Annotated in this window: 42 protein-coding genes; 10 read left to right on the top strand and 32 right to left on the bottom strand. The window is 72.5% G+C overall.

The window, feature by feature from the left end; genetic code table 11:
• Positions 1 to 119: 119 nt before the first annotated feature.
• The 4 genes from infB to rimP form a co-directional block, all read right to left on the bottom strand.
• Positions 120 to 3,215, bottom strand: coding sequence for a translation initiation factor IF-2 (gene infB, locus ACIGAN_RS35060; RefSeq protein ID WP_399863550.1), 3,096 nt, complete (start codon positions 3,213 to 3,215; stop codon positions 120 to 122).
• A 147-nt stretch (positions 3,216 to 3,362) separates the two neighbouring features.
• Positions 3,363 to 3,659, bottom strand: coding sequence for a YlxR family protein (locus ACIGAN_RS35065; protein ID WP_365099115.1), 297 nt, complete (start codon positions 3,657 to 3,659; stop codon positions 3,363 to 3,365).
• Positions 3,660 to 3,839: 180 nt separating this feature from the next.
• Positions 3,840 to 4,826, bottom strand: coding sequence for a transcription termination factor NusA (gene nusA, locus ACIGAN_RS35070; protein ID WP_399863553.1), 987 nt, complete (start codon positions 4,824 to 4,826; stop codon positions 3,840 to 3,842).
• Between the two features lie 2 nt (positions 4,827 to 4,828).
• Positions 4,829 to 5,329, bottom strand: a complete 501-nt coding sequence (gene rimP / locus ACIGAN_RS35075) for a ribosome maturation factor RimP (protein WP_365099117.1) — start codon at positions 5,327 to 5,329, stop codon at positions 4,829 to 4,831.
• A gap of 217 nt (positions 5,330 to 5,546) precedes the next feature.
• Between rimP and ACIGAN_RS35080 the strand changes: the two genes are divergently transcribed.
• From ACIGAN_RS35080 to ACIGAN_RS35090, 3 genes are read left to right on the top strand one after another with little or no spacing between them, the layout of a single operon-like run.
• On the top strand, positions 5,547 to 6,092 hold the full coding sequence (locus ACIGAN_RS35080; protein ID WP_399863555.1) for a hypothetical protein: 546 nt from the start codon (positions 5,547 to 5,549) through the stop codon (positions 6,090 to 6,092).
• Positions 6,089 to 6,553 (top strand): ferritin-like domain-containing protein, encoded by a 465-nt coding sequence (locus tag ACIGAN_RS35085; protein ID WP_365099119.1) that lies wholly within the window; start codon positions 6,089 to 6,091, stop codon positions 6,551 to 6,553. The genes ACIGAN_RS35080 and ACIGAN_RS35085 overlap by 4 nt, the downstream gene beginning before the upstream one ends.
• Before the next feature lie 48 nt (positions 6,554 to 6,601).
• Entirely contained in the window at positions 6,602 to 7,501 is a 900-nt protein-coding gene (locus tag ACIGAN_RS35090; protein ID WP_399863558.1) for an aminoglycoside phosphotransferase family protein, read from the top strand.
• Between the two features lie 45 nt (positions 7,502 to 7,546).
• On the opposite strand, the gene ACIGAN_RS35095 is transcribed toward ACIGAN_RS35090, so the two are convergent.
• From ACIGAN_RS35095 to ACIGAN_RS35125, 7 genes are all read right to left on the bottom strand, one after another.
• Positions 7,547 to 9,247: a proline--tRNA ligase gene (locus ACIGAN_RS35095; RefSeq protein ID WP_365739205.1), complete on the bottom strand. Its 1,701-nt coding sequence runs from the start codon at positions 9,245 to 9,247 to the stop codon at positions 7,547 to 7,549.
• Positions 9,248 to 9,319: 72 nt separating this feature from the next.
• Entirely contained in the window at positions 9,320 to 9,850 is a 531-nt protein-coding gene (locus ACIGAN_RS35100; protein ID WP_399863561.1) for a GNAT family N-acetyltransferase, read from the bottom strand.
• 43 nt (positions 9,851 to 9,893) lie between these two features.
• Positions 9,894 to 10,742 (bottom strand): GNAT family N-acetyltransferase, encoded by an 849-nt coding sequence (locus tag ACIGAN_RS35105; RefSeq protein WP_399863563.1) that lies wholly within the window; start codon positions 10,740 to 10,742, stop codon positions 9,894 to 9,896.
• A 198-nt stretch (positions 10,743 to 10,940) separates the two neighbouring features.
• On the bottom strand, positions 10,941 to 12,098 hold the full coding sequence (gene ispG / locus ACIGAN_RS35110; protein WP_365099124.1) for a flavodoxin-dependent (E)-4-hydroxy-3-methylbut-2-enyl-diphosphate synthase: 1,158 nt from the start codon (positions 12,096 to 12,098) through the stop codon (positions 10,941 to 10,943).
• Between the two features lie 168 nt (positions 12,099 to 12,266).
• Positions 12,267 to 13,559, bottom strand: a complete 1,293-nt coding sequence (locus ACIGAN_RS35115; protein WP_365099138.1) for a M50 family metallopeptidase — start codon at positions 13,557 to 13,559, stop codon at positions 12,267 to 12,269.
• A gap of 8 nt (positions 13,560 to 13,567) precedes the next feature.
• A complete protein-coding gene (dxr, locus tag ACIGAN_RS35120) occupies positions 13,568 to 14,824 on the bottom strand; it encodes a 1-deoxy-D-xylulose-5-phosphate reductoisomerase (protein WP_399863566.1) in 1,257 nt (418 codons plus the stop codon).
• A 96-nt stretch (positions 14,825 to 14,920) separates the two neighbouring features.
• Positions 14,921 to 16,861 carry an acyl-CoA dehydrogenase family protein gene (locus ACIGAN_RS35125; RefSeq protein WP_399863569.1) on the bottom strand — a complete coding sequence of 647 codons (1,941 nt, stop codon included), beginning with the start codon at positions 16,859 to 16,861 and terminating at the stop codon, positions 14,921 to 14,923.
• A 259-nt stretch (positions 16,862 to 17,120) separates the two neighbouring features.
• Here ACIGAN_RS35125 and ACIGAN_RS35130 point away from each other — a divergent pair, with 259 nt between their 5' ends.
• Complete coding sequence (locus ACIGAN_RS35130) at positions 17,121 to 18,134, top strand: LacI family DNA-binding transcriptional regulator (protein WP_365739212.1); 1,014 nt, start codon at positions 17,121 to 17,123, stop codon at positions 18,132 to 18,134.
• Positions 18,135 to 18,270: 136 nt separating this feature from the next.
• Here ACIGAN_RS35130 and ACIGAN_RS35135 read toward each other — a convergent pair whose 3' ends face one another.
• The 7 genes from ACIGAN_RS35135 to ACIGAN_RS35165 form a co-directional block, all read right to left on the bottom strand.
• Complete coding sequence (locus ACIGAN_RS35135) at positions 18,271 to 18,984, bottom strand: glycoside hydrolase family 12 protein (protein ID WP_365739214.1); 714 nt, start codon at positions 18,982 to 18,984, stop codon at positions 18,271 to 18,273.
• Positions 18,985 to 19,021: 37 nt separating this feature from the next.
• Complete coding sequence (locus tag ACIGAN_RS35140) at positions 19,022 to 21,217, bottom strand: glycosyl hydrolase family 95 catalytic domain-containing protein (protein WP_399863572.1); 2,196 nt, start codon at positions 21,215 to 21,217, stop codon at positions 19,022 to 19,024.
• Positions 21,214 to 23,181, bottom strand: a complete 1,968-nt coding sequence (locus tag ACIGAN_RS35145) for a beta-galactosidase (RefSeq protein WP_399863574.1) — start codon at positions 23,179 to 23,181, stop codon at positions 21,214 to 21,216. The genes ACIGAN_RS35140 and ACIGAN_RS35145 overlap by 4 nt, the downstream gene beginning before the upstream one ends.
• On the bottom strand, positions 23,181 to 25,367 hold the full coding sequence (locus ACIGAN_RS35150; protein WP_399863576.1) for a 1,4-beta-glucanase: 2,187 nt from the start codon (positions 25,365 to 25,367) through the stop codon (positions 23,181 to 23,183). Before ACIGAN_RS35150 ends, ACIGAN_RS35145 begins: the two co-directional genes overlap by 1 nt.
• Positions 25,368 to 25,481: 114 nt before the next feature.
• Positions 25,482 to 26,417, bottom strand: coding sequence for a carbohydrate ABC transporter permease (locus ACIGAN_RS35155; RefSeq protein WP_399863578.1), 936 nt, complete (start codon positions 26,415 to 26,417; stop codon positions 25,482 to 25,484).
• Positions 26,414 to 27,448 carry an ABC transporter permease gene (locus tag ACIGAN_RS35160; protein WP_399863580.1) on the bottom strand — a complete coding sequence of 345 codons (1,035 nt, stop codon included), beginning with the start codon at positions 27,446 to 27,448 and terminating at the stop codon, positions 26,414 to 26,416. Before ACIGAN_RS35160 ends, ACIGAN_RS35155 begins: the two co-directional genes overlap by 4 nt.
• A gap of 27 nt (positions 27,449 to 27,475) precedes the next feature.
• The gene (locus ACIGAN_RS35165) at positions 27,476 to 29,167 is read right to left on the bottom strand and encodes an extracellular solute-binding protein (RefSeq protein ID WP_399863583.1); all 1,692 of its coding nucleotides are present in this window, start codon (positions 29,165 to 29,167) and stop codon (positions 27,476 to 27,478) included.
• A gap of 323 nt (positions 29,168 to 29,490) precedes the next feature.
• On the opposite strand from ACIGAN_RS35165, the gene ACIGAN_RS35170 reads away from it, so the two are divergent.
• A complete protein-coding gene (locus ACIGAN_RS35170) occupies positions 29,491 to 32,328 on the top strand; it encodes a glycoside hydrolase family 3 C-terminal domain-containing protein (protein ID WP_399863586.1) in 2,838 nt (945 codons plus the stop codon).
• Positions 32,329 to 32,425: 97 nt separating this feature from the next.
• Here the strand turns inward: ACIGAN_RS35170 and ACIGAN_RS35175 are convergent, their stop codons facing one another.
• The 3 genes from ACIGAN_RS35175 to ACIGAN_RS35185 form a co-directional block, all read right to left on the bottom strand.
• Complete coding sequence (locus tag ACIGAN_RS35175) at positions 32,426 to 33,871, bottom strand: aldehyde dehydrogenase family protein (protein ID WP_365739230.1); 1,446 nt, start codon at positions 33,869 to 33,871, stop codon at positions 32,426 to 32,428.
• A 122-nt stretch (positions 33,872 to 33,993) separates the two neighbouring features.
• Positions 33,994 to 35,667, bottom strand: a complete 1,674-nt coding sequence (locus ACIGAN_RS35180; protein WP_399863588.1) for a PucR family transcriptional regulator — start codon at positions 35,665 to 35,667, stop codon at positions 33,994 to 33,996.
• Positions 35,668 to 35,779: 112 nt separating this feature from the next.
• Complete coding sequence (locus tag ACIGAN_RS35185) at positions 35,780 to 37,912, bottom strand: ATP-binding protein (protein ID WP_399863590.1); 2,133 nt, start codon at positions 37,910 to 37,912, stop codon at positions 35,780 to 35,782.
• 253 nt (positions 37,913 to 38,165) lie between these two features.
• On the opposite strand from ACIGAN_RS35185, the gene gabT reads away from it, so the two are divergent.
• The gene (gabT, locus tag ACIGAN_RS35190) at positions 38,166 to 39,500 is read left to right on the top strand and encodes a 4-aminobutyrate--2-oxoglutarate transaminase (RefSeq protein WP_399863592.1); all 1,335 of its coding nucleotides are present in this window, start codon (positions 38,166 to 38,168) and stop codon (positions 39,498 to 39,500) included.
• Positions 39,501 to 39,906: 406 nt separating this feature from the next.
• On the opposite strand, the gene ACIGAN_RS35195 is transcribed toward gabT, so the two are convergent.
• Positions 39,907 to 40,509: a DinB family protein gene (locus ACIGAN_RS35195; RefSeq protein ID WP_365739238.1), complete on the bottom strand. Its 603-nt coding sequence runs from the start codon at positions 40,507 to 40,509 to the stop codon at positions 39,907 to 39,909.
• 71 nt (positions 40,510 to 40,580) lie between these two features.
• Here ACIGAN_RS35195 and ACIGAN_RS35200 point away from each other — a divergent pair, with 71 nt between their 5' ends.
• The gene (locus ACIGAN_RS35200; RefSeq protein WP_399863594.1) at positions 40,581 to 41,255 is read left to right on the top strand and encodes a phosphatase PAP2 family protein; all 675 of its coding nucleotides are present in this window, start codon (positions 40,581 to 40,583) and stop codon (positions 41,253 to 41,255) included.
• Here the strand turns inward: ACIGAN_RS35200 and ACIGAN_RS35205 are convergent.
• The 8 genes from ACIGAN_RS35205 to ACIGAN_RS35240 all read right to left on the bottom strand — a co-directional run bounded on the left by ACIGAN_RS35205 (position 41,252) and on the right by ACIGAN_RS35240 (position 50,153).
• Positions 41,252 to 42,208: an IS481 family transposase gene (locus tag ACIGAN_RS35205; protein ID WP_399863596.1), complete on the bottom strand. Its 957-nt coding sequence runs from the start codon at positions 42,206 to 42,208 to the stop codon at positions 41,252 to 41,254. The genes ACIGAN_RS35200 and ACIGAN_RS35205 overlap by 4 nt on opposite strands.
• 165 nt (positions 42,209 to 42,373) lie before the next feature.
• The gene (locus ACIGAN_RS35210) at positions 42,374 to 42,829 is read right to left on the bottom strand and encodes a hypothetical protein (RefSeq protein ID WP_365094296.1); all 456 of its coding nucleotides are present in this window, start codon (positions 42,827 to 42,829) and stop codon (positions 42,374 to 42,376) included.
• Positions 42,830 to 42,996: 167 nt separating this feature from the next.
• Positions 42,997 to 44,415, bottom strand: coding sequence for an NAD(P)/FAD-dependent oxidoreductase (locus ACIGAN_RS35215; RefSeq protein ID WP_399863598.1), 1,419 nt, complete (start codon positions 44,413 to 44,415; stop codon positions 42,997 to 42,999).
• 18 nt (positions 44,416 to 44,433) lie between these two features.
• Positions 44,434 to 45,234, bottom strand: a complete 801-nt coding sequence (locus ACIGAN_RS35220; RefSeq protein WP_399863600.1) for an ABC transporter permease — start codon at positions 45,232 to 45,234, stop codon at positions 44,434 to 44,436.
• A complete protein-coding gene (locus ACIGAN_RS35225) occupies positions 45,235 to 46,164 on the bottom strand; it encodes an ABC transporter permease (protein WP_365094305.1) in 930 nt (309 codons plus the stop codon). It lies immediately after the preceding gene.
• Positions 46,164 to 47,309, bottom strand: coding sequence for an ABC transporter ATP-binding protein (locus ACIGAN_RS35230; protein ID WP_399863611.1), 1,146 nt, complete (start codon positions 47,307 to 47,309; stop codon positions 46,164 to 46,166). The genes ACIGAN_RS35225 and ACIGAN_RS35230 overlap by 1 nt, the downstream gene beginning before the upstream one ends.
• Positions 47,310 to 47,314: 5 nt before the next feature.
• Complete coding sequence (locus ACIGAN_RS35235; protein ID WP_399863602.1) at positions 47,315 to 48,562, bottom strand: spermidine/putrescine ABC transporter substrate-binding protein; 1,248 nt, start codon at positions 48,560 to 48,562, stop codon at positions 47,315 to 47,317.
• A gap of 55 nt (positions 48,563 to 48,617) precedes the next feature.
• Positions 48,618 to 50,153: a gamma-aminobutyraldehyde dehydrogenase gene (locus ACIGAN_RS35240; protein WP_399863605.1), complete on the bottom strand. Its 1,536-nt coding sequence runs from the start codon at positions 50,151 to 50,153 to the stop codon at positions 48,618 to 48,620.
• Positions 50,154 to 50,353: 200 nt separating this feature from the next.
• Between ACIGAN_RS35240 and ACIGAN_RS35245 the strand changes: the two genes are divergently transcribed.
• Positions 50,354 to 50,929 carry an NADAR family protein gene (locus ACIGAN_RS35245; RefSeq protein ID WP_365739250.1) on the top strand — a complete coding sequence of 192 codons (576 nt, stop codon included), beginning with the start codon at positions 50,354 to 50,356 and terminating at the stop codon, positions 50,927 to 50,929.
• An 86-nt stretch (positions 50,930 to 51,015) separates the two neighbouring features.
• Here ACIGAN_RS35245 and ACIGAN_RS35250 read toward each other — a convergent pair whose 3' ends face one another.
• Positions 51,016 to 51,480 (bottom strand): DUF4190 domain-containing protein, encoded by a 465-nt coding sequence (locus ACIGAN_RS35250; RefSeq protein WP_365094317.1) that lies wholly within the window; start codon positions 51,478 to 51,480, stop codon positions 51,016 to 51,018.
• A 69-nt stretch (positions 51,481 to 51,549) separates the two neighbouring features.
• A complete protein-coding gene (locus ACIGAN_RS35255) occupies positions 51,550 to 52,170 on the bottom strand; it encodes a DUF4190 domain-containing protein (RefSeq protein WP_365094320.1) in 621 nt (206 codons plus the stop codon).
• A gap of 832 nt (positions 52,171 to 53,002) precedes the next feature.
• Here ACIGAN_RS35255 and ACIGAN_RS35260 point away from each other — a divergent pair.
• Both ACIGAN_RS35260 and ACIGAN_RS35265 read left to right on the top strand, forming a co-directional pair.
• On the top strand, positions 53,003 to 54,064 hold the full coding sequence (locus tag ACIGAN_RS35260; protein WP_399863608.1) for an adenosine deaminase: 1,062 nt from the start codon (positions 53,003 to 53,005) through the stop codon (positions 54,062 to 54,064).
• A 44-nt stretch (positions 54,065 to 54,108) separates the two neighbouring features.
• Positions 54,109 to 54,813: a glycerophosphodiester phosphodiesterase gene (locus ACIGAN_RS35265; protein ID WP_365094498.1), complete on the top strand. Its 705-nt coding sequence runs from the start codon at positions 54,109 to 54,111 to the stop codon at positions 54,811 to 54,813.
• The last annotated feature ends 125 nt before the right edge of the window (positions 54,814 to 54,938 follow it).

The raw sequence follows: 54,938 nt of genomic DNA on the forward strand, positions 1-54,938 counted from the left end.
CGGGGGCCCGGGCGGGGCCCGCGCGCGCGCGCCCCCCCCCGCGCCCCCCCCCCCCCCCCCCCCCCCCCCCCCCCCCCCCCCCCCCCCCCCCCCCCCCCCCGGCCGGGGAGCCGTGGGTGTCACACCCGCGGCTTCTCGCGCATCTCGTACGTCGCGATGACGTCGTCGACCTTGATGTCGTTGAAGTTGCCGAGGTTGATACCGCCCTCGAACCCTTCGCGGATCTCGGTGACGTCGTCCTTGAAGCGACGCAGGCCCTCGATGTTGAGGTTCTCCGCGACCACCTTGCCGTCGCGGATGAGGCGGGCCTTGGTGTTGCGCCTGACCTCGCCGGAGCGGATGAGAACACCCGCGATGTTGCCCAGCTTGGACGACTTGAAGACCTCGCGGATCTCCGCCGTGCCGAGCTCGACCTCTTCGTACTCCGGCTTGAGCATGCCCTTGAGGGCCGCCTCGATCTCCTCGATCGCCTGGTAGATGACCGAGTAGTACCGGACGTCCACGCCTTCGCGCTCGGCCATCTGCTGCGCACGCCCGGCGGCGCGCACGTTGAAGCCGATGACGATGGCGTCGGAGCCCATGGCCAGGTCGATGTCGGACTCCGTGACCGCACCGACGCCGCGGTGCAGGACGCGGATGTCGACCTCTTCGCCGACGTCCAGCTGCAGCAGGGAGGACTCCAGAGCCTCGACCGATCCGGACGCGTCGCCCTTGATGATCAGGTTCAGCTGCTGGACCTCGCCGGCCTTCAGCACCTTGTCCAGGTCCTCCAGCGACACGCGGCGCGTGCGCTTGGCGAACGCGGCGTTCCGCTCGCGGGCGGCGCGCTTCTCCGCGATCTGGCGGGCGGTACGGTCCTCGTCGACGACGAGGAAGTTGTCGCCCGCGCCCGGGACGTTGGTCAGGCCCAGGACCTGGACCGGCGTCGACGGGCCCGCCTCGGTGACGAGGTTGCCGTTGTCGTCGTGCATCGCCCGGACCCGGCCGTACGCGTCGCCGACCACCATGGTGTCGCCGACCCGCAGCGTGCCGCGCTGGACGAGGACCGTCGACACGGCACCGCGGCCGCGGTCGAGACGGGACTCGATCGCGATGCCCTGCGCGTCCTGGTGCGGGTTGGCCCGCAGGTCGAGCGAGGCGTCGGCCGTGAGGATCACGGCCTCCAGCAGGGAGTCGATGTGCAGACCCTGCTTGGCGGAGATGTCGACGAACATGGTGTCGCCGCCGTACTCCTCGGCCACCAGCCCGTACTCGGTGAGCTGGCCGCGCACCTTGGTCGGGTCGGCGCCCTCGACGTCGATCTTGTTGACCGCGACGACGATCGGCACCTCGGCCGCCTTGGCGTGGTTGAGCGCCTCGACCGTCTGCGGCATGACGCCGTCGTTGGCCGCGACGACCAGGATCGCGATGTCGGTCGACCGGGCACCACGGGCACGCATGGCGGTGAACGCCTCGTGACCCGGGGTGTCGATGAAGGTGATCTTGCGCTCTTCGTCGTTGACCTCGGTCGCGACCTGGTAGGCACCGATGTGCTGGGTGATGCCGCCGGCCTCGCCCGCGATGACGTTCGTCTTGCGGATGGCGTCGAGGAGCCGGGTCTTACCGTGGTCGACGTGACCCATGACGGTGACGACCGGCGGGCGGACCACCAGGTCCTCCTCGTCGCCCTCGTCCTCGCCGAACTCGATGTCGAAGGACTCGAGCAGCTCGCGGTCCTCCTCCTCCGGGCTGACGATCTGAACCGTGTAGTTCATCTCGTCGGCGAGGAGCTGGAGCGTCTCGTCGGAGACGGACTGCGTGGCCGTGACCATCTCGCCGAGGTTCATCATGACCGCGACGAGCGACGCCGGGTTGGCGTTGATCTTCTCCGCGAAGTCGGTGAGGGACGCACCGCGCGACAGGCGAACGGTCTCGCCGTTGCCGCGAGGCAGCATCACGCCGCCGACCGACGGGGCCTGCATGGCCTCGTACTCCTGGCGCCTCTGCCGCTTCGACTTGCGGCCACGGCGCGCGGGACCACCGGGACGGCCGAAGGCGCCCTGCGTGCCACCGCGGCCACCCGGACCACCGGGACGACCACCGAAGCCGGGACGGCCACCGCCGCCACCGGGACCACCGGGACGACCGGCGAAACCGCCACCGCCGCCACCGGGACCGCCCGGACGGCCGGCGAAGCCGCCGCCACCACCGGGACGGCCGGCGAAGCCGCCGCCACCGGGACGACCGCCGCCGCCACCCGGACGACCGCCGCCACCGGGACCGCGGCCGCCGGGGCCACCGCCACCGGGACGCGGGCCGGCAGCCGGACGCTGCGGCATCATGCCGGGGTTCGGACGCGGGCCACCGGGGCCGCCGCCGGGACGCGGACCGCCGCCCTGCGGACGGGGCATGCCGCCCGGCGTGGGACGCGCGCCGCCCGGAGCCTGCGGACGGGGACCGCCCGCCGCGCCCTGGGGACGGGGACCGCCCTGGCCCTGGCCCTGCGGGCGCGGGGCACCGCCGGGGGCACCGGGGCCGCCCGGACGCGGGGCGCCGCCCGGACGGGGCGCCTGCGGGCGCGCCATGCCGGTGGAGCCACCAGAGGTGAACGGGTTGTTGCCCGGACGGGGACCCGCCGGACGGGCGCCGGGACGCGGGGCGCCGCCACCCGGACGCGGAGCGCCGGGACGGTCGCCGCGGTCACCACGGCCCTGGCCGCCCTGGCCGGGACCGCCCGGACGGGGAGCACCCGGACGCGGCGCCTGGCCGGCCGGACGCGGGGCGCCCGGACGCGGACCGGAGCCCTGGGAGGGCTCGGCGGGAGCCGCCGGCGGCGCCGTGAACTCGGGCGTGGTCGGAGCCGGGGACGCCGGGGCGGGCCGCGGCGCGGGCTTCGGGCCCGGGGTGGGACGGGGGCCGGGAGTGGCCGGCGCGGCGGGAGCCGCGGGCTTCTCGGCGGCGGCCGGCTTGGGGGCCGGCGGGCGCGGGGCGGCCGGACGGGCGGCCTGCGCCGGGGAGGGGGCTGCCGGCTTCGCCGGGGCAGCCTTGCGTGCGGGGGCGGACTTGCCGCCTCCGTTGCCCTGCTGGAGGGCGTCCGTCAGCTTGCGTACAACGGGCGCTTCGATGGTCGAAGACGCCGAACGGACGAATTCACCGAGTTCCTGGAGCTTGGCCATGACGACCTTGCTCTCGACACCGAACTCCTTGGCGAGTTCGTAGACCCGGACCTTAGCCACTTCGCTCCTTTGAGGTCCGGGTTGCGTCCGGACCGTCGCTAGTTCATGGGCGTACTCATCGCGTACTCATCGAGTGCTCATCGCAATCTCGACCTGCTTTCGACTCGCGAGGTACCTAGACCACACGGGGTTCCGTGCGGCACGTTCTTACGGTGTTGCCTGCTCGGCAACTGTTGTCTGCTCGACGTATCGGCGCAACGCCTTTGTGTCGAGCGCTCCGGGGACGCGCAGTGCCCTCGGAAACGCCCGGCGGCGTACCGCCTGGTCCAGACAGACCTGGGCGGGGTGTACGTACGCACCCCGGCCGGGCAGCGTACCGCGTGGATCAGGGACGCACGCGTCCTCGATCGCCACGATCCGCAGCAGTTCAGCCTTGGCCGCTCGCTCCCGGCACCCCACGCAGGTGCGCTCGGGGCATGCTCGGTCGCGTGTCCGGCCAGACACAGTTAAGTCTACCTCCCCGTACGCGCCTCACCCCTGCGGGGCAGCATTCGAACGAATGCAGCGCGTGAACCTGTCGTGATGTGAACGGCTCACGGCTTGGATCCATTCCCCGGACGGGGCGTGGATCCAGCGTCGATCTTCGGCCGAACCGGCCGGCCTGCTCCGCTGCCCGCTCGCGGCCTACTCCGCGGCCGGCTCCGTGTCCGGGCGGATGTCGATCCGCCAGCCGGTCAGCCGGGCCGCCAGGCGGGCGTTCTGCCCCTCCTTGCCGATGGCCAGGGACAGCTGGTAGTCCGGCACGGTCACCCGGGCGGACCGGGTCGCCATGTCGACGATCTCGACCTTGGAGACACGGGCCGGGGAGAGCGCGTTGCCGACCATCTCGGCCGGGTCGTCCGACCAGTCGACGATGTCGATCTTCTCACCGTTCAGCTCGCCCATCACGTTGCGCACCCGGCCGCCCATGGGGCCGATGCAGGCGCCCTTGGCGTTGAGACCGGACCGGGTGGACCGTACGGCGATCTTGGTGCGGTGACCGGCCTCACGGGCGATCGCGGCGATCTCCACGGATCCGTCGGCGATCTCCGGCACCTCCAGGGCGAACAGCTTCTTCACCAGATTGGGGTGCGTGCGCGACAGCGTCACGGACGGCCCGCGGACGCCCTTGGCCACCCGGACGACGTACGACCGCAGCCGCATGCCGTGCGGGTAGGTCTCGCCGGGCACCTGCTCCTGCACGGGCAGGATGGCCTCCAGCTTGCCGATGTCCACCAGCACGTTCTTCGGGTCGCGGCCCTGCTGGACCACACCGGTGACGATGTCGCCCTCACGGCCGGCGTACTCGCCGAGCGTCGCGTCGTCCTCGGCGTCGCGCAGGCGCTGCAGGATGACCTGCTTGGCCGTGGTGGCGGCGATCCGGCCGAATCCGGACGGGGTGTCGTCGAACTCGCGGGGCTCCTGGCCGTCCTCGAGGTCGTCGGGGTCCTCCTTCGCCCACACGGTCACATGGCCGGTCTCCCGGTTCAGCTCCACGCGCGCGTGGCGGCGGCTTCCCTCGGTGCGGTGGTAGGCGATGAGGAGGGCCGACTCGATCGCCTCGACCAGCAGGTCGAAGGAGATCTCCTTCTCCCGCACCAAGCCCCGCAGGGCACTCATGTCGATGTCCACGGCTACGCCTCCTCTTCCTTCTTGTTGTCCTTGCGGCTGAACTCGACCTGGACGCGTGCCCGGACGATGTCGTCGAAGGCGAGTCTGCGCGCGGTGGCCTTGCGGCCCTTGACCCCGGGCACCTCGGTGTCGACGCCGTCGTCGTCGACCTTCAGGATCCTGGCGACCAGCTCGCCGCCCTCGGCCAGCTGGAACTTCACCAGCCGGTCCGTGGCCCGGACGTAGTGCCGGTGTTCCGTGAGGAGGCGCTCCGCGCCCGGGGTGCCGACCTCGAGGGTGTACTCCCCCTCGCCCATCGCGTCCGTCTCGTCGAGCTTCGCCGAGAGCGCGCGGCTCACATCGGCGATCTGGTCCAGGTCCGCACCGGTGTCCGAGTCGACGACGACGCGCAGCACACGCTTGCGGCCGACGGAGTCCACTTCGATCTCTTCGAGATCCAGGCCCTGGGAGGCGACGAGCGGTTCCAGCAGTTCCCGCAGCCTCTCGCTCTGGGTGGTGCTCATCCGGGTGACTCCTCGGCCGCGTGTGCTGTTGTGGGATGGGTCGCGTGTCTGGTCAAAGGGTATCCGGTCGCAGGGAGTGTTGCCGTCCACCCGGTCACGAACGGTGCCGCTGAGCGGTCCCGGGCGAGGGCCCGGGTACCGTGATCACGGGCGGGCAGCCCTTGCGGTCCCCTCCCTCTCGCATGTTTCCCACCACGAGCCCCCGAGGACGTCTGACGTGCCGTTCCCCTCATCGCCGCGCGCCCGGTCGGGGCCGCGCAGAAGGAGTCTGCTCGCGGTCGGGCCCGCGGCCCTCGCCCTGGCGGGCTGCACCGCCGGCCCGGAGGGGTCCGCGGACGCGGGCGACGGTCCCTCGGCGGTCGAGCGCCGGGCACGCGCGCGTGCGGCCCGGGACAGCGAGGAGCTCCTGGGGCGGTACGACGCGGTGATCGCGGCCCGGCCGGCGCTGGCGGGCCGTCTGGGACCGCTGCGGGAGGACGTCGTACGGCACGTGCGGGCGTTCGGAGGTGGCCGAAAAGCATCGCCCTCGGCGTCCGGTCCGGGGTCCGGCCCGTCCTCCCCCTCCGCTTCCCCCTCGGCGCCGGCCGCCGTGCCGGGCGACGACAAGGAGGCCCTGGCCGGGCTCGCCGCCGCGGAGCGCGAGCTGGCCGACCGGCGGTCCGAGGAGCTGCTCGGGGCGCCCGGCGAGCTGGCGCGGCTGCTGGCGTCGGTGGCGGCGGCCGGGGCGGCGCACGTGTACCTGCTGACGGAGGGCGACGCGTGAGCGAGGCGAAGGACCGGGAACTGCGGGCCCTGCAGGCGGCCCTGGCGGCCGAGCACGCGGCGGTCTACGGCTACGGAGTCGTCGGCGGCAGGATCGGCGACGGCAAGCGCGCCGAGGCGCGCACGGCGTACGACGCGCACCGGGCGCGCCGGGACGCGCTGGTGCGCGAGGTGAAGGACCTGGGCGGCCGGCCGGTGGCGGCGGCCGCCGGGTACGCGCTGCCCTTCGCGGTGCCGGACGCGGCGGCCGCCGCGCGGCTCGCCGCCGAGCTGGAGGACCGGGTGGCCGGGGTCTACTCCGACCTGGTGCGGGCCGCGGGCGGCGAGCGGCGGGCCCTGGCCGCCGAGGCGCTGCGGGAGGCGGCGGTGCGGGCGGTGCGCTGGCGCGGGGAGAGCGTAGCCTTCCCTGGGCTCGCCGAGCGGGCGGGCACGGCCCCGCCCTCGGCGGCGCCGACGGCGTGACCCGCGCGGGGCACGCACCGCCACGAGCACGAAGGGAACGACTCGCGCATGGTTTTCGAACCGCCGCAGCGCCTGGTCAGGGCGCTCGGTGAGACGGCCCCGGACGGTGACGACTGGCTGGAGAAGCTGCCCGAGGCGGCACAGCGGGCCGTCGCGCTGCGCGAGTTGACCGTGGAGCGGGTGCAGGTGCCCGGCGGGCGCAGCAGTCTGGTCGTGCTGGTGCGCAGGGCCGACGGGTCCCCGGCCGTGCTCAAGCTGGTGCCGCAGCGGTCGCGGCCGGAGGCGGAGCGGGCCGCGCTGGCGCACTGGGCCGGGCGGGGTGCCGTGCAGCTGCTGGAGCCCTCGTCCGCGGACGGGGTGCTGCTGCTGGAGCGGCTGCACCCGGACGTGTCGGTGCGGTCCCTGCCGGAGGCGAAGGCGCTGCTGGAGGCGGCGGGGACGCTGCGGCGGCTGTGGGTGGAGCCGCCCGCCGGTTTCCCCTTCGAGACGGTGGCCGAGCGGACCGGGCGTCAGGCCGAGGCGATGCGGGCGCGGGCCGGGGCCGATCCCGAGGTGGCCCCGCTGGTGGACCTGGCGCTCGCGGCGCGCGCGGAACTGCTGGCCGATCCGCCCGAACACCGGCTGCTGCACGGCACGTTCCGGCAGAGCAAGGTGCTTGCCGGGGAGCGGATGCCGTGGCTGGCCGTGGGGCCGGACCCGGTGGTCGGCGAGTGCGCGTTCGACCTGGCCCGGCTGATCCGTGACCGGGTGGAGGACCTGATCGCCCAGCCGTCCGGCGCGGCGACGACCCGGCGCCGGATCAAGCGGCTGGCCGAGTCGCTGGACGTGGACCAGGAGCGGCTGCGCGGCTGGACCCTGTTCCGGGCCGTGGAGTCGGGTGTGCGGGCGGGGCGGGTGGGGCGGCCCCGGGACGCCGAGCTGCTGCTGGAGTTCGCGGGCTGGCTGTGAGCGCCCCGGCCGTGCGGAGCGCTCACCCGTGCCCGCGCCGGGCCCTTATGCCGTGAGGCGGGCGACGGCCTCCTCGACCGTCAGTTCCTCGCGTTCGCCGGTGCGGCGGTCCTTCAGCTCCACCACGCCCTCGGCGGCGCGGCGGCCCGCCACCAGGATCTGCGGGACGCCGATCAGCTCGGAGTCCGTGAACTTCACGCCCGGGGAGACGCCGGCGCGGTCGTCGACCAGGACGCGGACACCGGCCGCGGCCAGCTTCTGGGAGATGTCGAGGGCCAGTTCGGTCTGCAGGGCCTTGCCGGCGGCGACCACGTGGACGTCGGCCGGGGCGACCTCCTTGGGCCAGCACAGGCCCTTGTCGTCGGCGCTCTGCTCGGCGAGGGCGGCGACCGCGCGGGAGACGCCGATGCCGTAGGAGCCCATGGTGACGCGGACCGGCTTGCCGTTCTGGCCGAGGACGTCGAGCTTGAGGGCGTCGGCGTACTTGCGGCCCAGCTGGAAGATGTGACCGATCTCGATGGCGCGGTCCAGGACCAGGCCCGTGCCGCACTTCGGGCAGGGGTCGCCCTCCTGCACGACGACGACGTCGACGTACTGGTCGACCTCGAAGTCGCGGCCCGCGACGACGTTCCTGGTGTGCGTGCCCGGCTTGTTCGCGCCGGTGATCCAGGAGGTGCCCGGGGCGACGCGCGGGTCGGCGATGTAGGTGACCTTGTCCAGTCCCTGCGGTCCGACGTAGCCGCGGACCAGGTCGGGGCGGGCCGCGAAGTCCGACTCGGTGACCAGCTCGACGGTGGCCGGGGCGAAGTGCGCCTCGACCTTGTCCAGGTCGACCTCGCGGTCGCCGGGGACGCCGACGGCGACGATCTCGCCGTCGACCTTCACGAGGAGGTTCTTCAGCGTGGCCGAGGCCGGGACGCCGAGGGAGGCGGCGAGGGTCTCGATGGTCGGGGTGTCCGGGGTGGGGATGTCCTCGGCGGCCGGGACGTCCGTGGCGTCGACGGGCTTCAGCTCGTACGTGATCGCCTCGGTGTTGGCGGCGAAGTCGCAGTTGGGGCAGTCGGCGAAGGTGTCCTCGCCGGCCTCGGCCGGGGCGAGGAACTCCTCGGACTTGGAGCCGCCCATCGCGCCGGCGGTGGCGGCGCAGATGCGGTAGTCCAGGCCCAGCCGCTCGAAGACGCGCTGGTACGCCTCGCGGTGCAGGGCGTAGGACCGGGCGAGGCCCTCGTCCTCGGTGTCGAAGGAGTAGGAGTCCTTCATCAGGAACTCGCGGCCGCGCAGGATGCCCGCGCGGGGCCGGGCCTCGTCACGGAACTTGTTCTGGATCTGGTAGAGGATCACGGGCAGGTCCTTGTAGGAGGACGCCTGGTCCTTCACCAGCAGCGTGAAGATCTCCTCGTGGGTGGGGCCGAGGAGGTAGTCGCCGCCCTTGCGGTCCTGCAGCCGGAACAGCTCCGCGCCGTACTCGTTCCAGCGGCCGGTCGCCTCGTAGGGCTCGCGCGGCAGCAGGGCGGGCAGGGAGACCTCCTGGGCGCCGATGGCGTCCATCTCCTCGCGCACGATGCGCTCCACGTTGGCGAGGACCTTCTTGCCCAGGGGGAGCCAGCTCCAGATGCCGGCGGCGGTGCGGCGGACGTAGCCGGCGCGGACGAGGAGCTTGTGGCTGAGGACCTCGGCGTCGGCCGGGTCGTCGCGCAACGTCTTCGCCAACAACTGGGACATGCGCTGGACCGGTGCGTTCGCCATGGTTCGTCTGCTCCTGCTGCGTGTAGGTGATGGCAGGAGGTTAGCCGGGCGGCAGGGGGCGGCGGAAATCGGTTAGCGGCGCAGCAGCGGCAGCGGGGCGCCCATCACGGCGTACGGCTTCGGCGCGCTCGGGAAGAGCACCTGGCGGGCCAGGTCCCGGTAGCCGAGGGAGCGGTAGAGGGCGCGGGCGGGGCTGTCGGTGTCGATGGCGGAGAGGATCGAGCGGGGTTCGGCGGCGCCGTCGGTGATCTCGGTGATCAGGGAGCGGCCGATGCCGCGGTTCTGGTGGCCGGGGTGCACGTGCAGCTCGGTGATCACGAAGGAGTCGTCGAGCCAGTGCTCGTGGTGCTGGGCGCGCAGGTAGGGCTCCACGACGGTGGACCACCAGTGGGTGCGGTCGTTGGGCATGCCGTAGACGAAGCCGATGAGGCGTCCGCCCACGGTCGCGCCGAGGGCGCGGGCGCCGGGGTAGGTCATGTGGCGCAGGACGATCTGGCGGCGGACGGCGACTTCGTCCGGGCCGAGGCCGAAGGCGACGGCTTGGACGGCCAGGGCCTCGTCTACGTGGGCGGAGAGGTCGAGGGGGCCGATCACCAGGTCCATGGCGGGGAGCCTACAGGGGCGTTCCGGTCGTCGTCCGGGCGCTTCAGAACAGAACGCTCATGAAGGCGCCGACCTCCTGGAAGCCCACGCGCTGGTACGTCCTCCTGGCCGCCGTGTTGAAGTCGTTGACGTAGAGGCTGACGACGGGGGCCACGTCGGCCAGGGCGTAGCGCAGGACGGCCGCCATGCCGGGGGCCGCCAGGCCGGTCCCCCGGTACTCCGGGGCCACCCACACGCCCTGGATCTGGCAGGCGCGGTCCGTCGCGGCGCCGATCTCGGCCTTGAAGGCGACCTTGCCGTGAGCGTCGAAGCGGGCGAAGGCGCGGCCGGAGCCGACGAGTTCGGCGACCCGGGCCTGGTAGAGCAGGCCGCCGTCGCCGGCCAGCGGCGAGACGCCGACCTCCTCGGTGAACATCGCCACGCACGCCGGCAGGATCGTCTCCAGCTCGTCCTTGCGCACGCGGCGGACGTAGGGGTCCGGGGTGACGTCGTCCGGCAGCCGGTCGGTGACCATGAGCGGCTGGTGGCGGCGGACCTCGCGGGCCGGGCCCCAGTGGGGCTCCAGGAGCCGCCACAGGTCGGAGGTGGGGCCGGACGGGCCGACGATGGAGGAGCAGCGGCGGCCGGAGCGGCGGGCGCGCTCGGCGAAGGCGCGGACGGCACGCGGTCCGGCGCAGATCGGGACGAGGTTGGCGCCCGCGTAGCACAGGGAGGTGAGGATGCCGTCCTCGTACCAGCCCCACATCTCGCCGCCGAGCCGCCACGGGTCGAGTCCGGCGATCTGCACCCGGGACGTCACGAAGGCGTTCGTGACCGGCTCGCGGTCGAGGACGGCGAGCGCGGCGTCCAGGTCGCTCGGTTCGAGGACCCGTGAGGTGGTCTGCGTCAACACGTGCGGGGCCTCACACACTGGGGTCGGCTGGTCTCCGCACTATAGCCGCGGTGCCGGGGCGGGGCGCTGTGGAGCCCGGGAGGGACGGTCCGCCGGCGGGCTGCGGTTGCGGGGTGGCCCCGGAAGCCCGGCGGGGCCGCACGGCGGTCACAGCCCCGCCCGGCGGGAGTCCGCGCCCCGCCGGCGGCGGGAAAGGGCTCAGCCCGCGACCGCGACCGACGGTTCGCCGGAGGCCACGCCGTCCTTCTCCATCTGCTCGGCCAGCTTCATGGCCTCCTCGATGAGGGTCTCCACGATCTTGGACTCGGGGACGGTCTTGATGACCTCGCCCTTGACGAAGATCTGGCCCTTGCCGTTGCCGGAGGCGACGCCGAGGTCGGCCTCGCGGGCCTCGCCGGGGCCGTTGACGACGCAGCCCATGACGGCGACGCGCAGCGGGACGTCCATGCCGGTCAGGCCGGCGGTGACCTCTTCGGCCAGCTTGTAGACGTCGACCTGGGCGCGGCCGCAGGAGGGGCAGGAGACGATCTCCAGGCCGCGCTGGCGCAGGTTCAGCGACTCCAGGATCTGGATGCCGACCTTGACCTCCTCGGCGGGGGGCGCGCTCAGGGAGACCCGGATCGTGTCGCCGATGCCCTGGGAGAGCAGGGCGCCGAAGGCGACCGCCGACTTGATGGTGCCCTGGAAGGCGGGGCCGGCCTCCGTGACGCCGAGGTGGAGCGGGTAGTCGCACTGCTCGGCGAGCTGCTTGTACGCCTCGATCATGATGACCGGGTCGTTGTGCTTGACGGAGATCTTGATGTCGCGGAAGTCGTGCTCCTCGAAGAGGGACGCCTCCCACAGGGCCGACTCGACGAGCGCCTCGGGGGTGGCCTTGCCGTACTTCTGCAGCAGGCGGCGGTCGAGGGAGCCGGCGTTGACGCCGATGCGGATCGGGGTGCCGTGGTCGCGGGCGGCCTTGGCGATCTCCTTGACCTTGTCGTCGAACTGCTTGATGTTGCCGGGGTTGACGCGGACGGCCGCGCAGCCGGCCTCGATCGCGGCGAAGACGTACTTCGGCTGGAAGTGGATGTCGGCGATGACCGGGATCTGCGACTTGCGGGCGATGGTCGACAGGGCGTCGGCGTCGTCCTGGGTCGGGCAGGCGACGCGGACGATCTGGCAGCCGGAGGCGGTCAGTTCGGCGATCTGCTGGAGCGTCGCGCCGATGTCGGACGTGCGCGTGGTGGTCATCGACTGGACCGAGACGGGGGCGTCTCCGCCGACCGCCACGGACCCGACCTGGATCTGGCGGCTCTTCCGGCGCTCGGCGAGCTTGGTCGGAACGGACGGCATGCCGAGAGAAATCGCAGTCATCTGCTGTGCAACCCCAAGTCGTGGATCAAGGTCCGGTCCCGTGAGCAGCGGGCTCCGAGCTTCGAGATTACGGCACAGGCGCGGGCGCGGGCACATCCCACCCGCGGTGCCACCCGATGGAAGGCGGCCCGGCGGAAAGCCTGCCGGGCCGCCGCGAACTCCGTATGGCTAGGAGATTCTCACCGGGTTCACCACGTCGGCGATCAGGACCAGGATCGTGAAGCAGATGAAGATGCCCGCGACCACGTAGGCGACCGGCATGAGCTTCGCCACGTCGAAGGGGCCCGGGTCGGGCCGGCGCAGCAGCTTGGCCGTGTTGCGGCGCAGCGACTCCCACAGGGCGCCCGCGATGTGGCCGCCGTCGAGCGGCAGCAGCGGGAGCATGTTGAACAGGAACAGGGAGAGGTTGAAGCCGGCGACCAGCATCAGGGCCATGGCCAGCTGCTGGGTGGGCGGGATGTCGAGGGTGAAGATCTCCCCGCCGACGCGGGCCGCGCCGACCACGCCCATGGGTGAGTCGGCCTCGCGTTCGGCGCCGTCGAAGGCCGCGTTCCACAGGGCGGGGATCTTGCCCGGCAGGGCGGCCAGGGAGTCGACGGCCTCGCCGATCCGGTCGCCCATCCAGGTCACGGAGTCGCCGAAGTCCTGTTTGACCACGCCGGTGGCGGCGCTGAAGCCGAGGAAGCCGGCCTGGACGTACTGGCCCTCGACGATCTGGCCGCCGGAGTCCTTCTTGGCGACCTGGTTCGTGGCGATCTTCGCGTGCAGGGTGACCTCCTGGCCGCCCCGCTCGACGACGATCGGCACCTCCTTGCCGGGGTTGGCGCGGATCAGGTCGGACAGCTCGTTCCAGTCGTCGGTGCGGGTGCCGTCGAAGGAGACGATCTTGTCGCCCGCCTTGAGGCCCGCCGCCGCGGCCGGGGAGGCCGGGTCGCCCTTCTCGCACTTGTCGCGGTTCTCGCTCTGGGCGATGACGCACTGGGAGACCGAGCTGACCGAGGTGGTCTGCTGCGTGATGCCGAAGCCCATCAGGACGGTGAGGAAGAGCGCCACCGCGAGGATCAGGTTCATGAAGGGGCCGGCGAACATCACGATCACGCGCTTCCAGGGGGCGCGCGTGTAGAACATCCGCTTCTCGTCGCCCGGCCGCAGCTCCTCGTAGGCGGCGGAGCGGGCGTCCTCGATCATGCCGCGCCACGGGGAGGTGGAGCGGGACTCCAGGCGGCCGTCCGGGCCGGGCGGGAACATCCCGATCATGCGGATGTAGCCGCCGAACGGGATGGCCTTGATGCCGTACTCGGTCTCGCCCCTCTTGCGCGAGAAGATCGTCGGGCCGAAGCCGACCATGTACTGCGGCACGCGGATGCCGAAGAGCTTGGCGGTGGACAGGTGCCCCAGCTCGTGCCACGCGATCGAGAACAGCAGGCCGACCGCGAAGAGGACTATGCCGAGGATGAACATCAGGGTCGTCATGCACGGGCCTCCGCCGTCTGTGCCGCCAGTTCCCGGGCCCGCGTGCGCGCCCAGGTCTCCGCTTCGAGGACGTCCGACACGGTGAGCGAGGTTCCCGTACGCGGGGTGCCGTGCTCCTCGACGACCCGGGTGACGGTGTCCATGATCCCGTTGAACGGCAGCGCGCCCCGGCGGAACGCCTCCACGCACTCCTCGTTGGCCGCATTGAACACCGCCGGGGCGGTGCCCGCGAGTTCGCCGACGTGCCGGGCGAGGTTCACCGAGGGGAAGGCCTCGTTGTCGAGCGGGAAGAACTCCCAGGTCGAGGCCTTGCTCCAGTCGAAGGCGGGGGCGGCGTCGGGGACGCGCTCGGGCCAGCCGAGGCCGATGGCGATGGGCCCGCGCATGTCGGGCGGGGTCGCCTGGGCCAGTGTCGATCCATCCGTGAACTCAACCATCGAGTGGACATACGACTGGGGATGCACGACGACCTCAATGCGGTCGAAGGGAATGTCGTAGAGCAGGTGCGCCTCGATGACCTCCAGGCCCTTGTTGACGAGGGTCGCGGAGTTGATCGTGATGACCGGGCCCATGGCCCAGGTGGGGTGGGCCAGGGCGTCCTCGACGGTGACGGCGGCCAGCTCGGCCTTCGTGCGGCCGCGGAAGGGGCCGCCGGAGGCGGTGACGACGAGTCTGCGGACGTCGGCGCGGGTGCCGGCGGCCAGGGCCTGGAAGAGGGCGGCGTGCTCGGAGTCGACCGGGATGATCTGGCCGGGCTTGGCCAGGGCCTTGACCAGGGGGCCGCCGACGATGAGCGACTCCTTGTTGGCGAGCGCGAGGGTGCGGCCGGCCTCCAGGGCGGCGAGGGTCGGGGCGAGTCCGATGGAGCCGGTGATGCCGTTGAGGACGGTGTGGCAGTCGGAGGCGGCGAGCTGTGTGGCCGCGTCCGGGCCGGTGAGGATCTCGGGGAGCGGCTCGCCGGTGCCGTACTGCGCGGTGAGCGCCTCGCGCAGGGCCGGTACGACGTCCTCCCGGGCCACGGCGACGGTGCGCACGCGGAGCCGGTGCGCCTGCTCGGCGAGGAGGGCGACCCGGCCGCCGTTGGCCGAGAGGCCGGTGACCCGGAAGCGGTCGGGGTTGCGCAGCACGAGGTCGATGGCCTGGGTGCCGATGGACCCGGTGGAGCCGAGGATCACCACGTCCTTCGGGCCGTCGCCCGCTACCGGGTCGTAGACGAGGTGCGGGTCGGCGAGGGGGGCTGGACTGTCGCTCATCCCTCCATTGTTGCCGCAAGGCCCGTCCGTGAGGACAGGGCATCCCCATCCTGAGGGCGCGCGCCGCACCGGTTCGCGCCCCCAGGGGGGTTCCGGCTACCGGACGGGCCGGTGGACGTTCTCCTTCCGCGACGGGCCCGGGGTCGCGTCGGCGATCCAGGGGCCGTCGCCGGACGGGTCGACGATGCCCTGCTCCAGCCATGCGTAGGTGCCGGACAGCACGCCTTGGACGACCTTGCGGTCGAGGTCGTCGGTGTTGGTCCACAGGCGGGTGAAGAGCTCCTCGATCCGGATGCGGGCCTGGCGGCAGAAGACGTCGGCGAGCTGGTAGGCCTCGCGGCGGTTCTCGCCGCGGACGCGCAGGTGCTCGGCCCGGACGCAGGCCGCGCTCATGGCGAACAGCTCGGCGCCGATGTCGACGATCCGGCCGAGGAAGCCCTGCTTGGACTCCATGCGGCCCTGCCAGCGGGACATGGCGTAGAAGGTGGAGCGGGCCAGTTTGCGGGAGGTGCGCTCGACGTAGCGCAGGTGCCCGGAGAGGTCGACCTCGTGCTTGAACTCGGCGTAGGAGGTGGGGAGCCGGCCCGGGCCCACGACCAGCTTCGGGAGCCACTTGGCGTAGAAGGCGCCCGCGTTCGCGCCGGCCTTCGCCTTGTCGCCGAGGGACTTCTCCGGGTCGATGAGGTCGCCGGCGACGGAGAGGTGGGCGTCGACGGCCTCGCGTGCGATCAGCAGGTGCATGATCTCGGTCGAGCCCTCGAAGATGCGGTTGATGCGCAGGTCGCGCAGCAGTTGCTCGGCCGGGACGCCGCGTTCGCCGCGGGCCCTGAGCGACTCGGCCGTCTCGAAGCCCCGGCCGCCGCGGATCTGGACGAGTTCGTCGGCCATCGTCCAGGCCATCTCGGAGGCGTACAGCTTGGCCAGGGCGCCTTCGATGCGGATGTCGTTGCGGTTCTCGTCGGCCATCTGCGAGGCGAGGTCCGTCACGGCCTCCAGGGCGAAGGTGGTGGCCGCGATGAAGGAGATCTTGGAGCCGACCGCCTCGTGGTGCGCGACGGGCTTGCCCCACTGCTCACGGGCCGCCGACCACTCCCGGGCGATCTTCAGGCACCACTTGCCGGCCGCGACGCAGGAGGCGGGCAGGGACAGCCGCCCGGTGTTGAGGGTGGTCAGGGCGATCTTCAGGCCCTGGCCCTCCTCGCCGACGCGGTTGGCGGCGGGGACGCGCACCTGGTGGAAGCGGGTGACGCCGTTCTCGATGCCGCGCAGGCCCATGAAGGCGTTGCGGTTCTCGACGGTGACGCCCGGCGAGTTCGTCTCCACCACGAAGGCGGTGATGCCGCCGCGGTGGCCCTCGCTCCTCGGCACCCGGGCCATGACGACCAGCAGGTCGGCGACCACGCCGTTGGTGGTCCACAGCTTCACGCCGTCCAGCACGTAGTCGTCGCCGTCGGGCACCGCCGTGGTGGCCAGGCGGGCCGGGTCGGAGCCGACGTCGGGCTCGGTGAGCAGGAAGGCGCTGATGTCGGTGCGGGCGCAGCGCGGCAGGAAGCGCTCGCGCTGTTCCTCGGTGCCGAACAGCTTCAGGGGCTGGGGCACGCCGATCGACTGGTGGGCGGAGAGCAGCACGCCGATCGCCGGGCTGGCGGAGCCGGCCAGGGCGAGGGCCTTGTTGTAGTACACCTGGGTGAGGCCGAGACCGCCGTACCGGGTGCCGATCTTCATGCCGAAGGCGCCCAGCTCCTTCAGCCCGTCGATCACCTCGTCGGGGATGCGGGCCTCGCGCTCGATGAGGGCCGGGTCGACCTTCGTCTCGACGAAGTCGCGGAGCTTGGCGAGGAACTCCTCGCCGCGCTGGGTCGCCTCGTCCTCGGGGACGGGGTGGGGGTGGATGAGGTCGAGCCGGAAGCGGCCGAGGAACAGCTCCTTGGCGAAGCTGGGCTTGCGCCAGTGCTGTTCCCGGGCGGCCTCCGCCACCTCGCGGGCCTCCCGCTCGGTGACGGCGGGACGGGAAGAGGGGGTGGTGGAAGCGGACATGAGGGGCACCTCGCCGCATCTAGGATGGGTGATGACTGTACGTTACCGACCGGTCCTACTGGATCGTTGGTACCCGATACCGGATGCTGCCACCAGTCCTCGCGCGGCCGTTCGGCCGAAGGGGGCGGACCTGCCAGTCGAAGCGCTTCGACACGCTATGGACACCCACCCGCGCTGGGGCTAGTGTCGAGCCACCCTCACCCGTTCCTATAGGCACAGCGCGCTGTCGAAGCGCTTCACAAAAAAGTTGGAGAGCCGGATGGTCACCCTCGCCGAGGTCGCCCAGCACGCCGGAGTCTCGGCGAGCACGGTGAGCTACGTCCTCAGCGGCAAGCGGTCGATCTCCTCGACCACCCGGCAGCGGGTCGAGCGGAGCATCCGCGAACTGGGATACCACCCGAACGCCGGAGCCCGCGCCCTGGCGAGCAGCAAGTCCAACATCATCGCGCTGATGGTCCCGCTGCGCACCGACATGTACGTGCCCGTGATGATGGAGATCGCCATCGCGGTGGCCACCACCGCGCGCACGCACGGCTACGACGTGCTGCTGCTCACCGGCGAGGAGGGGCCCGACGCGGTGCGCCGGGTCGCGGGCAGCGGGCTCGCCGACGGGATGATCCTGATGGACGTCGAACTCGACGACGAGCGGCTGCCGTTGCTGCGCGCGACGGACCAGCCGTCCGTGCTCATCGGGCTGCCCGCCGAGACCGCCGGGCTGACCTGTGTGGATCTGGACTTCCGGGCGACGGGCGCGCTGTGCGTGGAGCACCTGGCCAAGCAGGGGCACCACGACATCGCTGTCATCGGTGAGGCGCCCGCGGTCTACGAGCGGCACACGGGCTTCGCCGAGCGCACCCTCGACGGGCTGCGCTCACGCGCGCGCGAGCTGGGCGTGCGGCTGCTGCACCGGCCCTGCGAGGGCGGCTACGACGCCGTGGCGGTCACCCTGGCCCGGATCCTCGACGAGCGCCCGGGCACCTCGGGGCTGATCGTGCAGAACGAGTCGGCCGTCGAACCGCTGCTGGCCCTGCTGCGGCAGCAGGGCCGGGCCGTGCCGGAGGACGTGTCGGTGGTCGCGATCTGCCCCGACCAGGTGGCGACACAGGCCTCGGTGCGGCTCACGTCGGTCGCCCTGCCCGCGCCGGAGATGGGCCGGCACGCCGTGGAACAGCTGGTCGCCAAGCTGGAGGGACGCGGCAGCGACGAGGTCGTGCTGCTCGCGCCCGAGCTGACGGTCCGGGCGAGCACCGGACCGGCGCCGAGCCGCCCGTAGGCCCCCGCCGGCTGCCCCGCTGGGCCGGATCGCGCTGTTCCCGCGGCGACGGGGCCCCGTCGCCGATCGCGGAGCGGGCGGGCCGAAGGGCCGGCCTCCCGCCCGGGCAGGCCGGCCCACCGTGCCGGTCAGCCGGTCAGCCGCCGCTGACCGTCAGGTTGTTGGTGGTGAAGTTCAGACCGCCGGCCGACGAGGTGATCTCGTAGCCGAACTGCACGTCGCCGATGGTCTCGTTGCCCATCCACTTCTTGGTGTCCTTGATCCACTTCAGGATCGGCAGGATGTCGACGCTGCCGGAGCTGGAGTCGGACGTCCGCAGGAACGAGAAGACCTCGTTGGCGCCGTTGTTGCCCTTGTAGACGTTCCAGGTGTGGCCGCCGAGGGTGACGCTGCCCTGGGAGGTGCCGAGCGGTCCGACGGCGCCGTTGTGGTTGACCCAGAGCATGATCTCGTAGTCGTAGTCGGTGTCCCAGATGTCGTACGACGTGTTGTACGCGCCGGACGACGGGACGGTGACGTTGTAGGTGCTGCTGAGCGAGGACAGGGAGGTGATCGTCTTGTTGATCACCTTCTTGGCGTTGGGGTAGGACTTGATGCCGCCGGTGTTGGGGTGGTCGGCCCAGACGCCCCAGTTGGTGCCGGAGTTGGCCCAGACGCACTGGCTGCCCGCGCCGGATCCCCAGATGTTGTTGTAGAGCGTGTAGCCGTTCAGGCTCGTGTTGCCCCACTGGTCGCAGGAGTTCCAGACGGCGGCGGAGGCGGGCGCGGAGGCGAGGCCGACGGTGGCGCCGAGCGCGAGGGCCGGGGCCAGCAGAGCCTTGGTGAACCTGCTCAGGGTGCGTGTTGCCATGGTGTCCCTTCCATGGGTGGGGGGAATTGCGGGGGGATCACCGCGCTCTCACGGTGAGGACGCGGTCTTCTCCGGCGACGAGGTCGAGGGGCTCGCCGCCGGTGGAAGTCCTGAGGTCGACGCGGGCGTCGCGGCCCGGCCGGAGCACGGCGGTGGCCGTGCCGTCCCCGCTCCAGGTGAGGTCCACCTCGGCGCCGAACCGGGTGCGCACGCCGCGCAGCGCGCCGGCGGGGAGGCCGGCCGGGAGCGCGGGGAGCAGCACCAGCCGGTCGGGGGTGGACTGCACGAGCATCTCGATCAGCACGGCGGGCAGGGTGTGCGCGGCGTCGGCGTTGTAGACGTCGCGGCCGGGGTAGTGGGCGCTCATCAGCGAGGCGTGGAAGAAGTCGCCGTCCAGGACCCGGCCGAGGGCGTGGGCGACGCGGTCGCCGTCCCGGAGCCGGGCGGCGACGAGGGCGTGGTGCAGATGGCCGTGGGCGGAGTCGTTCTCGGCGCCGCGCAGTTCCAGGGCGCGGTGGGCGGCGGCCGCGAGCCCGGGGGTGTCGTAGGGGGTGATCTCGTCGAGCGGCCAGACGCCGTACAGGTGGCTGAGGTGGCGGTGGTCGTAGGAGTCCCGCAGGCTCGGCCAGGCCCATTCGGCCAGGGCGCCGTCGGCGTTGACGCGGTGGGGCGGGAGCCGGTCGGCCAGGGCGTTCCAGCGGTCCGCTTCCGGGGTGCCCGGGTGGTAGGCGGCCGCCGTGCGCAGGGCGTGGCGGGCCGCGAAGAGGTCCATGGCGGCGTTGATCGTGCCCCAGCCGGCGTTGGCGGGGCGGTTCTCGGGTGAGTAGGAGGGGACGACGACGAGGTGGCCGTCGTCGTCGGTGCGGGTGAGGAAGTCCTCGTAGAAGAGGGCGACGTCGGCGAGGGCGGCGGCGGTGCGCGGGTCGCGGGCGCCCCGGGTGTCGTCGTGGTCGACGAGCGGCTTGAGCAGCCAGTCGGCTCCGGCCGTCCACAGGTGCAGCGGGTACTCGCGGCTGAAGTGGCAGGAGTGGCCGGACTCGCCGTCGGTGTGGGCGGGGGCCACGGCGCCCCGGGTGCCGAAGACGGCCCGGGCGTTGTCGCGCCAGTCGGGCAGCAGGCGCCGGATCAGGCGCGCGTGGGCCTCGGTGACCTCGGGCAGGGCGGCGGCCGCGGCCGAGGCGGTCTGGAGGTTGAGGTTGGCGTCGTTGGTGAAGGCGCCCGACCAGGCGGTGTTCCAGTCGCCGGTCCACAGTCCGGTCAGGCGGGGCGGGAAGAGGCCGCTCGCGCTGAGCAGGTGGTAGCGGCCGGCGGCGAAGAGGCGCTCCAGCAGGGCGGTGCTGCGGGGCCGCTTGAGCAGTTCGGAGCCGGGCAGGGCGCGTTCGGCGGGGTCGGCGCACAGGTCGAGGGTGACGCGTGCGTAGGCGGTGCGGTGCAGGGCGGCATGGCGGTCGAGGAGTTCGGCGGGGTCGGCGGGCAGGTCACGCAGGGCACGGCCCTCGGCGACCACGTCGAGTTCGCCGGTGTGCCGGAAGACGCGGGTGAGGATCAGCACGGACCGGGCGTTCTCGACCCGCACGCCCGGGGGCACCAGGGTGGTGGTGCCCCCGGTGACGGTGATCCGGGTGACGCCGGTGCAGGCCCGGTCGCTGTCCGGGTAGCGCAGGCGCAGGCTGAGCAGGGCGCCGTCGGGGGTGAGGACGGCGCCGTGGCCGACGCCCAGTCCGGTGGGGGCGCCGGGGAGCCGGTGGTCCAGGTCGAGGTCGAGGGTCAGGGCGGGGCCCGTGACATGGTGGACGATCACGTCGTCGGCGCGGGAGACGAAGACCCGGCCGGTCCAGCCCTCGCAGGCCGCGCTCACCACGCCGGTGGTGAAGTCGACGTCCCGGCGGTAGCCGGGGCGGTCGCCGGGCGGCCGGGCCAGCCGGACCTGGAAGGCGGGGTGGAAGGGCTGCACCCACTGCAGCGGACGGCCGTCCGTGAAGCTCTCGGCGGCACTGGTGTCACCGGCCAGCAGGCGGTCCTGGAGGGCGGCGAGGCCGGCCGCGAGCTGCGGGGGCCGGTCGTCCCGGCCGTTGGGCCGCACCAGCGTGTGATGCGTGACGACGACCCGCTCGATGTTCGGATCGCCGAACACAAGGGCGCCGTGGTGGCCGTTGCCGCTGAGGAAGGCGTCCTCCCAGCGGTCGGCCGGGTGCGGCTCCCAGGTGCCGTGGACGGGGGCGGAGGCGGTCATGGCCGGAGCACCGCCGCTCCGTGGCGCCCGAGGGTGATCCGGTCGGTGACGTCGGTCCCGGTCAGCAGGTCGTGATGGGTGCCGGGCACCTCGACGGTGACCGGCTCGCGGCCGTGGTTGAGCACGAACAGCACCTCGCCCCGGCGCACGGCCTCCACCTGCTCGGGCAGCCCGTCGAGCACCGGCCGCACGCCCGCGCCCGCCGCGACGCGGGCCAGCAGGTCGCGCAGCGCCGCGGGCTCCGGGAGGGTGGAGACGTACCAGGCCCGGCCCTTGCGCAGCACGGCTGGCAGTCCGTCCAGCTCGCCGCCCCGGTAGCGCAGGGTCTCCTCGGCGGTGCCGTCGCCCTCCAGCTCCTCGGACCACAGGGTGCCCCGGAAGCCCTCGCAGGTGACGGTCTCCCCCTCGTCCAGCGGCCACCACTCGTGCAGCGTGCGGATGCCGAACAGCTCCCGCAGCCGGGCGTCCATGCCGCCGGGGCGGACCCGGTCGTCCTCGTCGGCGACGCCGGTGTGGAAACCGCAGACGAGGGTGCCGCCCTGCCGTACGTACGCCAGGAGGTTGCCGATCGCGGTGTCGGGGAGGGCGTACAGCTGGGGCACGACGACCAGCGGGTACGGCGTCAGATCATGCTCGGGGTGGGCGAAGTCGGTGGTGAGGTGCGCCTGCCACAGGGCCCCGTGCCAGGCGCGCAGGACCTCCGGGTACTCCACCCGGCGGGACAGCCGGCCGTCGTGGGCGCCGGCCCACCAGGAGTGCCAGTCGTGCAGGACGGCGATGTCCGCGGTGAGGTGCCGGCCGCTCACCTCGGGGGCGATCCGCGCCAGGTCGGCGCCGAGCTGCTTGACCTCCTGGTACGTCCGGCCCTCCTCCCCCGCGTGGCTGACCATGCCGGAGTGGAACTTCTCGGCGCCCTGCCGGGACTGCCGCCACTGGAAGTAGCAGACGGCGTCGGCGCCCCGGGCCACGGCCTGGAGCGACCACAGCCGGTTCATGCCCCGGGGCTTGGGGTGGTTCACGCCCCGCCAGTTGACCGGCCCGGCCGCCTGTTCCATGAGCATCCAGGGACCGCGCGCCTGGGAGCGGGTCATGTCCTGCACCAGGGCCCCGCTCTGGGCGCCCAGCGGGTCGCGCGGGTCGGGGTAGAGGTCGACGGAGACCACGTCCTCCTCCCCGGCCCAGCGCCACGCGTCCTGCCCGGACCACAGCGGCATGAAGTTGGTGGTGACCGGGATGTGCGGGGTGTGGCGGCGGACGATGTCCCGCTCGGCAGTGAAGCACTCCAGCAGCTGGTCGGAGGTGAACCGCCGGAAGTCCAGGACCTGGCCGGGGTTGCGCAGGTAGTGCGGCAGGCGGGGCGGCAGGATGCCGTCCCAGGTGTCGTAGCCCTGGCTCCAGAAGGCGGTGCCCCAGGCCTCGTTGAGGGCGTCGAGCGTGCGGTACTTCCCGCGCAGCCAGCGCCGGAAGGCGGCCGCGGCCTGGTCGCCGTAGTCGTAGGTGCAGTACTCGTTGTTGATGTGCCACGTGGTCAGGGCCGGGTGGCCGCCGTAACGGGCGGCCAGGTCCTCGGTGATGGCGGCGGCGTAGCGCCGGTAGGTGGCGCTGGAGTGCGAGAAGTGCTGCCGTCCGCCCCACCACTCGGTGCGGCCGTCCTCGGTGACGGGCAGGGTGTCGGGGTGCAGCCTTCCCATCCAGGGCGGGGGCGAGGAGGTCGGGGTGGCGAGGACGACACCGATGCCGTGGTCGTGCATCAGGTCCATCAGCGTGTCCAGCCAGGCGAACTCCCGTGCGCCCGGCTCCGGTTCCAGCGCCGACCAGGAGAAGACGCCGAGGGTGACCGAGTTGACCCCCGCGGCCTTCATCAGCCGCACGTCCTCGTGCCAGGTCTCCTCGGGCCACTGCTCCGGGTTGTAGTCGCCGCCGAAGAGGAGACGGCCCCGGGTCGCGTCGCTCAGGCCGGGCATCAGACGGGGTCCCCGTACTGGATGCCGCGCCCGTTGGTGGCGAGGTAGACCCGGCCGTGGACCCGCGGGTCCCCCGTGACGGCGGCGCCGATCCAGCCCCACTGGTGCCGGTCGTCGTTGATCCGCGTCCAGGTCTTCGCCTCGTCGTCGGAGCGGTACACGGCGGTGATCGTGCCGGTGGAGCCGACCAGGTAGAGCGCCGGGTAGGCGGCGCCCCGGGCGGCCCTGCCGAAGCCCAGGGTGTGCGAGGCGCGGCAGCTGCCGACCCTGGTGCAGGTCGCGCCGCCGTCGGTGGAGCGCCACAGCCCGTTCCCCTTCAGGCTGAGCCACAGGTCGCCGGTCCGGCCCGGGGCGGCCGCCAACTGGAACTCGGCGTCGCCCGTGGCCAGGCCGGTCGCCCCCGCGGTGAAGGTCAGTCCGCCGTCGGTGCTGGCGAACACCGTGCCGGTGGTGGTGTCGAAGGCGTAGAAGCGGGCCGGGTCGACGGGGTCCGCGACCGGGACGGCGCCCTTCGGGAAGGAGGCGACCTCGGTCCAGGTGGTGCCGTTGTCGGCCGAGCGGTGGCCGGGGTGGCCCGCGCCGAAGGACCACAGCAGCACGCTGCCGTCGGCGTTGGTGGCGATCGGCCCCGGGGCGTTCCGGGCGACGGCGGGCTGCGCCGCGAAGGGGGCCCAGGTCTTGCCGCCGTCGTTCGACCAGGCCCCGTTGCCGTGATCGCCCCAGCCCGCCCGGACGACGTACGACGGCTCGGCCGCGGCCAGCGACAGGCCGGTCGACGTGCCGAACACCGGGTTGGACGCCATGCCGCGCGAGGGCGAGGCCGTGAGGCGCTCGTGGTACATCACGCCGATGTCCCCGGACCCGCTGAGCAGGTGCGCCTCGCCGGCCGGGGGCGAGACCAGCTGGCGGACGGAGGCCTCCTCCAGGCCGCGGATCCGCGGCGCCCAGTGCCTGAGGTCGCGGGTGCCGTAGAGGGTGGCGCCCGTGCCGTACACGACGTGCCGCGAGTCGTACGGGTCGAGGGCGAGGGCCTGGATCCACCAGCCGAACTTGGGCTGGTCGCCGCCCCAGTTGAGGAACGGCGTCTCGGAGACGTCGAAGACGGCCGTGTCTTTCAGGGACGTCCAGCTGCGGCCGCCGTCGGTGGAGCGGAAGACGGTGTCGATCTCGGCCCAGCGGTTGTTGGTGGAGACGACGAGCGTGCCGGGCCGGCGGGCATCGACGGCGACCCCGCCGTAGCCGAAGGAGTCGGTGCCGCCGTCGCCGGTGGTCCCGCCGGGCTCGACGGGTGTGACCTCGGTCCATGTCCCGCTGGTGGTGCGGAGCTTGTGCACACTGCCGTCGGACTGGCCGTTGGGTCCGGGGGCGTCGGCGTACGTCACGTACAGCTCGCGGGTGTGCCGGTCGTACGCGGCGCGGATCGGCACCCTGGCGGCGGTGCCCGTGGGCTGCCCGGGGACGGCCTCCCAGGTGGTTCTGCCGGCGGTGCGGTAGAGGTTCGCGGCGGTGCCGTCGGAGTCGCCCCAGCCGGCGTAGACGGTACGGCCCGCCGCGACCAGGAGCGTGATGCCCTGGCCGGTGGGACGCGGCGTGACGGGGAGGTGCACCGCTTGCCACGTGGCGCCGCGGTCTCCCGACCTGAGCAGCCCGTCGTGCCGGGTGCCGAGCCAGAGGGTGTCGCTGTCGCGCGGGTCGACGAGCAGCCGCTCGCCGCAGCCGCGCCCGTCCTCGTTGGCGCCGAGCTGCACGGTGAGGTCGGTGCGCCGCCAGGTGGCTCCGCGGTCCTCGGAGCGCAGCACGGCCCCGTTGCCGGCCCAGGGCTGGGCGTAGGTGCCGAGGGCGAGGTAGAGCCGGTCCGGGTGGGCCGGGTCGACGGCCATGGCCTCCACGCCCAGCAGGTTCCAGTCGTCCCAGCCGATGTGGTCGGTCAGCGGGACCCACCGGCCGGTCCGGTCCTCCCAGCGGTAGGCGCCCCCGATGTCGGTCCGGGCGTAGGCGAGGCCGCGCACGGCGGGGTGGAACAGCACGCCGGTGATGAACCCGGTGCCGCCCTGGACGACGTTGCGCCAGCGGTAGGCCTCGCCGGCGGCGTGCGCGCGCCCGGGCAGGAGAGGAACACCGCTGAGCGCGGTGACGGCCGCGGCCCCGGCCAGGACGGTTCTTCTGCTCGGGCTGGACGCATGCATGGCACACCTCGGCATCGGGGAGGAGGGGGGAGGCGCCCCGGAAGGGGCGCGGGGAACCGCGCGATCGACCACGGCGAAGGCCGCACACGGGCGGCGGCGGGCAGCCCGGGGGTGTCAGCCCTTGACCGCGCCCGTGAGCATCCCCTTCTTGAAGTGCCTCTGGACGAAGGGCGACAGCACGGCGACCGGCAACAGGGCCATCACCATGACCGCCATCTGCACCGCCAGTCCCGACAGCTGACCCGTCTTGATGGCCTGTCCGAGACCGACCGGCGCTTCCTGCTTCTGCACGAGCTGGATCATCACGTTCTGCAACGGCATCATGTCCTGGTCGTTCAGGTAGAGCGACGCGTTGAACCAGGCGCTCCAGTAGCCCACCGCGTAGAACAGCGTGATCACCGCGAGGACGGCCCGGGACAGCGGCATGACGATCTGCCAGAGGATGCGGACGTCCCCGGCACCGTCGATGCGCGCGCTGTCGACGAGTTCCTGCGAGATCCCCATGAAGAAGCCCCGCAGCACCAGGATGTTGAAGACGCTCACCGCGCTCGGCAGGATCAGCGCGAGGTAGCTGTCCGTCAGGCCGAGGGACTGCACGAGCAGGTACGTGGGGATGAGGCCGGCGCTGAAGAACATGGTCGCCAGCAACGTCATCAGGATCCAGCGGTGGCCGAGGGAACCGCTGCGGGACAGGCCGTAGGCGCACAGGACGGACACCGCCATGGAGAACAGCGTGCCGACCAGGGTGACGAGGATGCTGATGACCGCGGCGCGGGTGACCTGGCCGCCGCCGAGCAGTTCCCGGTACGCGATGAAGGTGATGCCCTTGGGCACCAGCACCAGGCCGCCGGCCTCGTCGATGGTCCTCCGTGAGGAGAGGCTGGTGACGACCACGATCCACAGCGGGAAGAGGATCGCCAGGCAGGCGAAGGACAGGGCGATGCCCTTGCCCGCGAGGCCGGCCCTGGAGGGCTCCTCCTCCCACGCGGGGCGGGGCGGTGCGGCCCACGGGCGCGGCTTGTTCGCCGGCTTGTCGACGACGGCGGTCACTTCTTGTACACCCCCTGCTCGCCCATGAGATGGGCCACCTTGTTCGCGGCGAGGACCAGGCCGATGCTGACCACGCCCTTGACGAGACCGGCGGCGGCCGCGTAGCTGAAGTCCTGGTTGCGCACGCCGTTCCACCACACGAAGGTGTCGAGGACCTCCCCCGCTCCCGGTCCGACGGCGTCGCGTTGCAGCAGGATCTGCTCGAACCCGACGGTCAGGGCGTCGCCGACGCGCAGCACGAGCAGGAGCGCGATCACCGGTCGCAGGGCGGGCAGCGTCACGTGCCACATGCGGCGCCAGCGTCCGGCGCCGTCCATCGCGGCCGCCTCGTAGTGGTCCTGGGACACCGAGGCCAGGGCCGCGAGGAAGACGATGATCCCCCACCCGGCGTCCTTCCACACACTCTGCGCGGTGAGCAGGAAGGCGAACGTGTCCGGGTTGGTCATGATGTCGATGCCGTCGTACCCGTTCCGCCGCAGCAGCTGGGAGAGCATCCCCGCGCCGCCGAACATCTGCTGGAAGACGGCGATGACCAGCACCCACGAGAAGAAGTGCGGCAGGTAGAGCACCGCCTGCGCGACGGCCCGCACACGGGGCCGGACCACGCTGTTGATGAGCAGCGCGAGCAGGATCGGGATCGGGAAGAACAGCACGAGCTGGACGAAGAACAGCACCAGCGTGTTCTCGACGGCGTTCCAGAAGGCCGAGTCCTCGAAGATCCGCTGGAAGTTCTCCAGGCCCACGAAGGGGCTGTTCAGGATGGAGACGACGCCGTTGTCGCTGATGTAGGGGTCGTAGTCCTGGAAGGCGACGACGTTGCCGAGGATGGGCAGGTAGTTGAAGACCAGCACCAGCAGGACGGCCGGCAGGGTCATGAGGAGCAGGACGCGATCGCGCCGGAACCTGTGCCGGAGGCTCAGTCCGGCCTCGGGCGGCCTCTTTCGGGATCCGGTGACGTCACCGGGCGCCACCGGGGTCGTCTCGGGCGTTGCGGCCTCGGTACCGCTGCGGGGCACCGTGCTGTGTGACACGGCTGTTCTCCTTGCCTCAGGGCCGGGTCAGCTCGCCGCCGAGCCGTTCTCGTCGAGGAGCTCGCGGTACCAGTCGCGCAGCTTGTCGCCGCCCTTGCTCTTCCAGTCGGAGACGAACTGCTGCATGTCGCTGATCTTCTTCCGGCCGCGGACGATGTCGTCCTCGAGCTGCTCGACGTCGTTGGTGAGGTTGGTGTACCGGGCGGGCTCGGTGATCTGCATGCCCCAGAAGGAGGACTTCCTGGCGAACGCGCCCATCCGCTGCTGCCACTCGACCTGGCCCCTGGCGACCTCGGGGAAGTCGGGGTGCGCGAGGGTCGCGGCGGGAGAGGCGACCATGACGTAGGCGTTCATCACCTCGATGTTGCCCTTGTCGGTCTTGACCGGGACGCCGTCCTCGACGGTGTAGTGGGTGCCTTCGACGCCGTAGTTGGTCATCATGTACTCCTTGGTGCCGTACGGCGCCGCGGTGACGTTGGCGACGGCCAGCACGTCGCGGACGACCGACTCGGAGGCCTTCTCGCTGACGAAGGCGAAGATGCCGGCGGGCTGATCGGCCCACAGGGTGGGATCGCCTCCGTCGTGGCCCCAGACGTCCATGCCCCAGATCTTGAACTCCGGGTTCTGCGTGGCCTGTTCGGCGGTGCGGCCCCACCACTGGGAGATGTTGTTGGGGTAGATCAGGAACTCGCCCGCCGCGAACTTGGGACCCGGGTCGGGGGCGTTCTTGCCCATCTTGGAGTCGGGGTGGACGACCCCGGCGGCGAAGAGCTTGCGGGACCACTCCAGGGCCTCGAGGAACTCCTCGGTCTCGATGCGGTTGACGAGCTTGCCGTCGACCAGGTTCCAGCCGAGCGGTTTCTCACTGCCGGAGAGCACACCGAAGGCCTGGAAGGCGGTCCACTTCATGTCCAGGCACGCCCACCGCTTGGCCCTGGCGTTGGTGATCTCCTTGGCCAGGTCCATGAACTCGTCGCAGGACTGCGGGACTTCGTAGCCCTCCTTCTCGAAGACGTCCTGCCGGTACAGGGGCACCATGGAGGGGGCGGACGGCGCCGGCATGGGCAGGCCGCGCAGCTTGCCGCCGAAGATGGAACGCCGCCAGGCGTCGGTCGGGATCGCGGCGAGGTTCGGGTACTCCTTGACCTCGTCCCCGGACAGGTAGGGGCCGAGGTCGGCGAACTTGCTGATGATGGCGCTGGGTATCTTGCCGCCCATGTTCCACCCGGGGACGACCACCACGTCCGGGACGTCGCTGGAGGCGAGGACCGCGCCGAGCTTCTGGTCGTAGGTGTTGCCGTCCTGGTTCTGCCAGACGACGTCGACGCCGATCAGGTCGTTCATCGCCGTGTAGTAGGCGTTGCCCTGCTTCGGCGGCGAGCCCCAGAACGGCGCCATGACGGTGACCTTGCCGCCCTTGCCGAGCTTCTTCGGCACGGACGTCTTGAGGGTGGCGAGGTCCAGCTTGCCGGTGAAGCCGGCGGCCGAGCCGTTCTTCGACGGGATGTCCGGCTTCACCACGTTGCTCGCCACGAAGGCGGGCAGGATCTTCTCGGCGTCCTTGCCCGAGGTGGTGCCGTCGCGCGACCCGCCGTCCGAACCGCCGCACGCGGCGAGCAGCGGCATCCCACCCGCCACCGCTGCGGTGGCGACCGCCGTGGAGGCGAGGAAACTTCTCCGGCTCGGTCCCGAGGAGGCGGAGGCGGCGTTCGGCGTCATTGCGTCAACCCTTCATGGCACACCAGGACACCCGGCGGAGGCCGTCGGCTGTGGTGTCTCGAGTGGAACTGGCTGAGCTGAAGCGGGACTTCGACCGATGCACCGGGGCTCGCCAGTCGAAGCGCTTCGATGTTGCTGTGAGGTTAAGTGACCGCCCCAGGGCGCACAAGGGTCGTTCCGAAACTTCCTCGTGGGCTCGGTCGCGAGCTTTTTTGTACCCCACTTGAAGGGTTGACGCCGCTCCCTTGACACCCGACCGGTCGTCGAACCAGCATCGAAGCGCTTCGAAAGCGCCTGGCCGATTCAGTGCAAGGGATCCCCACGTGACCGCACACACGCCACCCACCGAACCGTTCCGTGATCCGCGGCTGCCCTTCGCGGAACGGGTCGACGACCTGCTGGGACGGCTCACCCTCGACGAGAAGATCTCCTTCCTCCACCAGTTCGCGCCCGCCGTCGAACGGCTCGGGATCGCCGCGTTCCGCACCGGCCAGGAGGCGCTGCACGGCGTGGCCTGGATGGGTCCGGCGACGGTCTTCCCGCAGGCCGTCGGGCTCGGCGCGACCTGGAACCCCGAGCTGGTGCGGCGGGTCGGCGACGCCGTGTCCCGGGAGGTCCGCGCGATGCGCGCCAAGGACGACCGGGTCGGCCTCAACGTCTGGGCCCCGACGGTGAACCTGCTGCGCCACCCCCTGTGGGGCCGCAACGAGGAGGGCTACTCGGAGGACCCGCGGCTGACCTCGGCGATCGCCACCGCCTACACGCGCGGCCTGCGCGGCGACCACCCGGTGTACTGGCGCACCGCGCCCGTGCTGAAGCACTGGCTCGCGCACAACAACGAGACGGACCGCACCACTTCGTCGAGCTCGGTGCGCCCGCGCGTGCTGCACGAGTACGACCTGCGGGCCTTCCGCGCCACCGTGGAGGCGGGCGCGGTGGCCGGGGTGATGCCGGCGTACAACCTGGTCAACGGCCGCCCCAACCACGTCTCGCCCCATCTGCGCGAGCACCTGCGCACCTGGACCGGCCAGGAGCTGCTGGTCTGCTCGGACGCGGGCGCGCCGAGCAACCTGGTCGACGCCGAGCACTACTTCGACACGCACGAGGAGGCGACCGCCGCCGCGCTCGTGGCGGGCGTCGACAGCTTCACCGACCACGGCACGGACTCCTCGCCGATCACCGGGCGGCTGCGGCGGGCCCTGGAGCGCGGCCTGCTGACGGAGGCGGACGTCGACACGGCCGTGCGCCGCCAGCTTTCGGTGCGCTTCCGGCTCGGCGAGTTCGACCCGCGCGAGGACCCGCACGAGGCGACGGCCGCGTTCGACACCCCGGAGCACCGCGCCCTGGCGCAGGAGGCCGCCGAGCAGGCGATCGTGCTGCTGAAGAACGACGGGCTGCTGCCCCTGGCCCCCGGCACCCGCGTCGCCGTGGTGGGGCTGCTCGCCGACGAGTGCAAGCTCGACTGGTACAGCGGCACCCTCCTCCACCGCTCGACCCCGTTGGAGGGCCTGTACGAGCGGTTCGGCGCGGAGCGGGTGGAGTTCGCCGAGGGCGTGGACCGCATCCGGTTGCGCACGGCGTCGGGCGCGTTCCTGCGCGTGCCGGTGGCCGGGGACGCCGCCGACGAGGTGCGCGGCGCCGAGGGCGCGCTCGACCCGGCGCTGCTGGCGGGCCGCACCGACCTGCCCCCGCTCACCACCGACGCGGCCGGCACCGAACTGGCCCTGGTCGACTGGGGCGGGGGCGTGCTGACCCTGCGGGCGCCCGACGGCCGCTACCTCTCGGTCGCCGAGGACGGGTACGTCCGTGCCGCCGCCGACCAGCCGGGCGGCTGGGTCGTGCAGGAGACGTTCGCTCTGGAACCGCACGGGGACGGGCACCTCCTCAAGCACCTGGGAACGGGTCGGCACGTCTGTGTCTCCGCCGACGGCGTGAAGGTTGCCGACGAGGATCCCGAGGTCTTCGAGCTGGTCGTCGCCGAGCGCGGCGAGGAGGCGGTGGCGCGGGCCGCCGCCCGGGCGGACGTGGTCGTGGTGGTCGCGGGCAACGACCCGCACCTGGGCGGCCGGGAGACCGAGGACCGTACGACACTGCGGCTGCCGGACCACCAGGAGCGGCTGCTGCGGGCGGCCCGCGCGGCCAACCCGGCCACCGTGCTGGCCCTGGTCAGCGCCTACCCGTACGCCGTCGACCCGGCGGAGCTGCCGGCGGTGCTGTGGACCGCGCACGGCGGCCAGGCGGCCGGCACCGCCCTGGCCCGGGTCCTGGCCGGCGACGTCTCCCCGGCCGGCCGCCTGCCGCAGACCTGGTACGCCTCCGACGCCGACCTGCCCGGCCTGCTCGACTACGACGTGATCGGCAGCCGCCAGACGTACCTCTACTTCGAGGGCACCCCCCTGTTCCCCTTCGGGCACGGCCTGTCCTACGCGTCGTTCGCCTACGACGGACTGACCGCGACGGCCGGCGAGGAGGGGGTGCGGGTCTCCTTCTCGGTCACCAACACCGGCCCGGTCACGGCCGACGAGGTGGCCCAGCTCTACGGGCGGGCCGTCGACCCGTCCCGGCCGCGTCCGCGCCGCGAGCTGCTGGACCACCGCCGGATCACGCTCGCCCCGGGCGCCACGGCACGGCTGACCTTCGACGTCCCGCTGTCCGCCCTGGCGTTCTGGGACGTGGCCCGGGAGCGGTGGCGGGTGGAGCCGGGCGCCTACGAGCTGCTGGCCGGCGCCTCCAGCGAGGACATCCGGCTGCGGGCGCGGGTCACGCCGGCCGGTGAGCCCGCCCTCCCGCGCGCGGCCGTCACGGAGGGCCTGGCCGCCGCCTCCTTCGACGAGCAGCGCGGCATCGAGATCGTGGACCGGACGAAGGTGTCGGGCGACGCGGTGACACCGGCCGACGGCTCAAGCGGGGAACTCGTCTACCGGGCCTGCGACTTCGGTACCGGTGTCTCGGGGGTGACGATGGAGGTGGCGGGCGGGGGCACGGTGGAGCTGTCCCTGGACGGCGGCCCGGTGCTCGCGGTGCTGTCGACCGCCGCGCCGACCGCGGGCCCGTACGACTACGTGCCGCTGGTCGCCGCCGTCGCCGCCGCGGGCGTCCACGACGTGCACCTCGCGCTGCGCGGCCCGCTGCGGCTCGCGCACGTCGGCTTCTCCGGTTGAGGGTCCGGAACAGGCCGGCACGAAGGAGGGGCCCGGCACCGGAAGGCATCGGTGCCGGGCCCCTTCGCAGAGCCTATATGAAAATGGTTCCCATAAGCTAGAGAGTGATTCCGGTCAGGACCATCACCCGCTCGTAGGTGTAGTCCTCCATCGCGAACCGGACGCCCTCGCGGCCCACACCGGACTGCTTCACACCGCCGTACGGCATCTGGTCGGCGCGGTAGGACGGGACGTCGCCGACGACCACGCCGCCGACCTCCAGGGCCCGGTGGGCGCGGAAGGCGGTCTGCAGGTCGTGCGTGAACACCCCCGCCTGGAGGCCGTACTTGGAGTCGTTGACGGCGGCGAAGGCCTCGGCCTCGCCGTCGACCTTCTGCACGGTGAGCACCGGCCCGAAGACCTCCTCGCAGGAGATCGTCACGTCGGCCGGGACCTCGGCCAGGACGGTCGGCGCGTAGGAGGCGCCCTCGCGCTTGCCGCCGGTCAGCAGCCGCGCACCGGCGTCCACCGCCTCCCGCACCCAGGTCTCGACGCGCTTGGCGGCGTCCTCGCTGACCAGCGGGCCGACGTCGGTGGCGTCGTCGCTCGGGTCACCGGTGACCTGGGCCTCGACGGCGGCGACGATGCGCGGCAGCAGCCGGTCGTACACCGAGGCGTCGGCGATGACGCGCTGGACGGAGATGCAGGACTGGCCGCCCTGGTAGTTGGAGAAGGTGGCGATGCGGTTCGCCGCCCACTCCAGGTCCTCGTCGCTCGCCCAGTCGGCGAGGACGACGGCCGCGCCGTTGCCGCCCAGTTCCAGGGTGCAGTGCTTGCGCGGCACCGAGTCCATGATCGCGTAGCCGACCTTCTCGGAGCCGGTGAAGGAGATCACGGGCAGGCGCTCGTCCTGGACCAGGGCGGGCATCTTCTCGTTGGCGACCGGCAGGATGCTCCAGGAGCCGGCGGGCAGCTCCGTCTCGGCGAGCAGGTCGCCGATGATCAGGCCGGACAGCGGGGTGGCGGGAGCCGGCTTGAGGATGATCGGGGCGCCGGCGGCGACGGCCGGGGCGACCTTGTGGGCGCACAGGTTCAGCGGGAAGTTGAAGGGCGCGATGCCCAGCACGACGCCCTTGGGGAACCGGCGCGTGAGGGCGAGCCGGCCCTGGCCGCCGAGGTCGGTGTCGAGGCGCTGGGCCTCACCGCCGTTGAACCGCCGGGCCTCCTCGGCCGCGAAGCGGAACACGGAGACGGCACGGCCGACCTCGCCGCGCGCCCACTTCATGGGCTTGCCGTTCTCGGCGGAGATCAGCCGCGCGATCTCCTCGGTGCGCTCGGCGAGGCGCCTGCTGACGTGGTCGAGGGCGGCGGCGCGCACGTGGGCCGGGGTGGCGGCGAACTCGTCGCGCACGGCGTAGGCGGCGGCCACGGCCTCCTCGACCTGCGCGTCCGTCGGCACGCTCACCGTGCCCACGAGCCGCCCGTCCCAGGGGGAGGTGACGTCGAAGGTGTCCTCGCCGGTGGCCTGGCGGCCGGCGAGCCAGAAGGCGTGGGTGGAGGTCATGTTCGTTCCGGCCCTTCGGCGTTGGGGGTGATCCAGTGGTACGGGACCAACGGTAGGGGCGGAGCGGCCGAAGGGCGCTTGTCCGGGCCGTAGCAGTGACACCCCCGGACACTACGGTTTGGCTAGTCCGTGCCGGTCGCCTTCAGGGCCAGCCAGAGTTCCATCCGGGCGTCCGGGTCGTCCAGGGAGCGGCCCAGGATCTCCTCGACGCGGCGCATGCGGTAGCGCAGGGTGTGGCGGTGGACGCCGAGGTCGGCCGCCGCCGCGTCCCACTGGCCGTGCCGGGACAGCCAGGCGCGCAGGGAGGCGACCAGGTCGCCGCGGCCCGTGGCGTCGTGCTCGTACAGCGGACGGAGCATGCCGTCGGCGAACGCCCGTACGGCGTCGTCGGCGAGCAGCGGCAGTACGGACCCGGCCGCCATCCGCTCGTGCTCCACCAGGACGCGTCCGCGCCGTCTGGCCACCGACAGGGCCTGCTCGGCCTGCTTGTACGCGGCCGACGCGGCGATCGGCCCGGCCGGTGCCGACAGGCCCACGACCAGTTCGTCCTCCTCGCCGCCGGGCACCTTCTCCCGCACGGTGCGCCGCGCCGCCTCCAGGGCGGCCGCGTACTCGGCGCAGGCCGCCGCCGCGGCGCCGCCGTCCGCGGCCAGCACCACCAGCCGCTCCCCCTCCGGCACGACGAGCACGGCCTCGCCGGCCCGGGCCGCCGCGGACTCCACGACGTCGGCGAGCGCCGCGAGGGGGTCGCCGCCCGGGTCGGCCGCGGCGAGCGCGGCGGCGGAGGACCGGTCGGGGGCGGGGGCGGCGGCGCGGCCCTCGGCCCGGGCCAGCGCCGCCGAGGCGGACACCGGCACCCGCTCGGCGACCAGCATCCGGAACGGCGCGTCCAGCAGCCCGCCGTACAGGTCCCCGGCGACCGCCCGCGCGTGGTCCGGCTCCCCGGCCAGCAGCATGCGCAGCACCGCCGCGCCGACCCGCTGCTCGGCCGCCTGGAGGGACCGGGAGCGTTCCGTGGTCAGGGTCAGCAGGGCGATGGCCGAGTGCACGGCGTACCGCTCGGCGGTGCCCAGGGTGGCGGCGGTGCCGACGGCGAGCGCGGCGCGCGGGCGCCGGCCGGTGCCCACGGTGTGCAGTTCGACCCGGTCCTCGTTCTCCGGCCCGCCGACCACCGACGAGGCCGGCGCCGGGCGGTCCCGCAGCCGCTGCACGTCGCCGGTGAGCCGCGCGGCCCGCCGTCCGGCCCACTCGGGAGCCGCGGCGACGACGGCGCCCGACGCGTCGTACAGCGCCGCCCAGCCGTCGACCTGGCCGGCCAGCGCGGCCAGCAGCCCTTCCGGCCCGCCGGTCTGCGCCTGCCGGGTCAGCTCGCGCTGGGCGGCGAACCCGGCGGTGACGGCCTTGTACTGGTCGGCGGCGATCGCGGCGGACACGGCCTTGCTGATGGCGAGGAACGGCGTCCGCCGCGGCACCTCCAGCAGCGGCAGGCCCTCCTCCCGGGCGGCGTCGACGAGCGCCTGGGGGATCTCCTCGTAGTTGACGCCCACCGCGAAGCCGAGCCCGACCACGCCGGCCCCGGCCAGCCGCCGCACGTAGCGCCGCATGGCCTCCGGGTCCTCGGCGTCCAGCTTGAGCGCGGTGATCAGCAGCAGTTCCCCGCCCTCCATGTAGGGCACGGGGTCGGCGAGCTCGCTGACGTGCGCCCAGCGGACCGGTACGTCCAGACGGTCCTCGCCCGCCCGCACGGTCAGCTTCAGCGCGGAGTGGTGGACGAGCGAGGCGAGCGTGGGGGGCATGAGGCCTTCAGGTCTGCGTCAGGGCGGTGTGCGCGGGGTGTCCTTTTGGCCGCGGCGTATGAACGACCTGTGACGATTCTGCCTCACCGTACGGTCCCCGCGTACCGCGCCCTCAGCCCCGCAGATTCACCAGCAGGGGCGGCGCGTGCTCGCCCTGCACCGTGGTCAGCGACAGCACCGCGTGCCCGGCGGGCACCGCGTGGGCCAGTTCCGAGGCGGACCAGCGCTCACGCTCGACCTGCCGGACGGTCACCGCCCGGGCGGTCGGCGCCTTGCCGGTGATCACCCGCCGGACCGCGTGCAGCGCCTTGCCGGCCGGGGTCTCGGCGATGATCTGCCGGTCGGTGACGTCACGGGCCTCGGTCCACTCCTTGCCCCACACCTCGGCGAAGTCCTGACCGTCCCAGGGCGTCAGCCCCGCCAGGGCCATCCGGCACCCGGTGGCACCCAGCAGCGGCCCCCGCAGCGGCCGGGCCACGTCGTCCAGCGTCCGCAGGGTGAGCACCACACCGGCGTTCCCGGACCGCAGCCGCTGGATGCCGCGCACGGCCTCGGGCGTGACGACCCCGGTCGCGTCGTCGAGCACCAGGCAGGCGAACAGCGACCGGTCCTCGCGTACGGCGACGCTGGCCGTGAACTGGGCGAGCACCAGCCGCGCGAGCAGCCGGGAGGCGTCGGCGTGCCCGCGCTCGGGCAGGTCGATGCGGACGCGCACGGGATGGTCGAGGGCCTTCAGCGTGAACGGCCGCGACTGGCCCGAGGTGTCGAAGAAGCCCGCGAAGGCGGGCCGGTCGAGCAGCGCGACCCGGTCGGCCAGCACCCCGCCGACGTCTCCGGGCTGCCCCATCTGCCGCTCCCGGGCGTCGAGCTCGCGCAGCAGCGACTCCTGCCCGGACTCCTGCAGCCCCCGCCGCAGCGCGGCGAACGGCCCCGGCGCCCCGTCGAGCAGCTGCCGCAGCTCCGGTACGGAGGGGAAACGCCCGTGGACGGCGCGGAACGGGCCGAGCAGTTGCGCGAGCACGGTGGTGGAGCGCCGGGTGTCGCTGCCCGGGTGCGGATCGGCGAGGTCCCCGACCAGCCCTTCGGCGAGCACGGCCGCGGCCTCGTCCGGGTCGCCGGTGCCGCCGTACAGGTCGAGGTCGTACTCGGACTCCTGGTTGCCGATCCGCACGACGACGTCGTACGCGTCGGCGGGTCCGAGCCCGGCTCCGGCCCCGCCGACCACCACGACGGCGGCCCGCCCGGCCAGGGCGTGCAGGCACAACGACTCGGCGACGGGCCGCACGACGGCCCCGGTCTTCCCGGAACCAGCGGGGCCGACGGCGACGAGCGAGGTGCCCAGCAGGTCGGGCCCGAGGGCGAGCCCGGCGCCGCGGTAGGTGTAGGGGTTGCGGACGTCGTCCACGGCGGTGCCCAGCCGTACCTGCCCGGTGAGCAGGTCGTGGCGGGCGAGCCTGGCCGGCAGGTCGCGGTAGCCGGAAGGGTGGAGGCAGGCGGCGGCGCCGTCCTTCAGCACCGCTGTGCTGAAGGTGGCGAGGCTGTGCCGTCCGGTGCGCACGCCCTGCCAGGCCCGCTGGATCCGGGCGTGGTCGACGTCCCGCATGAGACCGGAGCGGGCGTCGGCGGCCAGCCGCTCGGCCGCGTCGACGGCACCGGCGGCGCGCAGCTCGTTCCACTGGGCCGGGTCGTCCTGGGGCGCCGTCGGGCCGGCCTGGTTCTCGGGCCGGCGGAAGCGCGCGGTGACGAAGCGGCGCCAGACCTCGCCCCAGCGGCCGAGGCGCGCCACCCCGACCATGATCGCCAGGGCTACGAGCAGCTCGTAGCCCCGGTACACCAGGAACGTGCCGGTCTCGCCGAGATCGCTGTCGGCGCCGCGCCAGGCGTCGGGGACGATCAGGTCGAAGGGCACCCACCACCAGTTGCCGAGGTACCCGTTCTGCAGCAGCGACCAGATCAGCCACCCCACCAGGAACGCGATCAGCGCCCCGCTGATCAGCTGCCGGGTGGGGGTGACGTCGGGTTCCTCGGCGGGCCGGGGCCGGTGCCCGAACCGCCACACGCCCGGCGCGGCCTCCGGCCGGGGCGCGCGCAGCCACGCGAGGAAGGCCGACCCGTCCGGCAGCGGCGGCGCCGGCGGCGCCTGGGGCGGCCGGGGAGGCATCGCCGGGATCTCCGGTGGCCCTGCCGGACGCGGCACGGGGTTCGCATGCGTGCCCCGGGCTTCCTGCGTCCCGTCGCTGTCCATCGCCCTTGCCCCCTGACCAGCCGCTCCGTCCACCATCAGCGAGCCAATCTAACGCCCTCCCCTGGGGAGTTCACCGATTGCGCGGCCGCGTCGTGGGCACGGGTGGCCGAGACTGCCATGTCCACCCCGGACAAGCCGCCGTGCCGACAACGCCCACATGGAGCATGCCCACCCCCCTCCCCCCGCCCTAGCCTGCGGGAAAAGAAGTCACAGTGTCTGTACAGGCCCGTCCGCACCACCCCAGGAGCCCCGCATGAGCGCACTGCCGCAGGAGCGTCGTGTCGTCACCGCCATTCCCGGCCCGAAGTCGCAGGAGCTGCAGGCCCGCCGCACCGCCGCGGTCGCGCAGGGCGTGGGCTCCGTGCTGCCCGTGTTCACCGCGCGCGCGGGCGGCGGGATCATCGAGGACGTCGACGGCAACCGCCTGATCGACTTCGGCTCGGGCATCGCCGTCACGTCCGTCGGCGCCTCCGCCGAGGCCGTCGTACGCCGGGCGTCGGCGCAGCTCGCCGACTTCACCCACACCTGTTTCATGGTCACGCCGTACGAGGGCTACGTCGAGGTCGCCGAGGCGCTCGCCGAGCTCACCCCGGGTGACCACGCCAAGAAGAGCGCGCTGTTCAACTCCGGCGCCGAGGCCGTCGAGAACGCCGTGAAGATCGCCCGGGCCTACACCAAGCGGCAGGCCGTCGTGGTGTTCGACCACGGGTACCACGGGCGCACCAACCTGACGATGGCGCTCACCGCGAAGAACATGCCGTACAAGCACGGCTTCGGGCCGTTCGCGCCCGAGGTGTACCGGGTGCCCGTGGCGTACGGCTACCGCTGGCCGACGGGTCCCGAGAACGCCGGCCCCGAGGCCGCCGCCCAGGCGATCGACCAGATCAGCAAGCAGGTCGGCGCCGAGAACGTCGCCGCGATCATCATCGAGCCGGTGCTCGGCGAGGGCGGCTTCATCGAGCCGGCCAAGGGCTTCCTGCCGGCGATCCGGGAGTTCGCCTCCGAGCACGGCATCGTCTTCGTCGCCGACGAGATCCAGTCCGGCTTCTGCCGCACGGGCCAGTGGTTCGCGTGCGAGGACGAGGGGATCGTCCCGGACCTGATCACGACCGCCAAGGGCATCGCCGGCGGTCTGCCGCTGGCGGCCGTGACCGGGCGTGCCGAGATCATGGACGCCGCGCACGCGGGCGGTCTGGGCGGTACGTACGGCGGCAACCCGGTCGCCTGCGCGGGCGCGCTGGGCGCGATCGAGACCATGCGCGAGCTCGACCTGAACGCCCGGGCCAAGCACATCGAGGCCGTGATGAAGGCGCGGCTTTCGGCCATGCAGGAGAAGTTCGACATCATCGGCGACGTGCGCGGCCGCGGCGCGATGATCGCCATCGAGCTGGTCAAGGACCGCGCCACCAAGGAGCCGAACCCGGAGGCGACCGCCGCGCTCGCCAAGGCCTGCCACCAGGAGGGCCTGCTGGTCCTGACCTGTGGCACCTACGGCAACGTCCTCCGCTTCCTGCCGCCGCTGGTGATCGGCGAGGACCTGCTGAACGAGGGCCTCGACATCATCGAGCAGGGCTTCGCCCGCCTCTGAGCCCGCGCGGCGCGCATCTGAGGCGCCGTCGGGGCAGGTGAGCCGCCCCGGTTCCGCTACCGGGGCGGCGAGCGGCAGAGCGTGTGAAGAAGGTGTGCGAGGTGGATGACAGGGCGCCCCGCGGCCTGTCCTGAGCCCTGCCCCTGTCGTAGGTTCTACCCAGATGAGAGATACACCCCGCCCACAGGGGACTGTGGGTGACACCAGGCCGGGGCCTCCCCAGCTTCGACCTGGTCGTGCCCTCGCGCACACAACCGGAGCCTGAGGCTCTGGATCTCCTCACCGATCGGACGGTCGCCCGCCCCAAACCCCCCGGGGCGCGCGACGTTCCGGTCCGGACGGCCGCCTCGGAACCACCCCCCCTGTTCCGGGGCGGCCGACCTCCCTCTTGTCCTCCTCCTTCTCCTCAGCCGCCGGACGCCTCGCGCGCGGCCCGCTCCAGCCGGGCCCGGTGGCTCTCCCACCACGCCCGGTCGCCTTCCGGCAGGTTGTCCGAGGTCGGGATATGGCCGGCGCTCCCGTCGATGAGCTCGCGCACGATGTCCGCGTGGCCGGCGTGCCGCTGCGTGTCGGCGATCACCCGCACCAGGACGTGGTGCAGCGTCACCTCCCGCCGCTCCTCGGGCCACCACGGCACCCGGCCGGTCGCGTCCAGGTCCAGGGCCGCGACCGTCGCGTCCGAGTGCCGCCACGCCTGCCGGTAGAGGTCCTCGATCCGCTCACGGGACTCGTCCGGCGTGGCCCACATGTCGGCGTTCGGTTCGGTGTCCCGCGTGTACCACCAGGGCGGCGGCGGTTCCGCGGTGAAGTACGGCCGCCCGAACGTGTCCCCGAGGTACCCGAGCTCCACCCCGGCGACATGCTTGACCAGCCCGAGCAGATTGGTCCCGGTCGGGGTGAGCGGGCGGCGGGCGTCGTACTCGGAGAGCCCTTCGAGCTTCCACAGGAGCGCGTCCCGGGCGTCCTGCAGGTAGCGGAGCAGGTCCGCCTTCGCGTTCGGTGCCGTCATGCCGGGCAGTGTCGCACCCGGCACCGACAGGCCCGCTCGTGGACGTCCGCGCTCGTGCCAAGCTGGGCCCCATGCCGATCTCCGCGCACCAGGAACACGCCCCGCCCCGCGCCCGCCCCGGCGCCCTGGTCCCGCTGCTCGGTGCGCCCGCCCTGCTCTTCGCCCTGATCACCTGGCAGGTCGTCGCCGACGGCCCGCTGCTGCGGCTCGACGAGCGGCTCAGCCGTGTGCTGGCCGGCCCCGATCGGTTCTCCGAACTCCTGTCGGACCTGGGCAACGTCGGGGTGGCGGTCCCGGTCCTCGCCGTCGCCGCCGGGTACGCCGCCGTGCGCGCCCACCGCGACGGCACCGGCCGCCGGTGGCTGCCGGTGGTCGCCGCCGCCCTGCTCATGGCGCTGGTCCCGGCGCTGGTCGTCCCGCTGAAGGAGCTCACCGACCGCCCGGGCCCGCCGCTCGTCCCCCCGGGCACCGGCTACTACCCCTCCGGTCACACCGCCACGGCCGCCGTCGCCTACGGCGGCGCGACCCTGCTCCTGCTCCCCGGGCTGCGCACCGCCCCCGCCCGCCGGGCCCTGGTCGCCGTCTGCGCCGTCCTCGTGCTCGGGGTGAGTTACGGCCTGGTCCGCCGCGGCTACCACTGGCCGCTGGACGTGGTGGCCAGTTGGTGTCTGAGCGCGGTGCTGCTGACGTCGCTGTGGCTGTTCCTGACGCGGACGCCACGCCCGGGCGGCACCGGCAGGCCCTAGTTGTATTGGCCCGCGGCGTTGTTCACGCGGCTGATCGGTGGGTGGCCGCCGAGTGCGGTGTGGCAGCGGTGGTGGTTGTAGGTGTGCAGGAAGTCTGCCAGGGCTGCTGTTCGTTCGTTGTTGCTGGTGTAGGGCTTGAGGTAGGCCCATTCGTCGAGCAGGGTGCGGTTGAAGCGTTCGACCTTACCGTTGGTCTGCGGCCGGTAGGGGCGGGTCAGCTTGCCGGTCGCGTCGAGGTCGGCGAGGGCCTGCTGCCAGGCGAAGCTCTTGCGGTAGGGCCAGGCGTTGTCGGTCAGGACCCGTTCGATGCGGTCGATGCCCGTGGTCTGGAAGAAGGCCGCGGCCCGGCGGAGGAAGTCTGCGCAGGTGGCGGCCTTCTCGTCCGCGTGGATCTCGCTGTAGGCGAGGCGGCTGTGGTCGTCGACGGCGGAGTGGATGTAGTCGAAGCCCATCGCGCTGCGAGTGGCCCGGCCCGCTTGACGGCCCAGGACCTTGTGGCCGCCGCCGTCGGGGATGCGGCCGAGTTTCTTGACATCCACGTGGACGAGTTCGCCGGGACGGTCGCGTTCGTAGCGGCGGATGATCTGGCCGGTGGGCCGGTCCAGGAAGGCCAGGCGGTTGAGGCCGTGCCGGGTCAGGATGCGGTGCACGGTGGAGGCGGGCAGGCCCAGGATCGGTCCCAGCCGTGCGGGGCCGAGCTTGCGGTCCTGGCGCAGGCGGCACACCCGGGCCTCGGTCGTGGCCGGGGTGCGGTGCGGTGTGGTGCGGGGCCGGCTGGAGCGGTCGTGCAGCCCTTGCTCGCCTTCGGCCCGCCAGCGGCGCACCCACTTGTGGGCTGTGACGCGCGAGATGCCCATCTCGGCCGCGACATGCGCGACCGGACGGCCTGCGCGGACCCGCTCGACGAGCAGCCGCCTGCCGTGAACGGTCAGCCGGGCATTACGGTGGGACACGAAGGCCTCCGTGCGGTGTGTTCCTAGACAGCTCCACCACATCGGAGGTCTTCGCCATGATCAAGCCCGGCAACCGTTAACAACGCTCGTGATCAATACACCTAGGCCGTGTCCGTAAAGTCCCGCCTGCCCTGCGGGCGGACGACGGGACTTTACGGACACGACCTAGTCACCGTTCCGGGTGGCCAGACCCGCGGCCGCCTCGTGCATCGCCAGTTCCAGCAGGGCGGGGTCCGTCAGCAGGCCCGAGCCGTCCGGCGGGACCAGCCAGCGGACGCCACCGGGCGAGGAGCGCCCCGGGTACGGCACGACGATCCAGGTGCCGGCGCCCGCGGTGCGGATGCCCGTGCCGAGCCAGCGGGCGGCGGTGCCGGGCGGCACGAAGAACCCCATGCGCGCGTCGCCGAAGTCGACGAGCACGGGGCCCGGCCGGTCGAGGACGCGGCTGAGCACGTCGAGCGTGGCGTAGCCGAGTTCGCCGGGCAGGATCAGCACGTCCCAGGCGCTGCCGGCCGGCAGCAGTGCGACCCCGAGCGGGTTGCGCTCCCACTCCCAGCGGCAGGCCTCGGGATCGGGTGCGACGGATGCGAGCCACTCGACCGCCGTCTTGGCCCCTGTCATGAGGAAGACCCCCTTCTCTCTCGTGAAGCTCGTGGCGGTCGCGGACGCGTGCTGCGTCCACGACCGCCACGAGGGAGAAGGGGGTCCTGCCGGGGTCATTACGCGGGTTCCGGCCTCCCGTTGGAGTGAACCGGCTCACACCCGCGCGGCCGGGTCGGACGGCCCGCTCAGCTGTCGAAGCCCAGACCCAGTCTGTCCAGCGTCCGCAGCCACAGGTTGCGGCGGCCGCCCCGCGCGTCCGCGCGGGCCAGCGACCACTTGGTGAGGGCGATGCCCGTCCAGGCGAACGGCTCGGGCGGGAACGGCAGCGGCTTTCTGCGGACCATCTCCAGTTCGGTCCGCTCGGTGCGCTCCCCGGCCAGCAGGTCGAGCATCACCTCGGCGCCGAACCGGGTGGCCCCGACGCCGAGCCCCGTGTATCCGGCCGCGTAGGCCACCTTGCCCTGGTGGGCGGTGCCGAAGAACGCCGAGAAGCGGGAGCAGGTGTCGATGGCGCCGCCCCAGGCGTGGGAGAAGCGGACGCCCTCCAGCTGCGGGAAGCAGGTGAAGAAGTGCCCGGCGAGCTTGGCGTAGGTCTCGGGCCGGTCGTCGTACTCGGCGCGGACGCGGCCGCCGTAGGGGTAGATCGCGTCGTAGCCGCCCCAGAGGATCCGGTTGTCGGCGGACAGCCGGAAGTAGTGGAACTGGTTGGCGCTGTCGCCCAGGCCCTGGCGGTTCCTCCAGCCGATGGAGGCCAGCTGGTCGTCGGTGAGCGGCTCGGTCATGAGGGCGTAGTCGTAGACCGGGACGGTGTAGGAGCGCACGCGGCGGACCAGGTTCGGGAAGATGTTGGTGCCGAGGGCGACCCGGCGGGCGCGGATGCGGCCGTAGGGGGTGCGCACGGCCATGCCCGCGCCGTAGGGCCTCAGCTCCAGCGCGGGCGTGTGCTCGTGGACGCGCACGCCGAGGTCCAGGCAGGCCCGCTTCAGGCCCCAGGCGAGCTTCGCGGGGTTCAGCAGGGCGACGCCCCTGCGGTCCCACAGGCCCGCCCGGAAGGTGGGTGAGTCCACCTGCTCCCGTACGGCGTCGGCGTCCAGGTACTCGACGCCCTCGGCCAGGCCCAGGCGGGACGTCTCCTCGTGCCACTCGCGCAGTTCCCGCGCCTGGTAGGGCTCGGTGGCGACGTCGATCTCCCCGGTGCGTTCGAAGTCGCAGTCGATGGAGTGCCGGGCGACCGCCGCCTCGATCGCGTCGAGGTTGCGGGCGCCCAGCCGCTGGAGCGTGTGGATCTCGTCCGGCCAGCGGGTGAGGCCGTTGGGCAGGCCGTGGGTGAGGGAGGCGGCGCAGAACCCGCCGTTGCGGCCGGAGGCGGCCCAGCCCACCTCGCGGCCCTCCACCAGCACCACGTCCCGCCGCGGGTCGCGCTCCTTGGCGATCAGCGCCGTCCACAGTCCGCTGTAGCCGCCGCCCACGACGAGCAGGTCGCAGGTCTCGGTGGTGGTGAGCGCCGGTTCGGGGCGGGGCCGGCCGGGGTCGTCCAGCCAGTACGGGACCGGCTGGGCGTCGGAGAGCGAACGAGTCCACTGATTCATGGCGCCAGCGGCCATGATTTCAACTCCCTACGGTTATGCCTTTTGTCTGTTGCGGCGATTTCCGATGACCATGGAAACCAGGACGAGCAGGACGGCGACGACGAACATGGCCGTGCCGATGACATTGATCTGGACGGGTGTTCCGCGCTGCGCCGAGCCCCAGACGAACATGGGGAAGGTGACGGTCGAGCCGGCGTTGAAATTGGTGATGATGAAATCGTCGAAGGAGAGCGCGAAGGCGAGCAGCGCGCCCGCGGCGATACCCGGTGCCGCGATCGGCAGGGTGACCCGGACGAAGGTCTGGAAGGGCCCTGCGTACAGATCCCGTGCCGCCTCCTCCAGTTTCGGGTCCATCGACATCACGCGCGCTTTCACGGCCGTGACCACGAAACTCAGGCAGAACATGATGTGCGCGATGAGGATCGTCCAGAAGCCGAGCTGCGCGCCCATGTTGAGGAACAGGGTGAGCAGCGAGGCGGCCATGACGACCTCGGGCATCGCCATCGGCAGGAAGATCAGCGAGTTCACGGCGCCGCGCGCGCGGAACCGGTAGCGGACCAGGGCGAAGGCGATGAGCGTGCCCAGCAGCGTGGCGCCGAGGGTCGCCCAGAAGGCGATCTGGAGGCTGACCGACAGCGAGCCGCACAGGTCGGAGACGCCGCACGGGTCCTTCCAGGCGTCCAGCGAGAACTGCTGCCACTCGTAGTTGAAGCGCCCCTTCGGTCTGTTGAAGGAGAACACCGTGACGATCACGTTCGGCAGCAGCAGATAGGCGAGCGTGAAGAGTCCCGCGATGACGACGAGATGTCTCTTGAGCCAGTTGACGAAGGGCATTTAGACCAGATCCTCCGTCCCGGACCTGCGGATGTAGAAAGTGACCATGAGGAGGATGGCCGCCATGAGGATGAAGGAGAGCGCCGCGGCCGTCGGGTAGTCGAGCACTCTGAGGAACTGCGTCTGGATGACGTTGCCGACCATGCGGGTGTCGGTCGAGCCGAGCAGGTCGGCGTTGACGTAGTCACCGGTCGCCGGGATGAAGGTCAGCAGGGTGCCGGAGACGACTCCCGGCATCGACAGCGGGAAGGTGACCTTGCGAAAGGTCGTCCAGGGCCGGGCGTACAGGTCGCCGGCGGCCTCGTGGAGCCGGCCGTCGATACGCTCCAGCGAGGTGTACAGCGGCAGGATCATGAACGGCAGGAAGTTGTACGTCAGACCGCAGATGACCGCCAGCGGGGTGGCCAGCACGCGGTCGCCCGCGGTCAGGCCCAGCCAGCTGGTCACGTCCAGCACGTGCAGCGAGTTGAGCGCGCCGACGAGCGGGCCGCCGTCGGCGAGGATCGTCTTCCAGGCCAGGGTGCGGATCAGGAAGCTGGTGAAGAAGGGCGCGATCACCAGGATCATGATCAGGTTCCGCCAGCGGCCCGCCCGGAAGGCGATCAGGTAGGCCAGCGGGTAGCCCAGCAGCAGGCACAGGATCGTCGCCGTGCCCGCGTAGAGCACCGAGCGGACGAACTGCGGCCAGTACGCGGACAGGGCGTCCCAGTAGGTGGCGAAGTGCCAGGTGACCTTGTACCCCGTCTCCAGCGAGCCCGTCTGCACGGAGGTGGAGGCCTGGTAGATCATCGGCAGCGCGAAGAAGACGACCAGCCAGAGCATGCCGGGCAGCAGCAGCCAGTACGGCGTCAGGCGGCCCCGGCGCCTGGGCGGCTTCGCTTCGGGTGCCTGCGGGGTGAGCGGCGGTGGCGCCTCGGTGAGTGTCGACATCAGGCCGCCTCTTCCACTCCGGCGTCGGCGTCCTGGGCGGCGTCCAGGCCGAAGGTGTGGGCCGGGTTCCAGTGCAGGACGACCTCGGTGCCGGGCACGAGCCGGGGGTCGCGGTCGATGTTCTGGGCGTAGACCTCGAAGTCCGGGCAGACCGGGCTGTCGACGACGTACTGCGTCGAGACGCCGATGAAGCTGGAGTCGGCGATCCGGCCGGTGATGCGGTTGCGGCCCGCCGGGATCTCGCCGGCGTCGTCCGCGTGGGTGAGGGCGATCTTCTCCGGGCGGACCCCGACCAGCACCTTGCCGCCGGTGGTCGCGGGGGCGGAACATCGCGCCTCGGGCAGGACGAGCTTGCCGCCGCCCGCCCTGAGCACGATCTCCTCGCCGCTTGTGGAGTCCACCTCGGCCTCGATGAAGTTCGAGGTGCCCAGGAAGTTGGCGACGAACGTGGTGCGCGGGTTCTCGTACAGGTCGGCGGGGGTGCCGAGCTGCTCGACGCGGCCGCCGTTCATCACGGCGACCGTGTCGGCCATGGTCATGGCCTCCTCCTGGTCGTGCGTGACGTGGATGAAGGTGATGCCGACCTCGGTCTGGATGCGCTTGAGCTCCAGCTGCATCTGGCGGCGCAGCTTCAGGTCCAGGGCGCCGAGCGGCTCGTCGAGCAGGAGCACCTTGGGGTGGTTGATCAGCGCGCGGGCCACGGCGACGCGCTGCTGCTGGCCGCCGGAGAGCTGATGCGGCTTCTTGCGGGCCTGCTCGCCGAGCTGGACCAGCTCCAGCATTTCCTCGACCTGCTTCTTCACCGACTTCAGACCGCGCCGGCGCAGGCCGAAGGCGACGTTCTCGAAGATGTCGAGGTGCGGGAAGAGGGCGTAGGACTGGAAGACCGTGTTCACCGGCCGCTTGTACGGCGGCAGGGCCGTCACGTCCTGGTCGCCCAGGAAGACGGTGCCGGCGGAGGGTTCCTCCAGCCCGGCGATCATGCGCAGGGTGGTGGTCTTGCCGCAGCCGGAGGCGCCGAGCAGGGCGAAGAAGGAGCCCTGCGGGACGGTCAGGTCGAGCGGGTGGACGGCGGTGAAGGAGCCGTAGGTCTTGCTGATGCCCGTGAGGCGGACGTCGCCGCCGGGGCCCGTGGTGTTCGTCATGGTGGTCACGCCCCCGTCAGCTTCGCGAACTTCTCTTCGAACTCGGTCTCTTCCTTCGAGCTCAGCGAGCGGAAGGCGTGCGACTTGGCCGCCATGGCCTTGTCGGGGATGATCAGCGGGTTGTTCGCCGCGTCCTCGTCGATCTTCGCCAGTTCGGCCTTCACACCGTCGACGGGACACACGTAGTTGATGTACGCGGCCAGTTCGGCGGCGGGCTTCGGCTCGTAGTAGAAGTCGATGAGCCGCTCGGCGTTCGTCTTGTGCCGGGCCTTGTTGGGGACGAGCAGGTTGTCCGTGGACGTCATGTAGCCGCTGTCCGGGATGAGGAAGTCGATGTCGGGGCTGTCCGCCTTGAGCTGGACGACGTCCCCGGCCCAGGCGACGCAGGCGGCGAAGTCGCCGCTGGTCAGGTCGGAGGTGTAGTCGTTGCCGGTGAAGCGGCGGATCTGGCCCTTGTCGACGGCCTTCTGCAGCCGGGCGATGGCCGCGTCGTAGTCGTCGGCGGTGAAGTCGGCCGGGTCCTTGCCCATGTCGAGCAGGGTCATGCCGACGCTGTCGCGCATCTCGGACAGGAAGCCGACGCGCCCCTTCAGCTTGGGGTTGTCCAGCAGGTCGGACACCGACGTCACCTCGACGCCGTCGAGCGCCTTCTTGTTGTAGGCGATGACCGTCGAGATGCCCTGCCAGACGTACGAGTAGGCACGACCGGGGTCCCAGTCGGGGTTGCGGAACTGGGCGGACAGGTTGGCGTAGGCGTGCGGCAGGTTGCTCGCGTCGAGCTTTTGCACCCAGCCCAGGCGGATCAGGCGGGCGGCCAGCCAGTCGGTGAGGACGATCAGGTCACGGCCGGTGTCCTGGCCCGCCGCGAGCTGCGGCTTGATCTTGCCGAAGAACTCGTTGTTGTCGTTGATGTCCTCGGTGTACTTGACCTTGACGCCGGTGCGCTTCGTGAACTGCTCCAGCGTGGGGTGGTGCTTGCCGCTGTCGTCGACGTCCATGTACTCGGTCCAGTTGGAGAAGGTCACGGTCTTCTCCTCGGCCGAGCGGTCCTCGGCCGGGACGCCGCCCTGCGACTGACCGGCCGCCGGGATGCCGCAGGCGCTCAGGGTCCCGAGACCGCCGAGGGCGAGTGCGCCGCCCGTGGAGGCGCGCAGCAGGGACCGCCGGGTGAGGGCGGCCCTGCCGTTGGCGAAGCTGCGCCGCATGGCGGCCACTTGGGCCGGGGAGAGGCGGTCGGGCTCGTACTGCTCCATGCGCGTGGTGCCCTTTCGGAGGGTGGGCGGCCGCTGGTCGGGCGGCCTGATACGGCTATCGGTCCCCGAAGACGGTGCGGTGCCAGTCCTTCGCGGCCACCGCGGTGTTGTCGAACATGACGTGCTTGATCTGGGTGTACTCCTCGAACGAGTACGCGGACATGTCCTTGCCGTAGCCGGAGGACTTGTAGCCGCCGTGCGGCATCTCGCTGATGATCGGGATGTGGTCGTTGACCCACACGCAGCCGGCCTTGATCTCGCGCGTGGCCCGGTTGGCCCGGTACACGTCCCGGCTCCAGGCGGAGGCGGCCAGGCCGTAGGGGGTGTCGTTGGCGAGGGCGATCCCCTCGTCGTCGGTGTCGAACGGCAGCACGACCAGGACCGGTCCGAAGATCTCCGACTGGACCACCTCGCTGTCCTGGGCCGCGTCGGCGATCAGGGTGGGCCGGTAGTAGGCGCCCTCCGCGAGCTCGCCCCCGGGTGCCTCGCCGCCGGTCACCACGCGCGCGTAGCCACGCGCCCGGTCGACGAAGCCGGCGACCCGGTCGCGCTGGACGTGCGAGATCAGCGGCCCCAGGTCGGTCCCCGCGGCGAACGGGTCGCCGAGCCGGACCGTCTCCATCAGCGCCGCCGTCCGCTCCACGAAGGCCTCGTACAGCGGCCGCTGCACGTACGCGCGCGTGGCGGCCGTGCAGTCCTGCCCGGTGTTGATGAGCGCGCCCGCGACGGCGCCGTGGGCGGCGGCCTCCGGGTCGGCGTCGTCGAAGACCACGAACGGCGCCTTGCCGCCGAGCTCCAGGTGGAGCCGCTTGACGGTGGCGGTGGCCACCTCGGCGACGCGCCTGCCGACGGCGGTGGAGCCGGTGAAGGAGGTCATGGCCACGTCGGGGTGGCCGACGAGATGCTCCCCGGCCTCCTTGCCGGTGCCGGTGACGATGTTGATCACGCCGTCCGGGATCCCGGCGTCGGTGGCTGCCTGCGCGAAGAGCAGCGAGGTCAGCGGGGTGAGCTCGGCGGGCTTGAGGACGATGGTGTTGCCCGCCGCGATCGCCGGGAGGATCTTCCAGGCGGCCATCTGCAGCGGGTAGTTCCAGGGCGCGATCGACCCGACGACCCCGATCGGCTCGCGCCGGACGTAGGAGGTGTGGTCGCCGGAGTACTCACCGGCGGACTGTCCCTGCAGGAGCCGGGCGGCACCGGCGAAGAAGGCGGTGTTGTCGATGGTCCCCGGGACGTCGAACTCGCGGGTCAGCTTCAGCGGCTTGCCGCACTGGAGCGACTCCGCGCGGGCGAAGTCCTCGGCCCGGTCGGCCAGGACCGCGGCGAAGCGGTGCAGGGCGTCGGACCGCTCGCCGGGGGTGGTGCCCGCCCAGCCGGGGAAGGCCTCGCGGGCGGCGGCGACGGCCCGGTCGACGTCGGCCGTGCCCGCCAGTTCGTAGCGCAGCACCTCCTCGCCCGACGCCGGGTCCACGACCGCGTGGGTACGGCCGGAGGTGCCCCTGGTCAGGCGGCCCGCGATGTACTGCGCGCCCTCCTGGAAGCGCTCCTCGGCCGGGAATCGGTCCGGGGTGGCGTTGCCCGGGTTGTGCATGTCGCTCTCCTCCGTGTCCCCATGAGGGGGCCGGCGTGGCTCAGGCTCGATTTGAGTGCCGATCCTGACAGAGGGATGGGACTCCAACAAGTGATTCCGTTGTTGATTTTTGGTTACGCGACGGAATCTGTCGACCAGGTGTCGAGTCCGCCGGGAAAAGGCAGGACGCTGTGTCAGTGGTGCGTGCCAGACTCGCGTGCATGGAGAAGATCACGGGGGCGGTCGACTCGCGGGAGGCCCTGATCAGGGCGGTTCGCGCGGGGGCCAGGGTCAGGTATCTGCATTTCTGGGGGCACCGTCCGCGGCCGGACGGCCGGATCGGGCCGAGCTGCCTGAGCCAGTGGTGGCCGTCGCCGTTCACCGTGGACGGCGTGGCGTACGCGACCGCGGAGCACTGGATGATGGCCGGCAAGGCCCGCCTCTTCGAGGATGCCGCGGCCGAGCGCGCCGTGCTGGCCGCCGGGCATCCCGCCGAGGCGAAGAAGGCCGGGCGGCTGGTGCGCGGGTTCGACGAGGCGACCTGGGCCCGGGAGCGGTTCCGGATCGTCGTGGAGGGCAGCGTCCACAAGTTCGGGGCGCATCCGGAGCTGCGGGGGTTCCTGCTGGGCACGGGCGAGCGGGTGCTGGTCGAGGCGAGTCCCGTGGACCGGGTGTGGGGCATCGGGCTGGCCGCGGACGACGAGGCGGCGATGGACCCGGAGCGGTGGCGGGGCCCGAATCTGCTGGGCTTCGCGCTGATGGCGGCGCGGGAGCGGCTGCGGGCGGCCGGGGCCTGAGCGAGGGGGCCCGGCCCTGAGAGGGGCCGGGCACGAGCAAGGGGCCGGTCCAGGACCGGCCCCCTCGGTGATCTCGGCGGACCGGCTCAGGAGGCCGCGCCGAGCCCGCCCATGATGGAGGCGAACAGCAGGAAGCCCAGCAGCGGCAGGATCACGGTGGCGATGATGCCGCAGACCAGGCCGGCGGTCGCCGCGCCCTTGTTGGTGGCCTCACCGCGGATGGCCTTGCCCCGGCCGACGGCGCCGAAGATGATCGCCAGGATGCCGAGGATCACGCCGAAGAACCACAGCAGGAAGGTCACGCTGCACACCACGCCGATGATGCCCAGCACCAGGCCCGTGGTTCCCATGCCGTTGCTCGGCTGCGCGGGCATCCCGTAGCCGGCGGCCTGCGGGTAGCCCACGGGCGGAGCGGCCGGGTAGCCGGGGCCGCCCTGCGGGTAGCCGTAGCCCGGGCCGGACTGCTGCGGGTAGCCGTAGCCGGGGGCCGGCTGCTGCGGAGGCTGGGCCGGCGGGCCGAAGCCACCGGGCGTGGGATTGGTGTTGGACATGGACGAGCTCCCCTCCGTTGTCAGACCAGGGAATCGTAGTGGCCGAGTCGGCCGGGGAGTACGGAAGTTTCAGCGCGGGGCCGGAGCGGTGGCGGCCGGGCGCAGGGCGCCGTAGTACGGGTCCTCGTCGTGGTCGTCGCTGTTGATGGCGGCCGTGATGCCGACCGCGATCAGGACGATCACGGTGATGCCGAGGATGATCCCGATGATGCCCATGATCAGACCCGCCTGGGCCTGACCGTGGTTGGTGGCCACACCGGCCTCGGCGCGCTTGCGGCCCTTGATGCCGAAGACGACGGCGAGGATGCCGGTGACCAGGGAGACCACGCCGTACAGGCAGAACAGCGTGCAGGACACGATGCCGAGCACCATCGCGGCGATGCCCATGCCGTTCTGCGGGGCCGCGGGCATGCCGGGCCAGCCGTAGCCGGACTGGGGGTAGCCGGGGTAGCCGTAGCCGCCGGGGGCGACGGGCGGGGGCGGGACCGCGCCGGTGCCGGAGGTGTCGTACCGGGGGGTGCCGGCGGGCGGGGTGAAACCGGCGGCGGGCATCGAGGTGACCGTGGCCTGGTCGTGCACGGAGGGCGGCCCCTGGGTGGGCGGCTGGTCCTTGTCGAGCGACGGCTTGTGCTCCGGGGGCGCCCACGGGTCGTGTCCGCCGCCTGCGCCGGGCTGCGTCGGGTCCGTCATCTGTGCATCCCCCCTGGGTCGATCGTGTCGCCATGCTACGGGCCGCCCGGCCCGGGCCACAGAGCGGGTACGTCGACGATCACGGCCCCCCGGCGAAGCGGCGAGGGCCGCCGACACGACCGAGAGCCAGGGGCGCGGGCGAGGGCCGGGGGCGGGGACCCGGGCCGGGGGCGGGGAGCCGGGCCGAGGGCGCCGACCAAGGCCGGAAGGGCGGACCAGGCCGGTGGCAGTGCCGACGGCCTCCGGCGCAGGCGAGGGCCGTCGACGCAGACCGGGCCGGAGGCGGGGACCCGGGCCGGAAGGGCGGACCAAGGCCGGCGGCAGGGCCGAGGCCCGTCGCCCGGCGAGAGCCAGCGGCGCAGACCAGGCCGGAGACGCAGACCAGGGCGGGAGCGCGGCCCAGGGCTGGCGGCAGGGCCGAGGGCCACGGCGCAGGCGGCAGCCAGCGGCGCGGATTATGGCCGGAGGCGTCGACGAGGACTGGTGCGCAGACAGGGCGGAGGCGCGGACCAAGGCCGGCGGCAGGGCCGAGGCCCGACGGCGCAGGCGGCAGCCAGCGGCGCAGACCAGCCCGGAGGCGCCGGCCAAGGCCGGAAGGGCGGACCAGGACCGGCGGCAGGGTCGAAGACCGACGGCGCAGGCGAGAGTCAGCGGCGCAGATCATGGCCGGAGGCGTCGACCAGGACTGGCGGTGAAGACCAGGCCGGAGGAGCGGCCCCGCGCCCCTGGGCGTACCGCTCCCCCGCCTAGGATGAGAGCCGAGTCATCGATCAGCCGATCACCCGCGCCCGCCGCCCTCGTGCCGGCCCGGCGCCGTTCCGGGGAGGAACCCTTGACCGAGCATCTCGTCGACCCCCAGGCCCCTCGCGATCTGCGGGCCTTCATCGCCGGACTGCCCAAGGCCGAACTGCACGTGCACCACGTGGGCTCCGCCTCCCCCCGGATCGTCGCCGAGCTGGCCGCCCGGCACCGCGACGCGAAGGTGCCGGCCGACCCCGAGGCCCTGGCCGACTACTTCACCTTCACCGACTTCGCCCACTTCATCGAGGTCTACCTGTCGGTCGTCGACCTGATCCGCACCCCGGAGGACGTCCGGCTGCTGACCTACGAGGTGGCCCGGGAGCTGGCCCGCCAGCAGGTGCGGTACGCCGAGCTGACCATCACGCCGTTCTCGTCCACCCGGCGCGGCATCGACGAGCGGGCCTTCATGGACGCGATCGAGGACGCCCGCAAGGCGGCCGAGGCCGAGTTCGGGACCGTGCTGCGCTGGTGCTTCGACATCCCCGGCGAGGCGGGCCTGGAGGCCGCCGAGGAGACCACCCGGCTCGCCACCGACGACCGGCTGCGCCCGGAGGGCCTGGTCTCCTTCGGGCTCGGCGGTCCGGAGGTCGGTGTGCCCCGGCCGCAGTTCAAGCCCTACTTCGACCGTGCGATCGCGGCCGGGCTGCACTCCGTGCCGCACGCCGGCGAGACCACCGGCCCGCAGACCGTCTGGGACGCGCTGACGCACCTGCGGGCCGAGCGCATCGGCCACGGCACCAGCGCGGCCCAGGACCCCGAGCTGCTCGCGCACCTCGCCGAGCACCGGATCCCGCTGGAGGTGTGCCCGACCTCGAACATCGCCACGCGCGCGGTCCCGACCCTCGACGAGCACCCGGTCAAGGAGTTCGCGCGGGCCGGGGTCGTCGTCACGATCAACTCCGACGACCCGCCGATGTTCGGCACCGACCTGGAGAACGAGTACGCGGTCGCCGCCCGTCTCCTCGACCTCGACGAGCGGGGCCTGGCCGGTCTCGCGAAGAACGCCGTCGAGGCGTCCTTCCTGGACGACGCCGGCAAGGCCCGGATCAAGGGCGAGATCGACACGTACACCGCCGGGTGGCTCGGCCGGTGACGTCCTCCGCACAGCACCCGGGTGGGCCGCGGCCCGTGACCGCCGTGGCCCACCGGGGCGACCCCTACCGCGTCCGCGAGAACACCGTGGCCTCGCTCAGGTCCGCGCTCGCCCGGGGCGCGGACGCGGTGGAGGTGGACGTACGGCTCACCCGGGACGGTGTGCCGGTGCTGCTGCACGACGCGACGCTCAAGCGGCTGTGGGGGCACGAGCGTCCGGTGCTCGCGCTGTCCTGGGCCGAGGTGCGCGGCCTCACCGGTGGCGAGGTGCCGGCCCTGACGGAGGCGCTCGCCGCGACCGACGGGCACCGCGTGCTGATCGACCTGCCCGGCTCGCCCGGCGCGCGGGCGGTGCGCCGGATCATGGACGCCGTGACGGAGGCCGGGGCGGCGGACCGCGTCTACTACTGCGCGGGCGCCGACACCATGCTCGCCGTGCGCGCGGCGGACCCGGCCGCCGAGATCGCCCTCACCTGGACGACCCTGGCCCCGCCGCGGCCCGTGCTGCTGGAGGCGATCCGCCCGCGGTGGCTGAACTACCGGTTCCCGCTGGTGGACCGCTCCCTCGCCGACCGCGTCCACGCCGGCGGCCATCTGCTGTCGGTCTGGACGCCGGACACGCGCCGGTCCATGCGCCGGCTCCTCGCCGCGGGCGTGGACGCGATCACGACCAACCGCGTCGACGTCCTGTGCGCCACCCGGGCGAGCGCCACGGCACCGCCACCGGACCGGCCCGGGCCCCGCGGCTAGGTGTATTGATCACGAGCGTTGTTAACGGTCGCCGGGCTTGATCATGGCGAAGACCTCCGATGTGGTGGAGCTGTCTAGGAACACACCGCACGGAGGCCTTCGTGTCCCACCGTAATGCCCGGCTG

Origin of the sequence: Streptomyces sp. NPDC085931, from assembly GCF_044540565.1 — a bacterium.
Classification (GTDB): domain Bacteria; phylum Actinomycetota; class Actinomycetes; order Streptomycetales; family Streptomycetaceae; genus Streptomyces.

What these genes read in the sequence shown, in the direction of transcription:
- rimP (WP_365099117.1), bottom strand. Translation starts at nt 5,329, where the DNA reads ATGAGCACCACCCAGAGCGAGAGGCTGCGGGAACTGCTGGAACCGCTC.
- ACIGAN_RS35090 (WP_399863558.1), top strand. Translation starts at nt 6,602, where the DNA reads ATGGTTTTCGAACCGCCGCAGCGCCTGGTCAGGGCGCTCGGTGAGACG.
- ACIGAN_RS35095 (WP_365739205.1), bottom strand. Translation starts at nt 9,247, where the DNA reads ATGGCGAACGCACCGGTCCAGCGCATGTCCCAGTTGTTGGCGAAGACG.
- ACIGAN_RS35100 (WP_399863561.1), bottom strand. Translation starts at nt 9,850, where the DNA reads ATGGACCTGGTGATCGGCCCCCTCGACCTCTCCGCCCACGTAGACGAG.
- ispG (WP_365099124.1), bottom strand. Translation starts at nt 12,098, where the DNA reads ATGACTGCGATTTCTCTCGGCATGCCGTCCGTTCCGACCAAGCTCGCC.
- ACIGAN_RS35115 (WP_365099138.1), bottom strand. Translation starts at nt 13,559, where the DNA reads ATGTTCATCCTCGGCATAGTCCTCTTCGCGGTCGGCCTGCTGTTCTCG.
- dxr (WP_399863566.1), bottom strand. Translation starts at nt 14,824, where the DNA reads ATGAGCGACAGTCCAGCCCCCCTCGCCGACCCGCACCTCGTCTACGAC.
- ACIGAN_RS35125 (WP_399863569.1), bottom strand. Translation starts at nt 16,861, where the DNA reads ATGTCCGCTTCCACCACCCCCTCTTCCCGTCCCGCCGTCACCGAGCGG.
- ACIGAN_RS35130 (WP_365739212.1), top strand. Translation starts at nt 17,121, where the DNA reads ATGGTCACCCTCGCCGAGGTCGCCCAGCACGCCGGAGTCTCGGCGAGC.
- ACIGAN_RS35135 (WP_365739214.1), bottom strand. Translation starts at nt 18,984, where the DNA reads ATGGCAACACGCACCCTGAGCAGGTTCACCAAGGCTCTGCTGGCCCCG.
- ACIGAN_RS35140 (WP_399863572.1), bottom strand. Translation starts at nt 21,217, where the DNA reads ATGACCGCCTCCGCCCCCGTCCACGGCACCTGGGAGCCGCACCCGGCC.
- ACIGAN_RS35145 (WP_399863574.1), bottom strand. Translation starts at nt 23,181, where the DNA reads ATGCCCGGCCTGAGCGACGCGACCCGGGGCCGTCTCCTCTTCGGCGGC.
- ACIGAN_RS35150 (WP_399863576.1), bottom strand. Translation starts at nt 25,367, where the DNA reads ATGCATGCGTCCAGCCCGAGCAGAAGAACCGTCCTGGCCGGGGCCGCG.
- ACIGAN_RS35165 (WP_399863583.1), bottom strand. Translation starts at nt 29,167, where the DNA reads ATGACGCCGAACGCCGCCTCCGCCTCCTCGGGACCGAGCCGGAGAAGT.
- ACIGAN_RS35175 (WP_365739230.1), bottom strand. Translation starts at nt 33,871, where the DNA reads ATGACCTCCACCCACGCCTTCTGGCTCGCCGGCCGCCAGGCCACCGGC.
- ACIGAN_RS35180 (WP_399863588.1), bottom strand. Translation starts at nt 35,667, where the DNA reads ATGCCCCCCACGCTCGCCTCGCTCGTCCACCACTCCGCGCTGAAGCTG.
- ACIGAN_RS35185 (WP_399863590.1), bottom strand. Translation starts at nt 37,912, where the DNA reads ATGGACAGCGACGGGACGCAGGAAGCCCGGGGCACGCATGCGAACCCC.
- gabT (WP_399863592.1), top strand. Translation starts at nt 38,166, where the DNA reads ATGAGCGCACTGCCGCAGGAGCGTCGTGTCGTCACCGCCATTCCCGGC.
- ACIGAN_RS35195 (WP_365739238.1), bottom strand. Translation starts at nt 40,509, where the DNA reads ATGACGGCACCGAACGCGAAGGCGGACCTGCTCCGCTACCTGCAGGAC.
- ACIGAN_RS35200 (WP_399863594.1), top strand. Translation starts at nt 40,581, where the DNA reads ATGCCGATCTCCGCGCACCAGGAACACGCCCCGCCCCGCGCCCGCCCC.
- ACIGAN_RS35210 (WP_365094296.1), bottom strand. Translation starts at nt 42,829, where the DNA reads ATGACAGGGGCCAAGACGGCGGTCGAGTGGCTCGCATCCGTCGCACCC.
- ACIGAN_RS35215 (WP_399863598.1), bottom strand. Translation starts at nt 44,415, where the DNA reads ATGGCCGCTGGCGCCATGAATCAGTGGACTCGTTCGCTCTCCGACGCC.
- ACIGAN_RS35220 (WP_399863600.1), bottom strand. Translation starts at nt 45,234, where the DNA reads ATGCCCTTCGTCAACTGGCTCAAGAGACATCTCGTCGTCATCGCGGGA.
- ACIGAN_RS35225 (WP_365094305.1), bottom strand. Translation starts at nt 46,164, where the DNA reads ATGTCGACACTCACCGAGGCGCCACCGCCGCTCACCCCGCAGGCACCC.
- ACIGAN_RS35230 (WP_399863611.1), bottom strand. Translation starts at nt 47,309, where the DNA reads ATGACGAACACCACGGGCCCCGGCGGCGACGTCCGCCTCACGGGCATC.
- ACIGAN_RS35235 (WP_399863602.1), bottom strand. Translation starts at nt 48,562, where the DNA reads ATGGAGCAGTACGAGCCCGACCGCCTCTCCCCGGCCCAAGTGGCCGCC.
- ACIGAN_RS35240 (WP_399863605.1), bottom strand. Translation starts at nt 50,153, where the DNA reads ATGCACAACCCGGGCAACGCCACCCCGGACCGATTCCCGGCCGAGGAG.
- ACIGAN_RS35245 (WP_365739250.1), top strand. Translation starts at nt 50,354, where the DNA reads ATGGAGAAGATCACGGGGGCGGTCGACTCGCGGGAGGCCCTGATCAGG.
- ACIGAN_RS35250 (WP_365094317.1), bottom strand. Translation starts at nt 51,480, where the DNA reads ATGTCCAACACCAATCCCACGCCCGGTGGCTTCGGCCCGCCGGCCCAG.
- ACIGAN_RS35255 (WP_365094320.1), bottom strand. Translation starts at nt 52,170, where the DNA reads ATGACGGACCCGACGCAGCCCGGCGCAGGCGGCGGACACGACCCGTGG.